This is a genomic window from Citrobacter sp. C348, assembly GCF_047467975.1.
Classification (GTDB): domain Bacteria; phylum Pseudomonadota; class Gammaproteobacteria; order Enterobacterales; family Enterobacteriaceae; genus Citrobacter; species Citrobacter gillenii.
In genome coordinates this window covers 284824-342494 of record NZ_JASJUJ010000001.1, presented here as the reverse complement: position 1 = coordinate 342494, position 57671 = coordinate 284824, and the positions used below count along the sequence as shown (strand labels likewise).

Annotated in this window: 49 protein-coding genes and 2 pseudogenes (2 of these 51 only partly in view); 22 read left to right on the top strand and 29 right to left on the bottom strand. The window is 51.3% G+C overall.

Annotated elements, in window-relative coordinates; all coding sequences use genetic code 11:
• The 4 genes in view from QNN86_RS01670 to QNN86_RS01655 are tightly spaced (each overlapping or abutting the next) and all read left to right on the top strand, a layout consistent with a single transcriptional unit that may run on beyond the window.
• Positions 1 to 431, top strand: partial view of an ABC transporter permease gene (locus QNN86_RS01670; RefSeq protein WP_115258061.1) — the 3' portion only. It extends 607 nt beyond the left edge of the window; only the last 431 of its 1038 coding nucleotides appear in the window; its start codon lies off the left edge, out of view; its stop codon occupies positions 429 to 431.
• Entirely contained in the window at positions 428 to 1333 is a 906-nt protein-coding gene (locus tag QNN86_RS01665) for an ABC transporter permease (protein ID WP_096756532.1), read from the top strand. Before QNN86_RS01670 ends, QNN86_RS01665 begins: the two co-directional genes overlap by 4 nt.
• Positions 1305 to 2177, top strand: coding sequence for an ABC transporter ATP-binding protein (locus tag QNN86_RS01660; RefSeq protein ID WP_117343245.1), 873 nt, complete (start codon positions 1305 to 1307; stop codon positions 2175 to 2177). Before QNN86_RS01665 ends, QNN86_RS01660 begins: the two co-directional genes overlap by 29 nt.
• Positions 2174 to 2947: an ABC transporter ATP-binding protein gene (locus tag QNN86_RS01655; protein ID WP_115258063.1), complete on the top strand. Its 774-nt coding sequence runs from the start codon at positions 2174 to 2176 to the stop codon at positions 2945 to 2947. Before QNN86_RS01660 ends, QNN86_RS01655 begins: the two co-directional genes overlap by 4 nt.
• Here the strand turns inward: QNN86_RS01655 and yegS are convergent.
• From yegS to QNN86_RS01620, 7 genes are all read right to left on the bottom strand, one after another.
• The gene (gene yegS, locus QNN86_RS01650; protein ID WP_096756535.1) at positions 2944 to 3843 is read right to left on the bottom strand and encodes a lipid kinase YegS; all 900 of its coding nucleotides are present in this window, start codon (positions 3841 to 3843) and stop codon (positions 2944 to 2946) included. The genes QNN86_RS01655 and yegS overlap by 4 nt on opposite strands.
• Positions 3844 to 3973: 130 nt before the next feature.
• Entirely contained in the window at positions 3974 to 4705 is a 732-nt protein-coding gene (gene artJ / locus QNN86_RS01645; protein WP_096756536.1) for an arginine ABC transporter substrate-binding protein ArtJ, read from the bottom strand.
• A 179-nt stretch (positions 4706 to 4884) separates the two neighbouring features.
• Positions 4885 to 5553 carry an arginine ABC transporter permease ArtM gene (gene artM / locus QNN86_RS01640; RefSeq protein WP_096756537.1) on the bottom strand — a complete coding sequence of 223 codons (669 nt, stop codon included), beginning with the start codon at positions 5551 to 5553 and terminating at the stop codon, positions 4885 to 4887.
• Positions 5553 to 6269: an arginine ABC transporter permease ArtQ gene (gene artQ / locus QNN86_RS01635; RefSeq protein ID WP_096756538.1), complete on the bottom strand. Its 717-nt coding sequence runs from the start codon at positions 6267 to 6269 to the stop codon at positions 5553 to 5555. The genes artM and artQ overlap by 1 nt, the downstream gene beginning before the upstream one ends.
• Positions 6270 to 6275: 6 nt before the next feature.
• Positions 6276 to 7007, bottom strand: a complete 732-nt coding sequence (gene artI / locus QNN86_RS01630; protein WP_096756539.1) for an arginine ABC transporter substrate-binding protein ArtI — start codon at positions 7005 to 7007, stop codon at positions 6276 to 6278.
• Between the two features lie 16 nt (positions 7008 to 7023).
• On the bottom strand, positions 7024 to 7752 hold the full coding sequence (artP, locus tag QNN86_RS01625) for an arginine ABC transporter ATP-binding protein ArtP (RefSeq protein WP_096756540.1): 729 nt from the start codon (positions 7750 to 7752) through the stop codon (positions 7024 to 7026).
• 226 nt (positions 7753 to 7978) lie between these two features.
• A complete protein-coding gene (locus QNN86_RS01620) occupies positions 7979 to 8494 on the bottom strand; it encodes a lipoprotein (RefSeq protein ID WP_181617306.1) in 516 nt (171 codons plus the stop codon).
• Positions 8495 to 9037: 543 nt separating this feature from the next.
• On the opposite strand from QNN86_RS01620, the gene cspG reads away from it, so the two are divergent.
• Complete coding sequence (cspG, locus tag QNN86_RS01615) at positions 9038 to 9250, top strand: cold shock protein CspG (protein WP_181617305.1); 213 nt, start codon at positions 9038 to 9040, stop codon at positions 9248 to 9250.
• A gap of 10 nt (positions 9251 to 9260) precedes the next feature.
• Positions 9261 to 9449 (top strand): cold-shock protein, encoded by a 189-nt coding sequence (locus tag QNN86_RS01610; RefSeq protein WP_249417829.1) that lies wholly within the window; start codon positions 9261 to 9263, stop codon positions 9447 to 9449.
• A gap of 112 nt (positions 9450 to 9561) precedes the next feature.
• On the opposite strand, the gene QNN86_RS01605 is transcribed toward QNN86_RS01610, so the two are convergent.
• Positions 9562 to 10206 carry a QnrB family quinolone resistance pentapeptide repeat protein gene (locus tag QNN86_RS01605; RefSeq protein ID WP_182269600.1) on the bottom strand — a complete coding sequence of 215 codons (645 nt, stop codon included), beginning with the start codon at positions 10204 to 10206 and terminating at the stop codon, positions 9562 to 9564.
• A gap of 67 nt (positions 10207 to 10273) precedes the next feature.
• Positions 10274 to 10588, bottom strand: coding sequence for a hypothetical protein (locus QNN86_RS01600; RefSeq protein WP_181596515.1), 315 nt, complete (start codon positions 10586 to 10588; stop codon positions 10274 to 10276).
• Positions 10589 to 10737: 149 nt separating this feature from the next.
• On the opposite strand from QNN86_RS01600, the gene QNN86_RS01595 reads away from it, so the two are divergent.
• Positions 10738 to 11061: a heavy metal-binding domain-containing protein gene (locus QNN86_RS01595; RefSeq protein WP_096756544.1), complete on the top strand. Its 324-nt coding sequence runs from the start codon at positions 10738 to 10740 to the stop codon at positions 11059 to 11061.
• Positions 11058 to 11888, top strand: coding sequence for an N-acetylmuramoyl-L-alanine amidase (locus tag QNN86_RS01590; protein WP_414210531.1), 831 nt, complete (start codon positions 11058 to 11060; stop codon positions 11886 to 11888). Before QNN86_RS01595 ends, QNN86_RS01590 begins: the two co-directional genes overlap by 4 nt.
• Here QNN86_RS01590 and QNN86_RS01585 read toward each other — a convergent pair.
• The 4 genes from QNN86_RS01585 to poxB all read right to left on the bottom strand — a co-directional run bounded on the left by QNN86_RS01585 (position 11885) and on the right by poxB (position 17194).
• Positions 11885 to 12898 (bottom strand): NAD-dependent epimerase/dehydratase family protein, encoded by a 1014-nt coding sequence (locus QNN86_RS01585; protein ID WP_096756546.1) that lies wholly within the window; start codon positions 12896 to 12898, stop codon positions 11885 to 11887. The genes QNN86_RS01590 and QNN86_RS01585 overlap by 4 nt on opposite strands.
• A 98-nt stretch (positions 12899 to 12996) precedes the next feature.
• Positions 12997 to 14427, bottom strand: a complete 1431-nt coding sequence (locus QNN86_RS01580; protein WP_414210530.1) for a DUF2867 domain-containing protein — start codon at positions 14425 to 14427, stop codon at positions 12997 to 12999.
• 10 nt (positions 14428 to 14437) lie between these two features.
• Positions 14438 to 15439 carry a low-specificity L-threonine aldolase gene (gene ltaE, locus QNN86_RS01575; RefSeq protein ID WP_182269603.1) on the bottom strand — a complete coding sequence of 334 codons (1002 nt, stop codon included), beginning with the start codon at positions 15437 to 15439 and terminating at the stop codon, positions 14438 to 14440.
• Between the two features lie 36 nt (positions 15440 to 15475).
• Positions 15476 to 17194, bottom strand: a complete 1719-nt coding sequence (poxB, locus tag QNN86_RS01570) for a ubiquinone-dependent pyruvate dehydrogenase (RefSeq protein ID WP_117343253.1) — start codon at positions 17192 to 17194, stop codon at positions 15476 to 15478.
• Between the two features lie 151 nt (positions 17195 to 17345).
• Between poxB and QNN86_RS01565 the strand changes: the two genes are divergently transcribed.
• Positions 17346 to 17780: a DoxX family protein gene (locus tag QNN86_RS01565; RefSeq protein WP_181617301.1), complete on the top strand. Its 435-nt coding sequence runs from the start codon at positions 17346 to 17348 to the stop codon at positions 17778 to 17780.
• Positions 17781 to 17854: 74 nt separating this feature from the next.
• On the opposite strand, the gene QNN86_RS01560 is transcribed toward QNN86_RS01565, so the two are convergent.
• Positions 17855 to 19471, bottom strand: a complete 1617-nt coding sequence (locus tag QNN86_RS01560) for an FAD-NAD(P)-binding protein (RefSeq protein ID WP_182269605.1) — start codon at positions 19469 to 19471, stop codon at positions 17855 to 17857.
• A 529-nt stretch (positions 19472 to 20000) separates the two neighbouring features.
• On the opposite strand from QNN86_RS01560, the gene QNN86_RS01555 reads away from it, so the two are divergent.
• The 4 genes from QNN86_RS01555 to QNN86_RS01540 all read left to right on the top strand — a co-directional run bounded on the left by QNN86_RS01555 (position 20001) and on the right by QNN86_RS01540 (position 22812).
• Positions 20001 to 20453 carry an NUDIX hydrolase gene (locus QNN86_RS01555; protein ID WP_181506799.1) on the top strand — a complete coding sequence of 151 codons (453 nt, stop codon included), beginning with the start codon at positions 20001 to 20003 and terminating at the stop codon, positions 20451 to 20453.
• 156 nt (positions 20454 to 20609) lie between these two features.
• Entirely contained in the window at positions 20610 to 21314 is a 705-nt protein-coding gene (locus QNN86_RS01550) for a class I SAM-dependent methyltransferase (protein WP_135911763.1), read from the top strand.
• Between the two features lie 130 nt (positions 21315 to 21444).
• The gene (locus QNN86_RS01545) at positions 21445 to 21885 is read left to right on the top strand and encodes a GNAT family N-acetyltransferase (protein ID WP_115258074.1); all 441 of its coding nucleotides are present in this window, start codon (positions 21445 to 21447) and stop codon (positions 21883 to 21885) included.
• A gap of 249 nt (positions 21886 to 22134) precedes the next feature.
• The gene (locus QNN86_RS01540; protein ID WP_182269414.1) at positions 22135 to 22812 is read left to right on the top strand and encodes a hypothetical protein; all 678 of its coding nucleotides are present in this window, start codon (positions 22135 to 22137) and stop codon (positions 22810 to 22812) included.
• Positions 22813 to 24255: 1443 nt separating this feature from the next.
• Here QNN86_RS01540 and QNN86_RS01535 read toward each other — a convergent pair.
• Positions 24256 to 24765 carry a hypothetical protein gene (locus tag QNN86_RS01535; protein WP_182269415.1) on the bottom strand — a complete coding sequence of 170 codons (510 nt, stop codon included), beginning with the start codon at positions 24763 to 24765 and terminating at the stop codon, positions 24256 to 24258.
• Between the two features lie 444 nt (positions 24766 to 25209).
• Between QNN86_RS01535 and QNN86_RS01530 the strand changes: the two genes are divergently transcribed.
• The 4 genes and pseudogenes from QNN86_RS01530 (at position 25210) to QNN86_RS01515 (ending at position 30359) form a co-directional block, all read left to right on the top strand.
• Positions 25210 to 25530, top strand: coding sequence for a hypothetical protein (locus QNN86_RS01530; RefSeq protein WP_182269416.1), 321 nt, complete (start codon positions 25210 to 25212; stop codon positions 25528 to 25530).
• Between the two features lie 5 nt (positions 25531 to 25535).
• The gene (locus tag QNN86_RS01525) at positions 25536 to 28322 is read left to right on the top strand and encodes a hypothetical protein (RefSeq protein ID WP_182269417.1); all 2787 of its coding nucleotides are present in this window, start codon (positions 25536 to 25538) and stop codon (positions 28320 to 28322) included.
• Positions 28323 to 28696: 374 nt separating this feature from the next.
• Positions 28697 to 29845: pseudogene (locus QNN86_RS01520) on the top strand (HNH endonuclease).
• Between the two features lie 7 nt (positions 29846 to 29852).
• Positions 29853 to 30359, top strand: a complete 507-nt coding sequence (locus QNN86_RS01515) for a YrhA family protein (protein ID WP_181596523.1) — start codon at positions 29853 to 29855, stop codon at positions 30357 to 30359.
• Between the two features lie 240 nt (positions 30360 to 30599).
• Here QNN86_RS01515 and hcr read toward each other — a convergent pair whose 3' ends face one another.
• From hcr to aqpZ, 4 genes and pseudogenes are all read right to left on the bottom strand, one after another.
• The gene (hcr, locus tag QNN86_RS01510) at positions 30600 to 31568 is read right to left on the bottom strand and encodes an NADH oxidoreductase (RefSeq protein ID WP_096756555.1); all 969 of its coding nucleotides are present in this window, start codon (positions 31566 to 31568) and stop codon (positions 30600 to 30602) included.
• 11 nt (positions 31569 to 31579) lie between these two features.
• Complete coding sequence (gene hcp / locus QNN86_RS01505; RefSeq protein WP_096756556.1) at positions 31580 to 33232, bottom strand: hydroxylamine reductase; 1653 nt, start codon at positions 33230 to 33232, stop codon at positions 31580 to 31582.
• A 154-nt stretch (positions 33233 to 33386) separates the two neighbouring features.
• Entirely contained in the window at positions 33387 to 34286 is a 900-nt protein-coding gene (locus QNN86_RS01500) for a lysine exporter LysO family protein (protein WP_096756557.1), read from the bottom strand.
• A gap of 144 nt (positions 34287 to 34430) precedes the next feature.
• A pseudogene (gene aqpZ, locus QNN86_RS01495) lies at positions 34431 to 35122 on the bottom strand (aquaporin Z).
• A gap of 369 nt (positions 35123 to 35491) precedes the next feature.
• Here aqpZ and QNN86_RS01490 point away from each other — a divergent pair.
• Positions 35492 to 37150 (top strand): ATP-dependent endonuclease, encoded by a 1659-nt coding sequence (locus tag QNN86_RS01490; protein WP_181617291.1) that lies wholly within the window; start codon positions 35492 to 35494, stop codon positions 37148 to 37150.
• On the opposite strand, the gene QNN86_RS01485 is transcribed toward QNN86_RS01490, so the two are convergent.
• Positions 37147 to 38097, bottom strand: coding sequence for a VirK/YbjX family protein (locus tag QNN86_RS01485; RefSeq protein WP_181617290.1), 951 nt, complete (start codon positions 38095 to 38097; stop codon positions 37147 to 37149). The genes QNN86_RS01490 and QNN86_RS01485 overlap by 4 nt on opposite strands.
• A 169-nt stretch (positions 38098 to 38266) precedes the next feature.
• Here QNN86_RS01485 and macA point away from each other — a divergent pair, with 169 nt between their 5' ends.
• Positions 38267 to 39382 carry a macrolide transporter subunit MacA gene (macA, locus tag QNN86_RS01480; protein WP_279277951.1) on the top strand — a complete coding sequence of 372 codons (1116 nt, stop codon included), beginning with the start codon at positions 38267 to 38269 and terminating at the stop codon, positions 39380 to 39382.
• A complete protein-coding gene (gene macB / locus QNN86_RS01475) occupies positions 39379 to 41325 on the top strand; it encodes a macrolide ABC transporter ATP-binding protein/permease MacB (RefSeq protein WP_414210529.1) in 1947 nt (648 codons plus the stop codon). The genes macA and macB overlap by 4 nt, the downstream gene beginning before the upstream one ends.
• An 84-nt stretch (positions 41326 to 41409) precedes the next feature.
• Here the strand turns inward: macB and cspD are convergent, their stop codons facing one another.
• Positions 41410 to 41634 (bottom strand): cold shock-like protein CspD, encoded by a 225-nt coding sequence (cspD, locus tag QNN86_RS01470; RefSeq protein ID WP_096756563.1) that lies wholly within the window; start codon positions 41632 to 41634, stop codon positions 41410 to 41412.
• A 322-nt stretch (positions 41635 to 41956) separates the two neighbouring features.
• Here cspD and clpS point away from each other — a divergent pair, with 322 nt between their 5' ends.
• Both clpS and clpA read left to right on the top strand, forming a co-directional pair.
• Positions 41957 to 42277: an ATP-dependent Clp protease adapter ClpS gene (gene clpS, locus QNN86_RS01465; RefSeq protein WP_003036810.1), complete on the top strand. Its 321-nt coding sequence runs from the start codon at positions 41957 to 41959 to the stop codon at positions 42275 to 42277.
• A 29-nt stretch (positions 42278 to 42306) separates the two neighbouring features.
• Positions 42307 to 44583 (top strand): ATP-dependent Clp protease ATP-binding subunit ClpA, encoded by a 2277-nt coding sequence (clpA, locus tag QNN86_RS01460; protein WP_096756564.1) that lies wholly within the window; start codon positions 42307 to 42309, stop codon positions 44581 to 44583.
• A 246-nt stretch (positions 44584 to 44829) separates the two neighbouring features.
• Here the strand turns inward: clpA and yegQ are convergent, their stop codons facing one another.
• The 8 genes from yegQ to QNN86_RS01420 all read right to left on the bottom strand — a co-directional run.
• Positions 44830 to 46191, bottom strand: a complete 1362-nt coding sequence (gene yegQ, locus QNN86_RS01455) for a tRNA 5-hydroxyuridine modification protein YegQ (RefSeq protein ID WP_115258081.1) — start codon at positions 46189 to 46191, stop codon at positions 44830 to 44832.
• Between the two features lie 120 nt (positions 46192 to 46311).
• A complete protein-coding gene (locus QNN86_RS01450) occupies positions 46312 to 47025 on the bottom strand; it encodes a tetratricopeptide repeat protein (protein ID WP_414210528.1) in 714 nt (237 codons plus the stop codon).
• Complete coding sequence (locus tag QNN86_RS01445) at positions 47025 to 49133, bottom strand: DUF4034 domain-containing protein (protein ID WP_414210527.1); 2109 nt, start codon at positions 49131 to 49133, stop codon at positions 47025 to 47027. Before QNN86_RS01445 ends, QNN86_RS01450 begins: the two co-directional genes overlap by 1 nt.
• Before the next feature lie 79 nt (positions 49134 to 49212).
• On the bottom strand, positions 49213 to 49935 hold the full coding sequence (gene baeR / locus QNN86_RS01440; RefSeq protein WP_115258084.1) for a two-component system response regulator BaeR: 723 nt from the start codon (positions 49933 to 49935) through the stop codon (positions 49213 to 49215).
• The gene (baeS, locus tag QNN86_RS01435) at positions 49932 to 51335 is read right to left on the bottom strand and encodes a two-component system sensor histidine kinase BaeS (RefSeq protein WP_137399512.1); all 1404 of its coding nucleotides are present in this window, start codon (positions 51333 to 51335) and stop codon (positions 49932 to 49934) included. Before baeS ends, baeR begins: the two co-directional genes overlap by 4 nt.
• Positions 51335 to 52747, bottom strand: a complete 1413-nt coding sequence (locus QNN86_RS01430) for an MFS transporter (RefSeq protein WP_414210526.1) — start codon at positions 52745 to 52747, stop codon at positions 51335 to 51337. Before QNN86_RS01430 ends, baeS begins: the two co-directional genes overlap by 1 nt.
• The gene (mdtC, locus tag QNN86_RS01425) at positions 52744 to 55824 is read right to left on the bottom strand and encodes a multidrug efflux RND transporter permease subunit MdtC (RefSeq protein WP_414210525.1); all 3081 of its coding nucleotides are present in this window, start codon (positions 55822 to 55824) and stop codon (positions 52744 to 52746) included. The genes QNN86_RS01430 and mdtC overlap by 4 nt, the downstream gene beginning before the upstream one ends.
• Positions 55825 to 57671, bottom strand: partial view of an MdtB/MuxB family multidrug efflux RND transporter permease subunit gene (locus QNN86_RS01420; RefSeq protein ID WP_115258087.1) — the 3' portion only. 1276 nt of this gene lie beyond the right edge of the window; 1847 of the gene's 3123 nt are visible here — the last part of the coding sequence; its start codon lies beyond the right edge, outside the window; the stop codon is at positions 55825 to 55827. It lies immediately after the preceding gene.

Sequence of the window (57671 nt, the reverse complement as noted above, 5' to 3'; positions counted from 1 at the left end):
CTACCGTGTTCTGGAATGCCATTAATCATTTGGTTTTGCCTGCTGCGCTATTGGGTTTTCACTCGCTGGCTTATATCAGCCGTATGACCCGTAGCTTTATGCTGGCGCAGCTTTCACAGGAGTTCATTATCACCGCGCGCGTCAAAGGGCTGACCGAGCGTCAGGTTATCTGGAACCATGCTTTTCGCAATATTCTGGTGCAACTGCTCACGGTGGTCGCGCTGGCCTACGGTTCGCTATTGGAAGGCGCGGTGCTGATTGAAACCGTCTTTTCCTGGCCCGGTTTTGGCTCCTATTTAACCGGCAGCCTGCTGCTGGGTGACATGAATGCGGTGATGGGCTGCGTGCTGCTGGTTGGGGTGATTTTCGTCATGCTCAATCTGCTCTCCGACATGCTGTATCAATTCTTTGATCCGAGGACAAAATCATGACGGTTTCTCTGGATACGCCGCGGGATAGCGGCAATAGCGAACAACGTCTGCGGGCGAAGCAGGCGCTGCTGCGAGCGCGCGGGTTCATGGGCAAGATGGCGCGTAACCCGCTGACCGCCATTGGCGGCGGAATTATTGCGTTGTTACTGCTGGTGGCCATTTTTGCCCCGCTTATCGCACCGTACAACCCGTTGGTGCAGGATTTAAACAGTGCGCTGGTGGCGCCGAACGCGCAGCACTGGTTCGGGACCGATGAGTTTGGCCGCGATATCTTTAGCCGCCTGGTGTATGGCTCGCGCATCACGCTGTATATCGTGCTGCTGGTGTCGGTCACCGTAGGGCCGCTCGGCCTGCTGCTTGGCGTCACGGCGGGTTACTTCGGTGGCAAGGTCGACATGGTACTGATGCGCGTCACCGACATTTTCATTTCTTTTCCAAGCCTGGTACTGGCACTGGCCTTTGTCGCAGCACTCGGTCCGGGGCTGGAGCACGTAGTAATTGCCATTACGCTGACCGCCTGGCCGCCGATTGCGCGTCTGGCTCGTGCGGAAACGCTCTCGTTGCGTCAGGCCGATTTTATCTCTGCCGTTCGCCTGCAGGGGGCATCGGCAGGACGTGTGCTGTGGCGTCACATCGTACCGCTGTGCCTGCCGTCGGTGATTATTCGTATCACCATGAATATGGCGGGGATCATTCTGACCGCTGCGGGCCTTGGGTTTCTGGGGTTAGGAGCTCAGCCACCGGATCCGGAATGGGGGGCGATGATCTCCAGCGGGCGCACCTACATGATGGAATGCTGGTGGGTAGTGACTATTCCGGGGCTGGCGATTTTGATCAACAGCCTGGCGTTCAACTTCTTAGGAGATGGCTTACGTGACATCCTCGATCCTCGCAGCGAATGATTCGCCTCTGCTTGATGTGCGTAACCTGCACGTCGATTTTATCAACGGCGGCGCGGTCACCCAGGCGGTGCGCGGCGTCTCCTTTCAACTCGGGCGTGAAAAACTGGCGATTGTGGGTGAGTCAGGCTCCGGTAAATCCACCGTCGGGCGAGCGCTGCTGCACCTGCATCCGAAAAAAGCACGGGTTACGGCAGACAAAATGCAGTTTAGCGATGTGGATTTAGCCCATGCCAGCGAGGCGCAGATGCGGCAAATTCGCGGTAAGCGTATCTCGATGATTATGCAGGACCCGAAATACTCCCTTAATCCGGTGGTGAGCGTTGGCGATCAGATTGCCGAAGCCTGGCTTACCCATCATCCGGGGCGCAAGGCTGAGGCCAAAGCCAGGGCGCTGGAAATGCTGGAGGTGGTGCGTATTCGTCAGCCGCAGCGGGTGTATCAGCTCTATCCGCACGAGATTTCTGGTGGCCAGGGGCAACGTGTCATGATCGCGATGATGTTAATCACCGATCCGGAACTGGTGATTGCCGACGAACCCACCTCGGCGCTGGACGTGTCGGTGCGTCTGCAGGTGTTGGGGCTGCTTGACTCGCTGGTGGAGTCGCGCGGGTTGGGGCTTATTTTTATCAGCCATGACATCAACCTGGTGCGCAGCTTCTGCGATCGCGTCCTGGTGATGTATGCCGGGCGGGTGGTGGAATCCATCGCCGCAGGCGATCTCCATCATGCGCAGCATCCCTATACTCAGGGGCTGATTAGCGCATTGCCAGAAATCCACAACCGCCGGGCGGTGCTGCCGGTGCTGCAACGTCAGCCCAGTTGGCTGAGTGAGGAGGGGATATGATCGACGTTAAAAATCTGAACCTGGCATTTGGTGAGGGAGAAAAACGCAATCAGGTGCTGTATGACGTGACGTTTGGGGTTCAGCCCGGAGAGGTCTACGGTCTGGTTGGAGAGTCTGGTTCGGGAAAGACAACCGTACTGAAGTGTCTGGCTGGACTGTTTACCCATTGGCAGGGTGAACTGGCGATCGACGGACAAGCCCTGGATCACCGTATTCGCCGCGAACGCTGCCGCCTGGTACAGATGGTATTCCAGGACCCATATGGTTCGCTGCATCCCCGGCATACCATCAGCGATATCCTCGAAGAGCCGCTGTTGATCCACGGCATTGCTGACCGGGATCGGCGGGTTAACGGGCTGCTGGATAAGGTCGGTCTGAACCGGGCATTTCGCGACCGGTATCCGCATCAGCTTTCTGGCGGGCAGCGTCAGCGTGTGGCGATTGCGCGGGCGCTAATCCTCGAACCGCAGGTGCTGTTGCTGGACGAGCCGACCTCTGCGTTGGACGTATCGGTACAGGCCGAAATTCTTAACCTGCTGGCTGAATTGCAAAAGGAGTCCAGCCTGACCTATCTGCTGGTCACCCACGATCTGGGGGTTATTGCGCATTTGTGTCAGAAAGTGGCGGTGATGCAATACGGAAAAATTCTTGAAACGCTCACCGTGGATGCGCTGGTCAACGGTGAGGCGCAAACCGAGTATACCCGGATGTTAATAAGCGGCAGCCAGCGCTATTCCCGCGATCTGGCGCGGGAAGTGGCGGCGTACTAGCGTAACAAGGGACAACCAGGCGGTAACCGGCAGCGCAGCGCGGCGGGGAGGATTTCGATGTGAAATTCCTGCCCGCTTAGCGGTTCGCCATCGAGATTAAACGTGATTTCATGCGGGGCACGGATATCAAACCAAGATGACGCGCCATCAATAATATTGGGGTTGTCGTCGGATTGGGTAAGTGCCGAAAGTAGCGCCGGAAGAAGCTCATCGCCGGTAAAAATGCGCAGTTGCAGCAGACCGTCGTTGATCAGTGCCGTGGGGCAAAGTTGCTGCCCGCCGCCAGCCTGACGACCATTGCCGATGCCGATCACCAGCGCGTCTCCCTGCCAGTGAAAGTTTTCCCCGCGAATTTCGCAGCTGTCGGGCTTCAGCGTGTCCATGCGCATGAGCCCATGAATAAAGTACGACACGCCGCCCAGCGCGGCTTTGAGTTTTTCTGGTGTTTCTGTCGTGACCCGCGTGCCGAATCCGCCCGTCGCCATATTGATAAAACAGGTTTTATCATTGACCTGCACCATATCTATTTCAACCGCATTGCCGGCGATGGCCAGCTTCAAGGCTTTATCCAGAACATCAGGAATACCCACGCTGGTGGCGAAGTCATTTGCGGTTCCCAGCGGCAAAATCCCCAGTGCGGGTATATCCTCCCCCTGGCAATGGATGAGCGCGGTGGAGACTTCGTTGATGGTGCCATCACCGCCGCCCGCAATGACGGTGGCAACGCCCAACTGGCGGGCCTCATCAACGTAACGCCGGGCGTCGCCTTTTTCCCAGGTGACGCGCACATGGATCTCAACGCCCTCATCGCGTAGCAGGGCAATCGCCTCGCGCAGCGGGGGATTATCAGCACTTTTTCCATTCAGGATCAGTAAGCTGGCTGGGAATGCTATCATCCTGTTGCCTCACTTTTATCGTTTTAACAAGTGTATGCCAGGAATGGGTTTATGGCGTAAGAACTGACCGAAAGCGCGGACGTTAAACGTAAAAAGCCGCGTTTTGCGGCTTTTTCAGGTAAGGCAGGGATTACTGCGGGAACCACTGATCGCTGATTTTTTGATAGGTACCGTCAGCTTTAATGGCGGCCAGCGCGGTGTTCAGTTTTTCCAGCAGCGCGGTGTTATCCGGGCGAACGGCAATGCCAAGGCCGGTGCCGAAGTATTGCGGGTCAGTTACTTTGTCCGTTGCTACGCCTAACTGCGGATTGGTTTTCAGCCACTCGTTAACTACGGCAGTGTCGCCAAATACGCCATCAATACGCCCGTTTTTCAGGTCAATGATCGCATTCTGGTAGCTGTCGTACGCCACGGTTTTCACTTCAGGATGTTTATCCTGCAGGTATTTCTGGTGCGTGGTGCCGTTTTCCATGCCGATACGTTTGCCTTTCAAATCAGCAAAGGTTTTATAGGTGTCTTTTTTCGCAATGACCAGCGCTGAGTTGGCATAGTAGGGCTGAGTAAAGGAAACCTGCTTACTACGTTCTGGCGTGATGTCCATACCGGAAATCACCGCATCGTATTTTTTGAATTTCAGCGCGGGGATCAGGCTGTCGAACGCATGATTAGTAAAAGTACAGTCAGCCTGCATTTGTTTGCACAATGCTGAAGCCAGGTCGATGTCAAAACCAACAATTTTATTGCTGGCATCCAACGATTCGAATGGCGGGTAGGTTGCTGAGACACCGAAATTGATTTTATCAGCAGCAGAGGCGCCGGTGGCGAAGGTAGCAAGTAATGCGGCCAGGACTAACTTTTTCATGGTGGAACTCCCGTCTGTCAATCTTATGATGATTCACCGTGTCTGCGGCGTTGATTTACAATGCCATTTAATGAATTTGTATGCAATAAAAATGATTAAATATTTTATGTGGAATAAAAAAAAGCGGACAGTCCAGAGACATGTCCGCCTTTACTATTCAGCTTTATGCAGTTATTGACTTAATTGCGGTGTTCAAACGCCAGTGCTTTACGCTCGATTAAGCGCATCATCAACGTCAGCAGGCCGTTAACAATCAGATAAATCACGCCCGCCGCGCCGAAGACCATGACGTCATAGGTGCGACCATACAACAGCTGGCTGTAACCCATGACTTCCATCAGCGTGATGGTGTAGGCCAGGGAGGTACTTTTGAACACCAGCACCACTTCGTTGGAGTACGAGGAGAGGGCGCGTTTAAAGGCGTACGGCAGCAAGATGGCCAGCGTATCTTTCTTGCTCATCCCCAATGCACCACAGGATTGCCACTGACCTTCCGGGATTGCGCGAATAGCGCCGTAGAACAGCTGCGTAGTATACGCGGCACTGTTTAACGACAGCGCAATCAAGGCGCACAGCCAGGGTTCTGACAGCAGATGCCAGAGGACCGGATACTCCTGCAGCGCGGGAAACTGCCCCGGACCGTAGTAGATCAGGAAGATTTGCACCAACAACGGCGTACCGGTAAACAGCGTAATGTAGGCGCGTACCAGCCACACCAGCACCGGAGTTTTCAGCGTCAGGATGACGGTGAAAATCAGCGCCATGACCAGCGCAACCACGATGGAGGCAACCGTCAACGTCAGGCTGGTATGCAGCCCTTTCATCAGTTCTGGTAAATACTCAAGCATCAGCCCGGTCTCCGCTCAAAACGTGTCGCGCGCAGGTCAATGCGTTTGAGAATGTACTGACTCAACAGCGTTATCACCAGATAAATGGCCGCCGCCACGATGTACCAGGTAAACGGCTCCTGAGTACGCGTGGCAATGCTTTTGGTTTGCAGCATCAGATCGTTAACGCTGATCAGGCTTACCAGCGCGGTATCTTTCAGCAAAACCAGCCACTGGTTACCCAGTCCCGGCAGGGCATGACGCCACATTTGCGGCATCACCAGACGAAAGAAGATCGCGGTTTTGGACAGCCCCAGCGCCTGACCAGACTCCCATTGCCCGAGCGGGACGGCTTTCAGTGCACCACGCAGCGTTTGCGACGCATAGGCCGCATACAGCAATGACAGCGCAATGACGCCGCACAGGAACGGACTGACGTCGAAGTTTTCGATCTCCATCTGCACCGGGATCTGCACGATGCCAAGATTTATCGTAAACCCATCGGCCAGCGTCAGCAGCAGCTGAGATGAACCGAAATAGATAAACAGAACCACCAGAATTTCCGGCAGTCCGCGCAGGAGCGTCACTAGGGCTGAACCCGTCCATGCCACTGGACGCCATTTAGCTGACTCCCAGACGGCAAACAACATTGCGAGAGCCAGGCCAATGATCAGCGCACAAACGGCAAGGCCGACGGTCATCCCGGCGGCGCTTGCTAAAGGAAAAAATTCATTCATCTAATATTACTTCTGGAACCATTTGTTATAGATGGTTTCGTACGTCCCATCTTTCTTCACTTTTTCCAGCGCAGCATTGAATTTCTGCTGCAGCTCGGTATTGCCCTGGCGCATGGCGATGCCCAGACCGGTACCGAAGTAATCTTTATCGGTGACTTTATCGCCAACGGCGGCCAGTTTCGGATTGTCCTTCAGCCATTCGGTCACGACAGCGGTATCACCAAAGACGCCATCAATACGCCCGTTCTGCAGGTCGAGTTTGGCATTCTGGTAGCTGTCATACGGAACGGTGGTGACTTCCGGATGTTTATCCATGATGAATTTCTGGTGCGTAGTGCCGTTTTGTACGCCCACTTTTTTGCCTTTCAGCTGGTCAATGCTGGTGTATTTACCCTGTTGACCAACAAACAGCGCCGAGTTGTCGTAATAAGGCGTAGTGAACAACACCTGCTTTTCACGCTCCGGCGTGATGTCCATCCCGGCCATTACCGCGTCAAAACGGCGGAATTTCAGGCTTGGGATCAGGCTGTCGAAAGCCTGGTTAGTGAACGTACAGGTGGCGTCGATCTCTTTACACAGCGCATTTGCCAGGTCAACGTCAAAACCCACAATGTTGTTATTAGCATCAATGGATTCAAACGGAGGATAAGACGCTTCGGTAGCGAAGCGAATGGTTTGGGCTGCGGTAGCGGAAAGGCTAAAACCTGCGATTAGCGCGGCAATCAGAACTTTTTTCATTGTATTGTCCCGAATCTTAGTGAGAGAGATAGTTTTTAAACGCTTCGGTTTGCGGGTTGGCAAAGCAGCTCGCATTCCCAAACTCGACGATATGACCGTTTTCCATATACACCACACGACTGGCCGTTTTACGGGCGACTTCCACTTCGTGGGTGACGATCACCTGAGTAATATTGGTTTCTGCCAGCTCACGAATGATGCTGACGATTTGTGCGGTAATTTCCGGGTCAAGCGCTGCGGTGGGTTCATCAAACAGCAGCACCTGTGGCTCCATCATTAACGCGCGGGCAATGGCCACACGCTGTTGCTGGCCGCCGGAAAGATGCAGTGGGTAACGATCGCTATAGGGCTTCAGTCGCAGACGTTCCAGCAGTTTCTCGGCACGCGCCAGCGCCTGGTCCTTGCTCAGACCCAGCACGCGGCAGGGCGCTTCGATCAGGTTCTGCTGCACAGTAAGATGCGGCCAAAGATTGTATTGCTGAAAGACCATGCCCACGTTCTGACGCAGTTCGCGAATGGCTTTATCAGAAGGTGTTTTCGTGAAGTCGAAACGGTTACCGGCAATAGAGAGCGTGCCCGAACGCGGCATCTCAAGCAGGTTGAGTACGCGCAGAAGCGAGCTTTTCCCGGCTCCACTTGGGCCAAGTAACACCAGTGTTTCGCCCTGAGGGCAATCCAGCGTGATATCGAACAGCGCCTGATGTGCGCCGTAGAAGCAGTTAATGCCGTTTAATTGAATACTCATTGACACTCGTATGCTGGCAGTCTGATAGCTATTGAAGCCGCAGATACTACCTTTGACAGAATAGTTATGCAATATTTATGCGTTAAAAGTTAAATGCAAACCGCATTCTTCTCTAAACATAGCACAAAATAGCGGGGTCACCAGCGGGCAAGAATAATTGTCGGCATTCTATGCAGAATGCCAGACAATTTATGGGGTTTATGATTTGAACAGATGAATGGTGGGACTAACGGTTTTCGACAGACTGACGGAGCGTACCGGCTGGCGCATGTACACTGCCGCCCAGATAGCGAACATCATCCACAACCCAGCACTGCCCTTCACGGATCATCAGTACTTCATCACGCCAGGTTTGATTACCCTGCTTAAGCTCTACACGCAGCGGAATGTTACGTGCATCACTATTCGGAATGGTCGAGGCGCTGGCGACGCTGGCGCTGTCCGGTAAGGTGGTGCGGCTGGAGAAAGGATCGCTGGACAGCAGTTCGCGGTGTGAGTTATCGCGGCTGGCATCGGTCAGCAATTTTGCCAGGTTGTCACTTAAGTACGGACGCAGAGCAGTGATGTCGTTATTACGATGCTGAATGCGGTAATCATAGAACTGTTGTGCCACGCTGTCTGGCCCGCCTTCCACGCAGGCGCCGCTCCGCGAGCCATTATCTTTATAGGCTGGGGTGACGGTGGTACAGGCGCTGAGAAGAAGTGCACAGGGGACCAGCAGAGAGAGTGTCGAGTAGCGCATAATGATTTCCTTATAAGCTTTCTACTAATAGTATTCTACGATGGACAATTCTATCCTTTCAATGACTGTATAGTCGTTTAATGCCTTGTTTTTACTTGCATAAATTCGCAGATTTCACCGCCTGGAGTCTCTGCGGGTACTGACTGCTTATCCTGGTTCAGTATACCAAACGGTGACATGGCGTTGTCGCCAACGATGCTCTATATAGTGTATAGGCCATCTACGTATCTGCATGCTTATTTACGAGATGATAAATGTGGGTGAACGGATTGCCGCCTGTATTCATAAAAGTGGTGTGATGGATAAGTCCTTAGGCTGTCAGGGTATCCGGATGGCTAAAATAAAAGTTGATTAATCCCTGGACTCATGCGTTAATAGATAAGTCGGTTTCAAGAACAGACGATTTACAAAGTAGTTTATTTCCGCAGTTCTCATTTTCAGGTTTATCCATTTATCCCTTCTTTGAGTCACTCCGCTAAGCACTAAGTCGATTCTGTAATAAAACCAAATTTGCCGGAAGGCTCAAGTTAAGGAATAAAATAGATGTCTAATAAAATGACGGGTTTGGTTAAGTGGTTCAATCCTGAGAAAGGTTTTGGATTCATCACCCCGAAAGACGGTAGCAAAGATGTGTTTGTACATTTTTCTGCTATCCAAAGTAACGACTTTAAAACGCTGAATGAAAATCAGGAAGTCGAATTTAGCGTGGAGCAGGGACCTAAAGGCCCATCCGCGATTAATGTTGTCGCACGCTAAGGTAAATATTATGAATAACAATATTCACTTTCGTTGCCCATGTTGCCATGGTTCACAGTACAGAATATCGAGTTTCGATGTTACTGATGGAAATCCTTTTGGCGCGAAATGTATTTTTTGCAAATCTAAAATGATTACATTTGATAATGTTGCAATGTACATTCAGTCTGGCCAGACTCCGCTGGATTTCAGAAAATAATCACTAAAGGCTCCTGTGAGGGGCCTTTTTTAACGATTTATTCGGACATTTGACTATTACAGTCGGTCCTTATTGGATTTAGCGCACATCGCTGTGAGTATAAATAAAAAAGCTAACCAATAATTGCTATCCCAAGGCGCTCCATTATTAACGATGCCTGATAGCTGTCCAGCTTGACGCCCTGTAAATCAACCCCACGGACATCTAAATCACCCAGTTCGGAATTAGTGAGATCGCAATGGGTAAAGTTTGCGGCGCGCCAGTCAAATGAAGAGAATTCACCACCAGAGAGGTCTGAGCCGCTAAACGTCGCGCCCAGGATCTGCGTGCCCATCCAACGGTTTTCCCATAGCTCACACTTTTCGAGGATCACTTTCGAAAAATTGGCGTAGCTCAGATTGGTGTTAGTGATATAGGCGCTACAGAACCAGGTTCGCGTTGTTATCATATTCATAAAGCTCGCGCCGCGAAAATCAGCACCCTGAGCACGACAGGCGCGAATTTCAATTCCCAGCGCACTGACGTTCCTGAAATCCGCCATGGATAAATCGCAGCTTTTGAAAATGGCATCTTTCAGGATGGCACGGTTGAAACGACTTCCTTTCTGGCTTTCGCGATCGTAAAACTGACAGCCAATAAATTCAGTACCGGTAAGGTCTGCGTCCGAAAAATCACAGTTAAAAAATGTACTGTTTTCAATTCGTTCACCAGTGAAACGATTTTTGTCAATTCTTTCGCCAACTAAAGCCAGGGTCATAATAACATGCCTGTTTTTTTATACAGTATTGTTATATTAAACTGGTATAGCGTCGTGCGTCAAACCTTCAGTCTACCTTTTCACGGTCTGCTGCTGACTCGCATTCATTGGGTCTGGCTGAGGACATTTTGTACGGAAATATGTGCAGGGCATTGGCAGCAATGGGATAAACACCGAGACATTCGGTTTTGGCTATGATTTCTTCTGTCGAAAAAAAAGAGGAGGGTTCCCGTCCGCCCCACAGGTTAATTCCTTCCGGAACATCATTTCTGCTGTATTCTTCTGCAATCTCGAGGGTGCTGCCATTCTTGAGTTCAATGACCACACTTTTTCCGTCAACCGGGATCAAATTTCCATCATTATCCGTTACGTAGATCTTCATTACATTCCCCTTAACGTACTGAAAAATAATATGCGTCTGGGCATACTCTGGTTATTTTGAAAATTATACAATCAGATCCTTTCAATGATAGTGTATCGGTTCGATAATGCTTTTAAGACAGCGTTGTTAGCGCAATAAGGAGATACACCATGCAGTTTTCGACCACCCCTACGCTGGAAGGGCAAAGCATCGTGGAATACTGCGGTGTGGTAACCGGTGAAGCGATTTTAGGCGCGAATATCTTTCGCGATTTTTTTGCCGGGATCCGGGACATTGTCGGCGGTCGTTCTGGCTCATACGAAAAAGAGCTGCGCAAAGCGCGTGAAATTGCCTTTCAGGAACTCGGCGAACAGGCGAAAGCGTTGGGAGCAGATGCGGTCGTTGGTATTGATATTGATTACGAAACCGTGGGTAAAGATGGCAGCATGCTGATGGTGAGCGTCAGCGGGACTGCGGTGAAAACTCGCCGATGAAGCGTCTGTTATGGCTGCTGGCATTTGCCGTGTTACTGACGGGCTGTGCGCGCGAGTCAGGTATTGTTGACAAAGACGAGTATCAACTGGATACCCGACGCCAGGCGCAGGCGGCATATCCACGCATTAAAGTGCTGGTAATTCACTACACGGCTGATGATTTTGACTCATCGCTGGCCACGCTGACGGATAAAAACGTCAGCTCGCACTATCTGATCCCGGCAGTACCGCCGCTGCACGGCGGCAAGCCGCGGATCTGGCAGCTGGTCCCGGAAAGGGATCTGGCCTGGCATGCAGGGATCAGCTTCTGGCGAGGCGCTACGCGGATTAACGACACGTCGATTGGGATTGAACTGGAAAACCGAGGCTGGCAAAAATCAGCGGGCGTGAAATATTTTGCGCCATTTGAAGCGACGCAGATCCAGGCGTTGATCCCCCTGGCAAAGGACATTATTGCCCGCTACGACATCAAGGCGCAGAACGTGGTAGCGCATGCGGATATCGCTCCGCAGCGTAAAGACGATCCCGGCCCGCTGTTTCCGTGGCGTGAACTGGCGGCGCAGGGTATTGGTGCCTGGCCGGATGCTCAGCGCGTCGCGTTTTATCTTGGCGGACGCGCACCCCATACGCCGGTGGACACCGCATCGTTACTGGATTTGCTGTCGCGCTACGGCTACGAGGTGAAACCGGACATGACGCCGCGTGAACAGCAGCGGGTGATTATGGCGTTCCAGATGCACTTCCGCCCGGCGTTGTGGAACGGCGTGGCGGATGCCGAAACGCAGGCCATTGCCGAAGCGCTACTGGAGAAATACGGGCAAGGTTAACGCGGCAGCTTACCGTGGTCGCGCAGCCAGGCCGCGGTACGTTCAATCCCTTCATCCAGCGTCACGACAGGCTGATAACCCAACTCTTCCTGGGCGCGGGTGGTGTCCAGCGTAAAGTCAAAATTGAGCTTTGAGACACCGTAGTGTGTGAGCTTGGGTTCTTTTGCCGATTTATTCCCCAGACGCTCCATGCTGCGGGCAATCATGTCCAGCATCGGATAGGGGACGGAGCGGATGCGGCAATCAATATTCAGTTCGTCAATCAGCTTCTGCACGATGCTGCGCAGCGTGCGATGCTCACCGTTGGTAATGTTATACACGCGACCTGATGGCAGATTGTCACAGGCTTCCTGACTTGCCAGCCACATCGCGTGAATCGCATTTTCATAGTAGGTCATATCCACCAGTGCGCTGCCGCCGTGTGGGAGCAATACGCTGCCATAGTGATGCATCATGTGCGCCAGGCGGGGGATAAAAACTTTATCATGCGGGCCAAACAGGCTCTGCGGACGCAGTACTGTAAAGCGAGTTTGCGGATTGGCCTGGGCTAACAGCGCAATCACGTCTTCACCGGCGGCTTTACTGCGGGCGAATTCGTTGGCGAAGCGGTGCGGGCGAAAATCTTCTTTGATATCGCGATGGTGATGATAATCAAAATAGAGCGACGGGGAGGAGATATGAATAAAGTTACGCACGCCCCAGGCAACCGACCATTCGCCCAGCCGGCGGGTAGCGCGGACGTTAGCCAGGTCAAAGGCTTCCTGTGTTCCCCACGGCGAGGTAAAACTGGAACAGTGCCACAGCGTGTCGATGCCGGCGAGCATCACTTTCGCCTGCGAAGAGACCAGCTCGGTCAAATCCGCATGCACAAATTCTGCACCCATTTTCTCCAGCAACTTACCCATCGCTTCGTTGCGACCGGTAGCTCTGACGCTGATGCCTTTCTTGCGTAAAAACTCAACCGCGTTTCGGCCTAAGCCGCTGGTGGCTCCGGTAACCAGTACCTTCATATCAATCCGCTGTGTGTAATAGAACTTCGTGCGCATTCTTCCGTGAATTACGCCTGTATGCAATGGGAAACATGAAAGAATACAGCCTCTTTTTGTCTTTAGTCTGTGATTTGTTCTGCAAGTTTGGCGATACGCTTTGCCATCCCCCTGAAAATAAACAGGTGCGCCGGGATCATCAGTAGCCAGTAGAACAGACCGGGCATGCCGTGCGGGTGCCACCAGGCGCGGACGTCAATGCGTCGGCGATCCCCTTTGTCTTCCAGGGTAAAACTCAGACGGCCAAGTCCAGGCGCCTTCATACCAAACAACAATGTCAGCTGTTTTTCCGGTTCGACGATAATGACCTTCCAGCTATCCACGGTATCGCCGACCTGTAAAAGCGGACGCTCCGGCCGACCTTTTGCCAGTTTATGCCCCACCAGCAGATCCATGGCTGCGCGCGTCTTCCACAGAATATTGCCAAAGAAATAGCCTTCTTTCCCGCCAAGGCGATTCACCACTTGCCACAGTGACTGCAGGCTGGCGGAGGTCTCGACGCTAAACCCGGCCTGTTTGGCGAAATAGCCGTATTCCGGTCGCCAGCGGGCAAAAGCCTGCGCGTCGTATCCCCACTCGCTGGAGTCGACCAGTTTTTCTTCTTCCTTCAGCGTGCTGCGTACCGCATCGTCAAAGGCGATGAGTTTTTGGGGGATCAATGCCCTCAGTTCGGTGTCATCGGCCAGCAGATCGTGTTTCAGGCCCTGTATCAGCGCTTTGGCGGTCGTCGGCGGAACTGAGGTGATCACATTTAAAAACCACACTGAAATCCAGCGGGTCGGAAAGGGGATAGGGATAAGCAGGCGATGCTTGCCGCTGACCGCCATAAAATGTTCGAACTGCTCTTGATAGCTTAATACCTGCGGCCCCGCCGCTTCGAGTACGCGGTGGCTGCTTGCCGGATGCGCCAGCAGCGCAACTAAATAGTACAGCAAGTTCTCCAGCGCAATCGGTGTGGTACGCGATCGTACCCAGCGGGGCGGGGTGAGTACCGGCAGGTTGTAGACCATATCACGCATCACCTCAAAGGCCGCAGAGCCCGCGCCGACGATAATACCCGCCCGTAACTCCGTAACCGGGACGCCGGATTCGCGCAGCGTGTCAGCCGTTATCTGCCGTGCACGCAGATGGTCGGACTGTTCATGTTTGGGGGCCTGTAAGGAGCTCAGGAAAATTAGCTGGTTAACTGGTGCATGGCGCAGGGCGTCGCGGACATTCTGCGCCACCTGACGTTCGTGGGCGATAAAATCACCGCCTTCACCCATCCCGTGCACCAGGTAATAGACCGTATCAACGTCGGCCAGCAGCGGCGTCAGGGTATCTGGTTCGTTTAAATCAACCTTATGACAACTGACGCCGGGCAGTTGCTGTTTGTCCAGTCGCTCGATGCGACGTGCCGCCGCCAGCACCTGATGCCCTTGCTGGCTGAGCGCTTTTACCAGATGTTGACCAATGTAACCACTGGCGCCAAGTACCAAAATCCGTTGCGGCACGCCGGTCTCCTTAGCGGTTTAAAAAAGCACGCCAGTGGGCGGCGACTTCAGCAAGTTGTTCACGCGAAACGTCCAGATGCATCACCAGACGCACAATCGGCGAGGCGTTAATCAGCACGTCTTTAGATTTCATGTACTCGCCCAGCGCAGCAGCGTGTTCTTCACCCACGCGGACAAACAGCATATTAGTGTCGTGACGCATCACGTCGGCACCCGCTTCACGTAATTGTTCTGCCATCCAGGCGGCGTTGTCGTGATCACTTTGCAAACGCGCCACGTTATTTTTGAGCGCATACAGCCCGGCAGCCGCCAGAATACCGGCCTGGCGCATACCGCCGCCGGTCATCTTGCGCCAGCGAATCGCACGTTTGATGTAATCATGGCTGCCGACCAGCAGTGACCCGACCGGCGTCCCCAGCCCTTTGGAGAGGCAAATGGTGAACGAGTCACAATATTGGGTGACGTCCTTAAGCTCACAACCGTAGGCGACGATGGCGTTAAAAATACGCGCGCCGTCAACGTGCAGCGCCAGATTTCGTTCGCGGGTGAATTCCCAGGCCTCCTTCAAATACTCACGCGGCAGCACTTTACCGTTATGGGTGTTTTCCAGACTGAGCAGGCGGGTACGGGCAAAATGAATATCATCGGCTTTGATTTTAGCGGCGACTTTGTCCAGCGGCAGCGTGCCATCCGGCGCGGCGTCGATAGGCTGTGGCTGAATGCTGCCGAGCACCGCGGCACCACCGGCTTCGTATAAATAGTTATGCGCGCCCTGGCCTGCGATGTACTCCTCGCCGCGCTGACAGTGGCTGAGCAGCGCAACCAGATTTGCCTGGGTACCGGTCGGTAAGAAAATAGCCGCTTCTTTACCAGAAAGTTCAGCGGCATACTGCTGAAGGGCATTGACGGTAGGGTCGTCGCCGTAGACGTCGTCCCCGACCGGGGCCGCCATCATCTCTTCCAGCATGGCGCGACTCGGGCGGGTGACAGTATCACTACGTAGGTCGATCACGGGCATTCCTTTTTAAGTGAGGTAATGCCCACTGTTTTACCTTAGCCAGTTGGTTTTCGCCAGTTCGATCACTTCATCACCGCGTCCGCTGATGATAGCGCGCAGCATATATAGGCTGAAACCCTTCGCTTGTTCGAGTTTGATTTGCGGCGGTATGGCGAGCTCTTCTTTCGCGACCACCACGTCGACCAGCACCGGGCCATCAATCGACAGCGCTCTTTGCAGCGCCTCATCGACGTCCGACGATTTTTCCACGCGGATACCGGTGATCCCGCAGGCTTCGGCAATGCGGGCAAAGTTGGTGTCGTGCAGTTCCGTTCCGTCGGTCAGATACCCACCGGCCTTCATCTCCATTGCGACAAAGCCCAGCACGCTGTTATTGAACACGATGATTTTCACCGGCAGCTTCATCTGCACCACCGAAAGAAAATCGCCCATCAGCATGCTGAAGCCGCCGTCGCCGCACATGGCGACCACCTGGCGTCCGGGTTCCGTTGCCTGTGCACCCAGCGCCTGCGGCATGGCGTTCGCCATCGACCCGTGATTAAACGACCCGAGCAGGCGGCGCTTGCCGTTCATTTTCAGATAGCGCGCGGCCCACACCGTGGGGGTGCCGACATCGCAGGTAAAGATGGCGTCATCAGCGGCGAAGTGGCTGATTTGCTGCGCCAGATACTGCGGGTGAATGGCTTTTTCGCTGGGTTTGGCTAAATCATCCAGTCCTTTGCGCGCATCGCGATAATCACTCAGGGCTTTATCGAGGAATTTGCGGTCGGTTTTTTCTTCTACGAGCGGCAGCAGGGCGCGCAGCGTGGCTTTGATATCCCCCACCAACGCCATATCCACCTTACTGTGCGCACCAATGCTCGCCGGATTGATATCAATCTGAATAATTTTGGCGTCGGTGGGGTAGAAGGGACGGTAGGGGAACTGGGTGCCCAGTAAAAGCAGCGTGTCGGCATTCATCATGGTATGAAAACCGGATGAAAAACCGATCAGTCCGGTCATACCCACATCGTAGGGGTTGTCATATTCGACGTGCTCTTTGCCGCGCAGGGCGTGGACAATCGGCGCTTTGATTTTTGCGGCAAACTCCACCAGCTCTTTGTGCGCACCCGCGCAACCACTGCCGCACATCAGCGCAATGTTGCTGGAATAGCGCAGCAGCTGCGCCAGTTTTCTCATCTCTTCTTCCGCCGGGGTGACCACCGGTAACGGCGCATGATACCAGTGCGTGCTGGCACTTTCCGGCGCGGCTTTCAGTGCAACATCGCCCGGGAGCACGACGACTGACACACCGCGGTTTAACACTGCTTTGCGCATGGCAATCGCCAGCACCTGTGGGATCTGCTCAGGGCTGGAAACCAGCTCGCAATAGTGGCTACATTCGCGGAACAACTCTTGCGGGTGGGTCTCCTGAAAATAGCCGCTGCCAATTTCACTGGAGGGGATATGTGCGGCAATCGCCAGCACTGGGACATGGTTGCGGTGGCAATCAAACAGGCCGTTAATCAGGTGCAAGTTTCCCGGTCCACATGAACCGGCACACACCGCCAGTTCACCGGTCAGTTGCGCTTCCGCGCCTGCGGCGAAGGCGGCAACTTCTTCATGCCGGGTTGGCATCCAGTCGATCGTTCCCATGCGATTGAGACTGTCACTAAGACCATTCAGTGAATCACCCGTTACGCCCCAAATACGTTTCACACCAGCCTGTTCAAGCGTTTTAGCAATAAAAGCGGCAACCGTTTGTTTCATGGTTTTCCATCTCCTTTAATGTGATACCGGTTACAAGTTTAGATGAAGATAATAGTTATGCTTCTCATTACCCCTTATTTTCGGCAGCTTACATTTGACGAAGATAACGCGTAGCTTGACTGTGGACATGGTAAACAAGGAATGAATTCAAATGGTTACAAACTTATTAAATGCAATAAACCGCATGCTGACACATGAGGACTTTGGCAAGTTTTTGTTACGCCTGGCGGTGGGGGGGCTGATGCTGTTCCACGGTCTGCATAAACTGTTTGCCGGAATTGATGGCATTAGCGGCATGCTAATAGCGAAAGGTTTTCCGGGTTTCATTGCCTACGGCGTTTTGCTCGGCGAGGTGCTGGCACCGTGCCTGATTATTCTCGGCATTCTGACGCGTCCGGCTGCATTAGGGTTGGCATTCACTATGGTTGTCGCGTGGCTGATGGTTGGAATGGGTGAAACCTGGTCGCTGGATAAAACCGGCGCATGGGCTATTGAAAGCCTGGTGTATTTCTTTATTGGCGCACTGGCGGTGGCATTTTTAGGTGCCGGAAAATACGCGTTGGGCGGTCAGTCGGCCTGGCGCTAGTTTGTCATCGGACGACAAATGCGGAGGCGACAACGTGGTTACATTGCTGCTCGCCTCCTGATTCTATCAGGTCGTTAGTCTTCCTCGTTACGGTCCCAGCGTTTTCGCCGACGTCCCACCGTGCCTTGTATCAGAGCGTTTGCCATCGCTGCGCCGATTTCAGCGCTGACGACCAGACCCTGAATAAAAGGGCGGTCGTGCATTAGCCATGGCAGCCCGCCAAAGGCGATGCGACCACAGGCATCCTTTGGCGCACGTAGCGTATAATTTTCGCTGATATCCGGGATCTCATCACCACAGGCGAGGAGTTGATGGCGCAACGTGGGGAACGGGATATCTTTGCTCTTCAACGCTTTTTGCCCTCGGGCATCAATCAACACATCAAATTCGCTACGCTGATTGTTGTGGTAAATAACCGTCATACCTTGCTCATTTTGGCGTTGATAATCTGCGCCCAGCGCCAGGATCTCAATTAACCCGGCGTCATGCAGCGCCAGCAGGCGGCGAATGGATTCCGAAGGGATCGCCGCATAGTTATCGATAAACACGCGTGCCAGACCGTGCTTGAAGCGTTCTCTGTCGCCATCGTCAAGATGAGGCACGACCTGTTCGATGACCTCATGCAGCCGCAGCAGGGTATAGCGCCACGTGACGGTGCGTTGCTCCCGCTTGTTACGTTCGACTTCTTGCAGGTTGCGTTTCGCCCAGTCAAAAGGATTGTGCTGAATTCGGTCAGCAAAATAGATGTCAGAAAACGTATCGGCCGTCAGCGTCTCAAGCGCTATCTGCTGGCTCCACTGCGGTGCCGCGTCTTGCAGCTGTTTGACGATAAGCGAGAAGAGGCGATCCAGTAATCCGCGTTGGCCCTGTTCAATGACGTGTTCAATCGCCTGACCGGTGGCGATGTTCAGCGGTTCATAAGGGAGAGGGCAGTAAAAATCGGCCTCCGGCAGCACACCGCTGCGTGACATCAGAGTCAACTTCAGGCTTTGGCTACCGGGTTTGCGCGTAAAATGGAGGGTGTTATCAGCATCGGTGGTGAAGGCGCCATGTTGACTGACCACGGCTACTGCCGCATCGATAGCGCTTAACGACGTACCCAGAATGCCCACTCTGCAGGCGTTAATTTGTGCGTCCATCAGGCCGGTCCACGGGCTGGGGAAAAACTCACGTGGTGTGTCGTCTCCCTCAGGCCACAGATGACCGGTGGCGATAACCGCAAAATCCACCTCGACAGGTTGTGGTGCGTGGTTTACCCACAATGTAACACCCTGCGGGTTTGCGCGCAGATCGGTGACTTCGCTGGACTCATGAACACAAACCTCAAAACCGGACTCACGGGCTTTATCGACAATGGCTAAAAAGCGATCGCGAAAATAGTCGCCAAGGATCACGCGGGGTAAAAATTGCCGTTCATGCAACGACGTGCGTTCAATACCAAATTGTGTCAGGTAGTCATCGCTTTGGTTTTGTAGCCACGTCAGATAGGTGATGTAAATCGGCGGGATTTCAATACTGGCAATATTCGCCAGCATATGGTCCGCGTTATTGTCGTTGTTGTAAGGCATGCCCACACCCGCTTCTTCCGCTTGCTCGTAGAGTTGCACGGTCAGCGGTTCGCCGCATTCAACCAGGGCATGGAAGGTATAGATTCCAGTGGGGCCGACGCCGACGATGGCCACTTTTTTCATGGGGATCCTTTTTTGAAAAGCTCGACGATGGTCGGGGATATTGATTAGTTTGTGAATGTTAATTGTGGTTGAAAAATTGAGGGGTGAAATGTTTATGCTCGCCTTTTTTGCGACTACGATCCCCACACAGATTCACCAATTTCTCAGTAACCTGTTAAAAATAAAAGTCTTTACGCCATAGGTTATGTACTTAACCGCGTGCCAGCACGCCTGCGCTTAATTTGAGCGGCAAGGGGTGGCCGGGCTACCCGAAGATACCTTTGTCAGCAATCTGAACCCAGCGATTGGCTGGATTTTTTAGGCGGCGGTGTTGATGTTGGAAAATGTCGAACTCAAAATTACTTTTGCGAAGAGTACCATTTTTTCAAAAATTGAGTTATTGGTGGCAGTCTGCTTTGAGCAAAGAGAAAGACGATAAATGCAGTTGACGTGGCAAGAAAATGTATTCGCAATGTGCACTTGCAGACTGCAATTTATATTTAGATGAACATCCGAAATAAGAGTTTAAATTTTATTTAAGAGGGAAGATATGCGTACTCGCCCGGCCTCTCGATTGATAGTCCTTTCACCTGAAAATCATGTTCTGCTCTTCAGGTTCTGCCATAAAGATGATGCTCTGGAAGGGAAAACATACTGGGCAACGCCAGGGGGAGGACTTGAGCACAACGAGTCTTTTGAGCAGGCGGCGTTACGTGAATTATTTGAAGAAACGGGCCTGACAAGAAGAACTACAGGACCACAAATAGCCTCCAGAACCTTCCCTATGATGCTGCCAAGTGGTGAAAACGTTCTTGCTGAAGAACGTTTCTTTATTATTAGTGCAGATAAATCAGATATTGACCGATCAGGTTGGAGTAACAACGAAAAAGAAGTCATTCGCGATCACTACTGGTGGAACTTAGAAGAGCTCAGACAGACCAATGAAATCATCTTCCCACTCGATTTGATAATTAACATACTTGAAGGCTTTCCCAGCACTTAACCCTCTGAACGGCTTGGATTTCGCTTCTGGAATGAAGCGGTCCTTGAAGAGTCGTGAAGTCTACTGATATTACTGGCACCCAGGCCCATAAACTTCACTTCATCGACAAATGGCGTAAAACGTGAAGCGGATTGTTGCAAAAAAGGCGTCTTCAATATGAATCCCTATGAAAATCAATACAGGCAACTGATAGCAAACGGAGCTGTCGCTTGGGCTGGCGAAGGTTATATTAGGGCAAAAAAACAGCAGGAAAAAATCTTTCATTGGCTCAATTTACATCACTATTTACCCCGCTCAGGTGCGCCGGTACTTGAAATGGGGTGTGGTAACGGAGCTATGGCATCACAGTCCCTTGCTGAACGAGGGTATTCTGTGTGGGGTGTGGATTTTTCTGAGACTGCTATCAGATGGGCAGAAAAGCGTTTTCAGCAAGCTGGTATCTCCGCACAATTTTTTGTCGGAAATGTTTGCTGTATACATCAATGTAAGGACTCAACGTTTGAGTTGATTATTGACGGCAGTTGTTTGCATTGCCTGATAGATAATGACCGGGTTCTCTTTTTCGCAGAGGTGAAGAGATTGCTCAAACCCGGAGGTCGTTTTGTGATCAGTTCCATGTGCGGAACCCCCGGTTATTCGGCCGACATTAGTTCTTATGATCCGGTCAGGCACCATTTAGTGAAAGATGGTCAACCCTGGCGTACTCTGAAACCACTCCCGGCTTTAATTGATGAGATACAGAAAGCACAATTTAACGTGCTTGCAATAAGAGTGAATAACAATGCGTGGTGGGATCATGCCACACTGGTATGTTCGGTGAACTCATCACTCGGTGATTTGCAACAAGTATCGAGTGGTTAAAAGCTGACTTTGGATCCGCTTTGAGCAAGAGGCGGACATCAGCGGCAATTTTACTCAGGATTCTATATCCTCAGAGAATATCGATGCCCGATCATCAAAACTAAACTGTCTCAAGCATGGAATAAGACAAATGAATATAAGGACAAGATTAGCTCTATCCACTGATATAGAGGGTATTTTTGAAGTCAGAACTTCGGTTAAAGAAAATCATCTCAGTCGAGAAGAAATGGAGCAGATGGGAATTACCGAGAGCGTTGTCACCGATATGATTGAGAAAAGTCATTGCGCATGGGTTGCCGTAGATGACGGAAAAGTGATTGGTTTCTCGATGATTTTGCCAGATGAAGGATGTCTTTTTGCGGTCTTTGTTCTCCCTGAATATGAAGGCAGAGGTGTAGGTCGCAGCCTTGTTGACCTCGCGGAGCAGGAATTATTCAAACACCATAAGGCAGTCTGGCTTGAAACCGACAAAAACAGTCGTGCGGCAAAATTTTACATGCGACTGGGCTGGGTTAAAAAAGAAAATATTAGTGAATCTGATATTAGATTGGAGAAACCCCGCTGCGTTTAAGTAAAGATCCTCTTCTTTAATATCCGCTCCTGGCACGCAGCGGACATTGCTGACTGAGCTGAAGGTCCGCTGTGAGCGAAGAGCAGACATGTTCCATCCATCAGTTGAACTCACAGTGAAGAGCAGACATATTATTCATCCCAAACTTAAGTGACACCACATAACAAATTTAAATCTAATCATCTTAAAATGTGGGCAATACCCATCTTTTTTTGATAACGTAAACAAATATTTTTTGAGGAATATTAAATGGATGTTAATTTAAAAAAAGTCCATGAGCATATGATTGCTTTGGGAGCAGGTTCGCTTGCTCATGCCAACTACCTTGCTCATTTTTATGATATGAGTAACTCTAAGTGGTCACAATTGGGCGTCTTACAGGCAGCCCATGCTTGTGAGATTTTTCTCAAAGCTCGTCTTGCTCAGGAACACCCTCTTTTAATTTTTGAGTCATTACCAAAATCAACAGCTGATTGTGTAAATAAAACTACAGGGCTTCTTGATTTTGAAAGCTTATTAGAAAAAGGGCAAACAATTACTTATTCAGAGTTGCCTGAGAAGGTTTGGGCTGCAACTGGAAAGAAGATTAATAATCTTAAGTTATACAATGATTTTGGGAAATTGAGGAACTCTATTCAACATTTTGCCGCTCCTAATAAAGATGTCTCAGTGCTGACATCTCAATTTATTTATGAGGTTATAGATCCATTTATAAATTCTGAGTGGGGTATGTGTGCTATGGATTTTTGTGATGACTCTGAGCAGTATGAATACCTAATCCCTGTGCTAGCAAATAGACATATTTTCTTTAACGTTTCTCAGGGAATGAATGGTGGATTAAAAGAACTCTCAAGGCTTATTGAAGATGGAACGATTTCTTATCAGAAGGAAATTATGTCAAGAGGACGTAGAGCAGGGTTGATATAAACATCCAATATTATTGCATCTGCAAGATAATATTAAAACGCAACTGTTAATATAATAATTGCGTTTTACTGGACAAGTTTTTATCAGCGTAACCTTGGGTCCAAATAGTATCAAGGTAATATTCTTACATCGAAGATACTGTTAATCCAAGCTTAGTAACGTCCGATTCTGCCGCAGCCCTGACTATCTTAGACTCATGACCAGATATCAAACCCTGCTTTCCAGTTTCTTACTACACGAGAGCTGTCTGCGGAACTACTGAGGAGGTCCATGTCCGCTCATGGCACATAGCTGAAATTGATGACTCTTACTGTTCACAGCCTTAGCTGGACGAAGCGGTTTTTCTGTCTAGTGGATATTGAAAATCTCCCGCCCCTTCCCAATATCAAAACTGGCACTTTCGCCGGATAACCAAGAGATACGGGAACATGATATACGTCTACAGAAGACCTCCAAATCAGCTCCTTTCTGTTTCTCGTTTGAAGCACCATTTGTTGCATGAGGTTGAGTCAAATAAGCACATTATGAGTCAGTGGGAGGCCGCCAGAACGGCACTCTTGAATAATGGGCATTATGGGATCTCGTTTAAAAATGATCCCCGTGTATTCACGGATGATGCAGGTGGAAATCATGGATTCATTTTTTTGAACGATGACGATCACTCTGTTCTTGTCGTGGCTTCGTGGCAGATAGAAGAGTACGGTATGCCTTTCGCTACGTATTAATCCCTGAACATGGAGAGAAGTATCTTTCTTTCCAGTTCTGCAGGTAGAAGCTGTAAAATCAGAACTGAGCAGCGACATGAGGTATAGCATTTATCATTACCGCTACTATAAGCGAGACGTTCAAACCTAAAAGACAAGGAAAGATGATATGTATGGAGAGGTTGTAAGCGCACTTTCTGGGGCCAGAACATTTAAAGAGCATATTACTGCTTTACAGAAAATCCTAGATAGAAACCCAGTAGATCCGACTCTGAGAGCTGCTATCACAGAAGTGATAACAGAATTAATGCATGGGCAAGCCGACGCTGCAAGACGGAAAATATCCAGCCAAAAACTTCGACTGGATAACTCATCGATTAAAATATTTCAGCAACTATTAGCATACTGCAAAAAGCACTCCGCTAGCGGGGATCCCGAATGGATGGTGGCTGCGAGGAATGCCGGCTGGACACCTCCAGCACCTTAAAAATGAGGATCAGGTCGTTTCGGCGGCCTTTTTTATGCACCTTGTTTAAGTCTCCTCGCAGCTAGACATTCAGGTGTTCCTTTCCATGTATGCAGAATGGCTACCGATACACCTTCAAGAAATCACTGTAGTCGACCGGTAGCTTTGAGCGAGGAGCGGAAGATCACTTCAAGGGTAATTTAATCTACATGCATAGGAATTCTGGCAGAATCAAGAGTTTTCATATAACCTGTATCAGACGCATTACTTTCTTTAATACTTTTGATAGCCATCAAGTGGTAATCCATTATCTCCAGAGATTTTAAGAATATCGCAAACAATTTCAAAATATTGTGGCTGTATGCCTTCAATTTCTTTAAATTTACCATGGTCGTTTAACGAACGAATATTTTTAAAATTATCCCACAATTTATTTTTGGTTATGATGTCGTTAACTTCGTGGTGTTTTGTGCAACCATGCTCTCGATAAATTTTTATGTACTCGTTGATTTCCTTAGTTTCTTTCGAAGAAAGATGTTTACCTCTAATAACTGACTCAGAAATCTGTCCCTGCTGGGAATACTCTCGATAGAGAAATACCATTTTACTAAATCTATCTGAGCCATTGGATACTAGTAACTGCAAACTTTGCCACGAAAGTTGCGTTATATTTGTGATATGGATAGTGCTTTTCCTACCTTTTCTATTAGATACTTGCACTACTTTATTTACACTAAAGTTTGCGATTTCTCTGTACAGATTTACATCATAATCAATTTTCATAAAACCTCCAACTGTGTGCATCTTTTGAATTTAACACAAAATTAAGGGGATTCGAAGTGTTCTATATAATTGCATCGGTTAAGGTTGTCCCGAGACTGAATTTAAACGGCTAGAGGTAGTTATTCGAAATCGTCATATCTGCAATCTGTGAGGCGGTCGTGGTTTTTTTCACCCCAAAAAGATTTATCAGTACGCTGTTGAATATAGGTCACTGGAAATTATCAAAGCACGTTAAGGGATTGAGCGCTGAAACCCTTTGATGGATAGGGCCTGAACCAACGTCTACTCCCGGCATGAAGCAGACTTGCCTAGGGTGTTGAGCGAAAAGCAGACAGTCGAACTATCTCGTTATTGGACAATAAATATACGTGGTAAAATAGCCTTCTTCGATTTAAAATGTATCTTGTTGAGTTGATTATTTCTTAACATTAAGGATAAACTATCATGGAGTTTTTATCTTCTGTAATACTTTCTGGACTTATTTATGACATGCTTAAACATCAAGTTTCGATTACTGCCGCTTCAATAAAGGAAAAGTTAAAAGACTGGGTTGTTGATGAGGCCGTGGCTCCCGCTTTAGCAGAAGAAATCGAAAAATTATCTTTAAATGATGAAATGAGCGAAAAAGCAATTGAAAGGAAACTATTGGATAGTGGTGAAATTCAACAAATACTCTCGTCTATAAAACCTAACAATACTACTGTAATTATGCAAAATCATAGTGGTACTGGTGATAATGTTGGTGGAAATAAAATTACGAGGTAGTGTCTATGAATAGCTCTGATAGCGGCAGTTTAGTTAGTCAAAATCATACTGGGACAGGCCATAATATTGCTGGTGACTTAACTATATATAATGTTGACAATGTTGATTTTGCGACTGAGTTAGCAGTCGCTGTTTTAGTTGGTTGCTGGGATGAAAAAAATGATGGTGATATTAAGGTAATTGAAAGCCTTATTGATGAATCGTATGAAAGTTGGATAAAAAAATTAAGAATAATGGAGGGGATGCAAGATAGTCCCTTGATTCACGAGCGAGGTTCTTGGCGTTTTAAAGATAGAATACAAGCATTCCAAACCGTATCATCAAGATTATTTGATAATCATTTGGAATTATTTCAGGGAATTGCTGCATCCATTTTTAAAACTATCGACCCACAGTTTGAACTGGCACCTGAAGAGCGTTATGCAGCAGCAATTTATGGGAAGATTTTGCCACACAGTCGATTAATAAGGAGAGGGTTATCCGAAGGTCTGGCATTAGTCGCAACAAAGCAAGAGTTACTTACCAACTGCTCAAAGTATAAAGGACAATACTGTGCCTCAAGTGTTGTTAAAGAGGTGTTTTCTGCTTCTAGTTGGCAATTATGGGCTAGTACGCAAGATATTCAAATTATGCTTGCAGAAAGCGCTCCTGATTTTTTTATCGACGAAGTAGAAAGGGCTGTATCTCATCAAGACAAACCGTTCGATTCACTCTTTGCACAGGAAGGTGTCGGTGGGATTTCAGGTCGGAATTATATGACAGGACTGCTATGGGCTATTGAAGGATTAGCTTGGGCACCTGAGTATTTATCTCGTTCTTTAGTAATATTAGGGGAACTGGATAGTCATGACCCTGGTGGCAACTGGGCTAACAGGCCACTTAATTCGATTATCGACATATTGTTACCATGGAGCCCCCATACTACAGCCGATATAGATAGGCGTATTGCTGCTTTTAAAGCCTTGGAAAGGGAGTATCCCGATACAGCATGGCGTGTTTTAGTTCAGTTGCTACCCAATGATATGAGAACAACCTCTGGTACACATACACCAACTTTTAGGAATTTTATTCCTAACGGTTTTAACAAAGATCCATCTGGTGATGAGTACCGGGCTCAGATTGAAATATATAGCCAATTAACAATCGAATTGGCAAGTAAATCTTCATTAAGGCTTGTTGATTTAGTTGAAAATATTGACAGTTTAGCACCATTAAAATTCGATACTGCAATTAAACTGTTATATGACTTTTCTAAAAAATCAGATAGTGACGAATTAAAACTAGAACTATGGGAAAAATGCTTAAAGGTCTATAACAAGCATAAAAGATTTTCAGATGCTCATTGGGCAATACAACCAGAGCAAAATAAAAAAATTAAAGATGTTTCTACAGCCTTAAAACCAGAAGATCCTATGCTTTATAGCAAACGACTTTTTTGTCAAAGAAGTTATGACTTATTTGATGAAAATGGGGACTGGCGAGTCCAAGAAGAAATATTGGCAAAAGAACGAGGTCAGTCAATATCTGAAATATATGCCATTAATGGTATTGAAGGAGTCTTAGAGTTTTCGCGAGGTATTGAAAGGCCAGATGTTGTTGGCAACAGTCTTGTTGCAGAAAATCTAGAAATCCCTTTGGATATACTAAAAAAACTTATTCTTAGCGATATTAAAGAGGAGCATTCTCTTGCTACTGGTTATGTACGGGCCAAGAACTTCAAGGAAGGAAATTCATGGGTATTGGCTGCTGTTAATAACTTGAATATTCCAGAGAAAGTTGGTTTTTTTCTTTTATTACCGTTCAAAAAAGAAACATGGGATATGTTGAAAACATCATTTGATGATTTCCCTTATGAGTATTGGAATAATACCGTTGCTAACGCATATCACTGTGATTCAACGGAAGAAATTTATTTTGCAGTAGATTGCTTGATTAAAGTAGACCGCCCAGTGTCAGCAATTGATTGTTTATCTCGAATTTTGTATATCGATAAGGTAGTTGATAGCAGCAAAGTTGCAGTTGCTCTATTACAATCTTTTAAAACTACAGAAGATGTTAGGCGGTTTGATATTCACTCATTTAACGAACTTGTTAAATATCTTCAAAATGATGATACTGTTTCAGATGACGACTTGGTAAAAATTGAATGGGCATATCTACCTATAATTAATAGGGGCGCTAATGATTCGTTACAGCCTCAAGTTTTAGAAAAAAAACTTGCAAATGATCCAGGTTTTTTTTGTGAGATCATTCGATACGCGTATCGGTCAAAATTTCAAAAAGAAAAGAACCAACTATCTGAAAGCGAGAATAATATTGCCAAAAACTCACGCTATCTACTTGATGAGTGGAGTAAAATTCCGGGTATAGATGCAGATGGTAAATTTGATGTCAATGCGTTTAATAACTGGTTTAATTTAGTTCAAACAGAATGCGAAGAGTCAGGGCATTTAGAAATTGCTTATCAAATAATTGGAAGCGTATTAATTTTTAGTCCTGCAAATGACGAAAATTGGATACTTCCTGAACTTGCTGAATTTTTGAATAGGCGTGGACTTGAAGAGGTGCGTACTGGTTATAAGATCGCGATAAGAAATTCGCGTGGTGTCCACTTCGTTGACCCAGAAGGCAAACCGGAATTGGAATTAGCCCAAAAATATCGCACTAAGTCTGATGAAATAGAACTGCTAGGCTTTCATCGATTTGGTAGAACTCTTCGAGAGTTAGCTGATGGGTATCAAGCGGAAGCTGAGTCGATAATAGAACAACATAGTAAAAAAAACGAGTGTTGATTTATAGTGTAGCGCCTGTGACTCTATAGAATACTTTAGCTAAGAATATTTTTTTGGTCACAAGCATTTGGAATTACTGCTTACACTGTTGCCACTTCCAATTCGTGTCGGAGTGAAAGCGAGTTTCACTTGAACGTCCGCTTCTGGCACGGAGCAGACCGCCTGCGTTGCCGCGAGGTCTGCTTTGAGCTGCGGACGTTGGCAAGGTCTTACTTACATCGTGGAGGTTTGAGCAGCAATAGTGCGCTCGAGAGGCGGTGACAGTTCCTTCCAGCAACCCCAAAATAGCTCAACCACAAAAAACAACCCGTTTGATTTTTCGCCGCTTTAACGAGAGAATCCTCATCAAATACATGGGATAAGGAAGAAACGGAATGTTCACGCTTTACAAGAGGTGGGATGCCGAGCGAGAGCTGGCTCCCAGTGATATTCAGTTCATTCTGTCGCCACGAGATGCGCTGAATATGGCGAGCATTTTTTACGAACTGGATTACCTGAAATACGACCAGCGCAACCGCATTCTGCCTCACAGCGTCCCGAAGCGGCTGAGAGGGGTATACCACCGATTTGCGACACAACCCTACAAACGCAAGCGTCTTAGCGAATACGACGGACTCTATGATGAGGTGAAATGGGATCTGGAGCACGGCTGGATGGTTGGCGTTAACACCAAAGAAAAATGGGACCACTTCCGCAATCCGTTCTATTTCGATGATGACAGTAATCTGATTTACGACTGCTTCATGGATACCTACAGCGAGTGTTTTCAGCAGGCAGTGCGTCAGCTCTATGAATATACCCTCAACGAGCATCAGGGAAGAAAGCCACTTCCAACCATTAAACATCACTATTCCGATGCCCCAATACAGTACGCCCCAGCGGGTAAAACTATTAACAGTAAAGCAGTCGGGAGGCTTTTGGCGGCTGGCGGTATCTATAATGGCAACATTGAGGGATTCCGGCAGACAGCCGAACAGTTGGGTGGCGATGCTGTGAAGGGGTACGACGGTGTTCTTGACGGAACCACATCTGGGATGATGATGGCTGCGGCGTCACTGCTGGTTATTCGTAATCCGATGGCGGCAAAGGAATTGACAAGCTATCTGGGCAAATACAAAAAGGCCCACGTTCTGCTTGACGATATAAATGTGTCGGATCTGAACTATGTTCGTCGTGACCGCGCTGAATATACCGTGCTCCGTGGTGAATTTAACAGCTCCGTACGTTCAAGTTTCCTCAGATCGCTTTCCGATCACCCAGACGCAGTCTCAACGTTTAATTCCAACAATCTGCTGCGTCTCGCTGATGGTAAAGTACCGTCCGGGTGACAAGTTCACCACAAGATCCCCCTGGATGACAGCGGTACAAATGCCTGGGATAATCTGATACTGATCCAAAACTCGCCATATCACTCCGCGCTATCAAAGACGCAGGCGATAATCACCAAGGACCTCCCATACAACGCTAGCACTAACGTTTTATGGCCCTCGCCGAATGGCGTAATTTACCCGGTAGGAAAGTGAGAACACGATGAACGATACAAATAAGATGATTGGCACCTTCAATACGTTGATGGTTTCCAATAACTACCCGGTATCCTGCCCCGTCGCGCCTGACACCATGACGGACTTAATACGCAATTCTGCGCCAGCGGAGTGGGATGAAGTGAAACGCGGTGTTTACGCAGATGTTCAGCGCTTAGTGATAAATCGCCCGGATTACGCTGATATGTTCAACATCATGGATGGGTTGGAGTACAACGGGCTCACTCTGTACAGCATGACACAGACGGAGAATGGCGAGCCGGTATGGTCAAATATCTACATCCAAAACATTGAGGTGCGCGACAATGAAATCTATGTTGATCCGAACCTCGCTGACAAAGTGGTGATAGGTGAGGATGGCATGTCCGTATTCGTGTACGCCCTCAAAGATGACCATTTCCAAATTAGGGATAAAGCCTCAACAGATTACGTTATTGAGGAGCACGGAACCTTTGGTGATCTACTGTCAGCACTTATCGTTACCGTAAAATAATATTTGCAGTGGCATACCTATTTCGCTTTCTGCTCTGGCGTGTAGTAAATACGCGTTCTTCGTTTCATGGCAACGTCCCCCTCGATTAAGGATAGCGTTGCATCGACCCGTTGAACTCACAGCACATAGCAGACAATCACCTCAACATACACAACCTGCAAATCACCATACGTGCCTCACAAGCAAAAAAAAGGCCGCCCAGCATAACCAGGCAGCCTTTTAATCTCAGATGCTCAGCAACTACGCCAGCACTAAATCACCCTGCGGGTGGCAGGAGCAGGCCAGTACGTAGCCTTCGGCGATTTCCGCATCGGTTAGCGTCATGGTGCTGGAAACCGTGTAGTTACCATCAACCACTTTGGTTTTGCAGCAGCCGCACACGCCTGCACGGCATGCGGCGACAACCGGCACTTTATTGCTTTCCAGTGCTTCCAGTAGCGTGCTGCCTACCGGCGCATAAAATTCTTTTGCCGGTTGTAGCTTGGTGAACTTCAGACCACTGGTGGCGGCTTCCGCTACCGGCGTGAAGAACTGTTCTTTAAAGAAGCGCGTTACGCCGAGCGCTTTCACTTCTTTTTCGACCAGATCCATGTACGGAGCAGGGCCGCAAGTCATCACGGTACGTGAAGTTAAGTCCGGTACGCTTTTCAGCAGGTCGGTGGTCAGTCGGCCAGAAACAAAGCCATGGGTGGCATTGTTTTCAGCGACCAGCGTCACCGGATACTCGCGCCATTCGTCGGCAAAAATGACATCTTCCGGCGAACGAACGTTAAAGATCACCTGCACATCGGCCTGCGGACGGTACTTCGCCAACCAGCGACGCATCGACATGATAGGCGTCACGCCACAGCCGGCCGCCAGCATCAGGAACTTGTCTTCTGCTTTATCTTCACAGGTAAACTCACCCATGGCATCAGACAGCCAGATATAGTCGCCGCGCTTCACGTCACGGGTTAGCCACTGTGAACCCGCACCGTCGTCAATGCGGCGGACGGTCAGCGTGATGTACTCGCTAACGCCTGGCGTTGAAGAGATGGTGTAGGCACGCAGCGTCTCCGCTGAGTTACGTACGCTGACCAGTGCATACTGCCCGGCACGATAAGGATAATAATCGTGGCACAGCAACGAAATCGTCCATACATCCGGCGTTTCCTGATGGATGTGATGAACCTGCATCCGCCACGGGCACTGATGGGTTGGCATTGTCATGACTTAACTCCTTACGCGCTCAGCAGCTGCTTCATGTCTTCTTCAACGGTGGTCACGGAACGCAGACCGAATTTCTCGTTGAGCACAGCCAGCAGGTCCGGCGTGAAGAAGCCCGGTGCAGTCGGGCCAGTAACGATATTTTTCACGCCCAGAGACAGCAGGGTCAGCAGAATAACAATCGCTTTCTGTTCGAACCAGGAGAGCACCAGAGACAGCGGCAGGTCGTTCACGCCACAGCCCAGTTTCTCAGCCAGGGTCACGGCCAGGATGATGGCAGAATATGCATCGTTACACTGACCGGCATCAACCAGACGCGGCAGACCTTCGATATCACCGAAATCCAGTTTGTTGAAACGGTATTTACCACAGGCCAGGGTCAGGATCAGGCAGTCGTCCGGTACGCTGGTGGCGAAATCGGTGAAGTAGTTACGTTCGCCGCGTGCGCCATCGCAACCGCCGACCAGGAAGATGTGGCGCAGTTTTTCGCGGCTCACCAGGTCGATCAGCGTATCAGCAGCACCCAGCAGCGTCTGACGACCGAAACCTACGGTGATCAAGTGCGGGATTTCGCTGTACGGGAAGCCCGCCATTTGTTGTGCCTGAGCGATAACCGGACCAAAGTTGTCGCCTTCGAGGTGGCTCACACCCGGCCATCCGACGATGCTACGGGTCCAGATGCGGTCGTCGTATGCACCAACGGTTGGATCGATGATGCAGTTAGAGGTCATCACGATTGGGCCAGGGAAGCGGGCGAACTCAACCTGCTGATTCTGCCAGCCGCTGCCGTAGTTACCGATCAGGTGTTTGAATTTACGCAGTTCCGGATAGCCGTGCGCTGGCAGCATTTCACCGTGGGTGTAGACGTTAACGCCGGTGCCTTCGGTCTGCTCCAGCAGATTGTATAAATCTTTCAGGTCGTGACCTGAAATCAGGATGCATTTACCTTCGGTCGCTTTAACGTTGACCTGAGTTGGGGTTGGGTGACCGTATTTGGTGGTTTCACCGGCATCCAGAATGCTCATCACTTTGAAGTTCATCTGGCCGATTTCCATAGAGCACTCCAGCAGAGCGTTCATATCAGAAGGCCAGGTACCCAGCCACGCCATGATTTTGTGGTACTGCGCGTAGATATCGTTGTCGTACTGACCCAGAACGTGCGCGTGCTCCATGTAAGCTGCCGCACCTTTCAGGCCGTACAGGCACAGCAGACGCAGGCCGAGAATGTTCTCGCCGATAGTCGCTTTGTCTTTGTTCGGGGTAAATTCAGCCGCCTGACGCTGCAGGTCGCCCAAATCGTCGCTCACCAGCTGCAGGTCAGCCATTGGGTTTTCAACCGTTGCGTTGGCATCAATGTTCAGACACTGCGCTTTCAGGGCGTCGCGCATGGCGATGGCTTCACGGGCATAGCCGACGATACGTGGAGAGTCGAAGTTAACGTTGGTCAGGGTAGAGAAGAATGCGCGCGGGGCAAAGTTATCCACTTCATGATCGATGATACCGTATTCACGCGCTTTAACAGCCCATGCAGACAGACCTTGTAGGGAAGCAATCAGCAGATCCTGCAGATCGGAGGTTTCTGCTGTTTTACCGCACATACCTTGCGCGTAAGAGCAGCCGTTCCCTGCCGGAGTACGGATGGTTTGTTCACATTGCACACAAAACATGGTCACACCTTTTAAAGTTATATTTAATATACATGTTTAAGATTATGCCTGCGCGCGAAGGGATTAAAGGGATTTCTGCTACAACTTGCAGGGAGATTGATTTAGCGCAATTTTGGCGGTAGGTGACTACCGCCAGAGGGGTATTTGTGCTGTATCAGGCGGAGAAAAAGGCCATCAATAAAGGCACTAGCAGACTAAGAATAAAGCCGTGAACGATGGCCGCAGGTACCATTTCCAGCCCGCCGCTGCGTTGTAAAACGGGTAGGGTGAAATCCATTGAGGTGGCGCCACACAGTCCTAATGCGGTGGAACGACTGCGGCCGACTAAGCCCGGAATCAGCATAATGGCGATCAGCTCACGAGCCAGATCGTTGAAGAAGGCGGCGCTGCCAATGACGGGACCGAATGACTCGGTCAACAGAATGCCGGACAGGGAATACCAGCCAAAACCCGAGGCCATCGCCAGCGCGGTTTTCAGCGGCAGTCCGAGGATCAGCGCATTAATCACGCCAGCCAGCATTGAACTTGCCACCACGACGACGGCCACAATCATCCCCCTACGATTCAGCACAATCTGTTTTAAGGTCATGCCGCTGTTACGCAGTTGGATACCGACCAGGAACAATAAAAAGATCAGCGTATATTCGCTGGCTTCGGTGGCGTGCTGTAAGAATGAGAACCCGGTGAGTCCCAGCAAAAACCCCAGCACGACAACGCCACAAAGTTGTAGCGACTCCAGCGCCATGGCAATGCGTGATGGCAGCTTTTCCTGCCGATGGTTGTGCCGCCAGGGAAGTGAACGCTCGAGCCACAACAGCGCGGCGATATTACATAGCAGAATGACCGTCACGCTGACCGCAGAATAATGCAATATCGATAACAGATTGCTGGCGAGATTATCCAGAAACGCCAGACTGATACCCATAAAGAAGAGAATAAGGTAAACGATCCAGCTCAACAGGCGATTGATGAGTTTTAATGCCGCTCTGTGCCTAAGCGGAATAAGATAGCCCACAATAAGTGGAATCAGAATAATTAACAGCCCTGAAAACATGAAAACCCGGTCCTTGCTGAGAAGTAAGACGAAATGCGCTCACACACACTACTGAAAGCAAAGAGGGGAGTAAAGTTGCAAATAAAAGGAAATAAAGCGGGGAGGAAAAGACCTGACGTAATGCCAGGTCTTTTTCGTTATCGATTAATCACGTTTTTCCAGCAGCGTGCGATAAATAAGGCCACCGAGGATCCCGCCGATAATCGGCATAACCCAGAACAACCACAGCTGTTGTAACGCCCAACCGCCCTGGAAGAGGGCTACCGCGGTGCTACGCGCCGGGTTTACAGAGGTGTTAGTTACCGGAATACTGATCAGGTGAATCAGGGTCAGTGCCAGACCAATAGCAATCGGTGCAAAACCTGCCGGAGCATGTTTATCCGTGGCGCCATGGATCACTAATAAGAAACCTGCGGTCAGCACAATTTCAATAACAATGGCAGAAAGCATGGAATAACCGCCTGGCGAATGTTCGCCATAGCCGTTTGATGCAAAACCGCTGGCCGTGGCGTCAAAGCCTGCTTTACCGCTGGCGATCAGATACAGCACCGCTGCCGCAACAATCCCGCCGATAACCTGCGCAACAACATAACCAATCACGTCTTTTGCCGGGAAGCGCCCGCCCATAGGCCTAATGTCACGGCCGGGTTAAAATGGCCGCCTGAAATATGTCCCACGGCATATGCCATGGTTAATACTGTCAGACCGAATGCCAGTGCGACACCGGCAAAACCAATTCCTAACTCCGGGAATGCTGCGGCCAGCACGGCACTTCCGCACCCACCAAACACAAGCCAAAACGTACCGAAGAATTCAGCTGCTAATTTCCTGAACATAACCACCTCAATTAAAAGTTCCGGGTTCGTTTTCCTGGCCCGGTATTTCATCGCTAAAAGGGACGATGATTAAAGAGCGTGTATTCTAGAAAAAAAAATCATCCCTTTGCTACTTAAATTAATGAGAAAATTTGATTTAAGGCAATATGATGTGAATCCTTTTTGGCGTTGAGGTGAATACAGCATAGTTCAATTAGCGAAAAGCAAATGGTTGTCCCCTGTAATAATATCAGGTGTGAATTTAAAGAAGAATATTCTTATTTTTTATTGTTCTGATTTCTGTCTGTGCGATCTCAGGTGTTCTGCACGCCAGCTTGACGCTATACTCCTGATAACTTGAAGGAAAAAGTTAGCATTTCCGGAGGCTATATGATTCTCGAACGCGTTGAGATTGTTGGGTTTCGTGGTATTAATCGGCTGTCGTTGATGCTGGAGCAGAACAACGTGCTGATTGGGGAGAACGCGTGGGGTAAGTCCAGCCTGTTGGATGCACTGACCTTGCTGCTGTCACCGGAATCGGACTTGTATCATTTTGACCGTGAAGACTTCTGGTTTCCGCCGGGCGATATTCAGGGCCGGGAACATCATCTACATATTATTCTTACTTTTCGTGAATCGCAGCCGGGCCGTCATCGGGTGCGCCGCTATCGTCCGCTGGAAGCCTGCTGGTCTCCCTGTCACGATGACTATCACCGTATTTTCTATCGTCTGGAGGGCGAGTGTGCGGATGATGGTAGCGTCCTGACGCTGCGTAGTTTCCTTGATGGTGAAGGGCGTCCGCTCGCGCTCGACAATATTAACGACCTGGCGTGCCACCTCGTGCGTCTGATGCCGGTGTTGCGACTGCGCGATGCGCGCTTTATGCGGCGTATCCGCAACGGCACGGTGCCGAATATTGCGGAAGTCGAAGTGACCGCCCGCCAGCTGGATTTCCTGGCGCGTGAACTGGCAACCCGGCCACAAAATCTGACGGACGGCCAGATCCGCCAGGGGCTGTCGGCGATGGTACAACTGCTGGAACACTACTTTTCTGAGCAGGGTGCGGGCCAGTCGCGCTATCGTCTGATGCGTCGGCGCTCCAATAATGAGCAGCGCAGCTGGCGCTATCTGGATATTATCAACCGGATGATTGATAAGCCTGGCGGTCGCACGCATCGCGTGATCCTGCTGGGCCTGTTTTCAACGCTGTTGCAGGCCAAAGGTACGCTCAGGCTGGACAAAGACGCCCGTCCTTTATTGCTGGTTGAAGATCCGGAAACGCGTTTGCATCCCATCATGTTGTCAGTGGCCTGGCAGTTGCTGAATCTGTTACCTCTGCAGCGTGTGGCGACCACCAACTCCGGTGAATTGCTGTCGCTTACCCCCGTAGAGCATGTTGTGCGCCTGGTGCGTGAGTCTTCCCGTGTCGCCGCCTGGCGGCTGGGACCGGGTGGTCTGAGTGCAGAAGACGGTCGGCGGATTGCCTTTCATATCCGCTTTAATCGCGCATCGTCATTATTTGCCCGCTGCTGGCTGCTGGTGGAAGGCGAAACGGAAACCTGGGTGATTAATGAGCTGGCCCGTCAGTGCGGTCATCACTTTGATGCCGAAGGGATTAAAGTGATTGAATTTGCCCAGTCCGGGCTTAAACCGCTGGTGAAATTCGCCCGGCGGATGGGAATAGAGTGGCACGTGTTGGTTGATGGCGATGAGGCCGGGAAAAAATATGCCGCGACTGTGCGCAGTCTGCTAAGCGACGACAGGGAAGAAGAGCGAGAGCACCTGACGATGCTGCCCGCTCTGGATATGGAACACTTTATGTATCGCCAGGGCTTCTCAGACGTCTTTCACCGGGTGGCGCAAATCCCGGAAAACGTGCCGATGAATATGCGAAAAATTATCTCCAAGGCGATTCATCGTTCGTCAAAACCGGATCTGGCGATTGAAGTGGCAATGGAAGCAGGGCGGCGCGGTGTTGATGCCGTTCCCACCCTGCTGCGAAAAATGTTTTCGCGCGTGCTGTGGCTGGCACGCGGACGTGCTGATTAGTGGCGGAACATCAGCGACAGCTGTTCGTGGATAGTGTCCAGTAATTGATAGCGGCGGCGATATTCCGCTCGCTTCTTACTGGCAATCTCCGCCTCGCTTTTTCGCGCCAGCGTGCGTGGAATATGGTAATACCCGCGGCTGTCGCATTCACCGCCAACCGACGCCCAAAACGCATTATAGTCGGAAAGAATAACCTTATTTTTATCATGGTAACGCGGGCTGCGAAAGATATGCTGTTCATTGCTGACGGCCATCACGTTTTCGATATTCAACCGTTCGGCTAAACGGCAAATCGCTTCCATCACAACCCGTTTTGGGAAAATTCCGTGACAGGACTTCGTTGCTTTTTGTATTGCTTCGTGAGGCAACAGGCGGCTTCCTCCTTGCAATCCACCAATAAAAACAGTGGCTTTCTCTTCATGCTCACAAATCGTAAAGGTTATTTCCGCCAACGTTTCACCGACACTATTACGCAAAAGTATTGTGCTTTCACCTTCTTTATCCAGGGCAATGAATGTCGTTAATACCAGGGTGAATAATTCACCCTCTTTGCCCTCAAATTGTGCAAGTTGTAACCCTTCAGGGCTTAAATATCCGTTTAATTCTGCAGATGAAAATGAATGGCGGATAAAGTTGTAGTGAAATCGCACAGCATCCAGCTTCATTTTTCGATCGAGGTTTAATGCAAGATACGGACGATGAAGACGGACCGGTAGCCGGGGCTGACGGGTGAGCAGGTTATCTAGCTCCGGCCATTGTGTAAGTTCAGCCATCCATTCGTGAGTTAACCGCGGGATGAGTAATGAGCGCAACATAAACTTACGGCGAAAGCTTCGCTTATGCCAAAATTTTCCGGGCCGCCATTGACCGGTAGTTAATCTGAAAAAAAGACCAAAACTTGTTGCTGGTTTGGAAGAATGAAAAGTACTTTCAGTTAGTTGACTCATAATATAAATCCGATGGAATTCTGAGACGTATTTGCAGTAATTTCAGCACAGCGGATCTTAACCATTCATCAATAACTCTGTTATTCTTGACGCTTTTCAACGGCTATTTATTTATCGTTGACGTTTAACACGCCACTCTGGTGGACGTTTTCGGGGAATTGGGACATTTATGAAGCTCAAGAGAAAAATCAAAAAACGCTATTTTATCTTCGCAGCCATCATTATTGTGGCGGTAATTGCACTTTGGCGAACGCTTAATGCGCCATTGCCGCAATATCACACATTAATTGTGCGACCCGGCGATCTTCAGCAAAGCGTATTGGCAACCGGGAAGCTGGATGCGCTGCGCAAAGTTGACGTCGGTGCGCAGGTGAGCGGGCAGTTAAAAACGCTGTCCGTGGCGATTGGCGATAAAGTCAAAAAAGATCAGCTGCTTGGCGTTATTGATCCTGAGCAGGCGCAAAACCAGATCAAAGAAGTCGAAGCCACGCTGATGGAATTACGTGCCCAACGTATGCAGGCTGAGGCCGAGTGGAAACTGGCGCGGGTGACGCTTTCTCGCCAGCAACAGCTTGCTAAAACGCAGGCGGTTTCGCAGCAGGATCTTGATACGGCAGCCACGCAGATGGCGGTCAAACAGGCGCAAATTGGCACTATTGACGCACAAATTAAGCGTAATCAGGCTTCTCTTGATACGGCAAAAACGAACCTTGACTACACCCGTATTGTGGCGCCAATGGCTGGCGAAGTGACGCAAATTACCACCCTGCAGGGGCAAACCGTGATCGCCGCCCAGCAGGCCCCCAACATTCTGACGCTGGCCGACATGAGCACGATGCTGGTTAAAGCCCAGGTTTCCGAGGCCGATGTCATTCACCTGCATCCGGGGCAAAAAGCCTGGTTTACCGTGCTGGGCGATCCGCAGACGCGCTACGAAGGTACGCTCAAAGATGTGCTGCCGACGCCTGAGAAAGTGAACGACGCGATTTTCTACTATGCCCGCTTCGAAGTACCCAACCCGAAAGGGATCCTGCGCCTGGATATGACCGCGCAGGTACATATCCAACTGACGGACGTCAAAAACGTGCTGACCATCCCGCTGGCGGCGCTGGGCGAGCCTGTTGGCGACAACCGCTATAACGTCAGGCTGCTGCGCAACGGCGAAACCCGCGAGCGCGAAGTTTCTATCGGTGCCCGTAACGATACCGATGTGGAAATCGTCAAAGGGCTGGAAGAGGGTGATGAAGTCATCATCAGCGAGGCGAAACCCGGAGCGGCACAATGACGGCGTTGCTTGAGCTGAGCCATATCCGCCGCAGCTACCCGTCAGGCGAAGGGCAGGTAGAGGTGCTAAAGGACGTTTCTTTGAGCATCCAGGCGGGTGAAATGGTGGCGATTGTCGGGGCGTCTGGTTCGGGGAAATCGACGCTGATGAATATCCTCGGCTGTCTGGATAAGCCTTCCAGCGGCACGTATCGGGTAGCGGGGCGTGACGTCTCCACGCTCGATAGTGATGCGTTAGCGCAACTGCGGCGCGAGCATTTCGGTTTTATTTTTCAGCGCTATCATTTGCTCTCGCATTTAACGGCGGCGCAAAACGTGGAGGTGCCAGCGGTCTATGCCGGAACCGAACGCAAGCAGCGTCTGACGCGGGCACACGCGTTACTGCAGCGCCTGGGATTGGGCGATCGTGTGGATTATCAACCTTCCCAGCTTTCCGGTGGCCAGCAGCAGCGCGTCAGTATTGCGCGTGCGTTGATGAACGGCGGACAGGTCATTCTCGCAGACGAACCTACTGGTGCACTGGACAGCCATTCCGGCGAAGAGGTGATGGCCATTCTGCATCAGCTGCGCGATCGCGGGCATACGGTGATTATTGTCACCCACGACCCGCAGGTTGCGGCGCAGGCTGAACGGGTGATTGAAATTCGTGACGGTGAAATTGTGCGCAATCCACCGTCGCACAAAACCGCCAGCGGACACGGTATAACCGAACCTACGGTAACGACGGCATCCGGCTGGAGTCAGTTTGTCAGCGGTTTTCGCGAGGCGCTGACCATGGCCTGGCTGGCCATGGCTGCCAACAAAATGCGTACGTTGCTCACTATGCTGGGCATCATTATTGGTATCGCGTCGGTGGTGTCGATTGTGGTGGTCGGCGATGCAGCAAAACAGCTGGTACTGGCCGATATTCGCGCTATCGGCACAAATACTATTGATATCTATCCCGGCAAAGATTTTGGTGACGATGACCCGCAATATCAGCAAGCGCTGAAGTATGACGATCTGACGGCGATTCAGAAGCAACCGTGGGTCAGTTCCGTGACGCCTGCCGTGTCGAAGAACCTACGGCTGCGTTATGGCAACATCGACGTGGCAGCCAGCGCTAATGGTGTGAGCGGCGATTACTTCAATGTCTATGGTATGACGTTCAGCGAGGGAAACACCTTTAACACCGAGCAGTTAAATGGTCGGGCGCAGGTGGTGGTGCTGGACAGTAACACCCGACGCCAGTTGTTCCCGAATAAAGCGAAGGTGGTGGGTGAGGTCGTGCTGGTCGGCAATATGCCGGCCACCGTGATTGGTGTGGCGGAAGAGAAGCAGTCGATGTTTGGCAGCAGCAAAATTCTGCGGGTCTGGCTGCCTTACAGCACCATGTCCGGGCGCATTATGGGGCAATCGTGGCTGAACTCTATTACCGTTCGCGTGAAGGAAGGTTTTGACAGCACTCAGGCGGAGCAACAGCTTACCCGACTGCTGTCGTTGCGGCATGGTAAAAAAGATTTCTTCACCTGGAATATGGATGGCGTTCTGAAAACCGCTGAAAAAACCACGCGTACCTTACAGCTGTTCCTGACTCTGGTGGCGGTCATTTCGCTGGTGGTGGGCGGGATCGGTGTGATGAATATTATGCTGGTTTCCGTCACCGAACGAACGCGCGAGATTGGCATTCGTATGGCGGTTGGCGCGCGCGCCAGTGATGTACTGCAGCAGTTTTTGATTGAAGCTGTGCTGGTGTGTCTCGTTGGTGGGGCGCTCGGTATCAGTTTATCGATGCTGATTGCTTTCACGCTACAGCTTTTCCTGCCCGGTTGGGAAATCGGATTCTCACCTTTCGCCCTGTTGACGGCTTTCTTGTGTTCAACGGCGACCGGGATTTTGTTCGGCTGGCTCCCGGCGCGCAACGCGGCAAGGCTGGACCCGGTGGATGCCCTGGCGCGGGAATAACGTGTTGTATTGAAAAAGAAATAAAAATGCCAGCTCTGGGGGCTGGCATTTTGTCTGCAGGATGTACACAATGAGACAGAAGAGCTATGCGACAGCTTCTGCTTCAAGTACGGGCACAATAAGGCTGGCGTGATTGCCTTTTGGACCCTGGTGGACATCAAACTGGACAGATTGTCCGGCTTTTAGCGTTCTGTAACCATCCATCTGAATGGTGGAGTAATGAGCGAAGATATCTTCGCCGCCGCCTTCAGGGCAGATGAAACCGAACCCTTTGGCATTGTTGAACCACTTAACAGTACCCGTTTCCATACTTCGACATCCTTCGTAAATCTTATATAAGTAAGATGGAATGAACCGGTGGCGGAGTGGGGGCTGTTCAAAACCTCGCCAACTCTCGAGACTACAATTTAGAGAAATCAGGCGGGGCGTCAAGCGCCAGACGGGCGGAATCGGGTAAAAATGCATCAAAATTTGAAGCAGTTAACGCTATTGTCGGATATGTGACAGATGTCGCGGATGACACTGATAGATGATAGTTATCTAATAATTGAGGTAGATTGATTGTGCGCATAGGCTCTTGTCAGCGGCAAGTTATTCTGCCGGTAACCGTAACTGAAGATGACGACTGACAATGGGTAAGACGAACGACTGGCTGGATTTCGATCTGCTGGCGGAAGATAAATTGCGCGACGCGCTAAAACCGCCATCTATGTATAAAGTGATATTAGTCAATGATGATTACACTCCGATGGAGTTTGTTATTGACGTGTTACAAAAATTCTTTTCTTATGATGTAGAACGTGCAACGCAACTGATGCTTGCTGTTCACTATCAAGGTAAGGCTATTTGCGGCGTATTTACCGCCGAAGTGGCTGAGACCAAAGTGGCGATGGTGAACAAATATGCGAGGGAGAACGAGCATCCGTTGCTATGTACGCTGGAAAAAGCCTGAATCAGGCATAAACATTGGGGGAGGTGCCTATGCTCAATCAAGAACTGGAACTCAGTTTAAACATGGCTTTCGCCAGAGCGCGCGAGCACCGACATGAGTTTATGACCGTCGAGCACTTGTTACTGGCGTTGCTCAGTAACCCATCGGCCCGCGAAGCGCTGGAAGCGTGTTCTGTGGACCTGGTGGCGCTCCGTCAGGAACTCGAAGCCTTCATTGAACAAACCACTCCCGTATTGCCTGAGAGCGAAGAAGAGCGCGACACGCAGCCGACGTTGAGTTTTCAGCGTGTGCTGCAACGCGCGGTCTTCCATGTTCAGTCCTCGGGGCGTAATGAAGTGACGGGCGCCAATGTACTGGTTGCCATCTTCAGTGAGCAGGAATCCCAGGCGGCCTATCTGCTGCGCAAGCATGAAGTTAGCCGACTGGACGTGGTGAATTTTATTTCTCATGGCACGCGCAAAGACGAACCGAGTCAGTCTGCTGACTCCGGTAATCAGCCAAATAACGAAGAGCAAGCTGGCGGGGAGGATCGTATGGAGAACTTCACCACTAACCTTAACCAGCTCGCTCGCGTGGGTGGGATTGACCCGCTCATTGGCCGCGAAAAAGAGCTGGAGCGGGCTATTCAGGTACTGTGCCGTCGTCGTAAAAACAACCCGCTGCTGGTCGGTGAGTCTGGCGTCGGTAAAACCGCGATTGCCGAAGGTCTGGCCTGGCGTATTGTCCAGGGCGATGTGCCGGAAGTGATGGCCGACTGCACGCTTTACTCTCTGGATATTGGTTCGCTGCTGGCGGGCACCAAATACCGCGGGGATTTCGAAAAACGCTTTAAAGCGCTGCTGAAACAGCTGGAACAGGATACCAATAGCATTCTGTTTATCGATGAGATCCACACCATTATCGGTGCGGGTGCGGCATCGGGCGGCCAGGTGGATGCTGCAAACCTGATCAAACCGCTGCTCTCAAGCGGTAAGATCCGCGTGATTGGCTCAACCACTTACCAGGAGTTCAGTAACATTTTCGAGAAAGACCGTGCGTTAGCGCGTCGCTTCCAGAAAATTGATATTACGGAACCGTCGGTGGAAGAGACCGTGCAGATCATCAACGGGCTGAAACCGAAATACGAAGCGCACCATGACGTTCGCTACACCGCCAAAGCGGTACGTGCGGCGGTGGAACTGGCGGTGAAATACATCAACGATCGTCACCTGCCGGATAAAGCGATTGACGTGATCGATGAAGCGGGCGCGCGTGCGCGTCTGATGCCGATCAGTAAGCGTAAGAAAACCGTCAATGTGGCGGATATTGAGTCCGTGGTGGCCCGCATAGCGCGGATCCCGGAGAAGAGCGTGTCGCAAAGCGATCGCGATACGCTGAAGAATCTGGGCAACCGTCTGAAAATGCTGGTATTCGGACAGGATAAAGCCATTGAGGCGCTGACCGAAGCCATCAAGATGAGCCGTGCTGGCCTGGGCCACGAACACAAACCTGTGGGCTCGTTCCTGTTTGCCGGTCCGACCGGTGTCGGGAAAACCGAAGTGACGGTGCAGTTGTCTAAAGCGCTGGGTATTGAACTGCTGCGTTTTGATATGTCTGAGTATATGGAACGCCACACCGTCAGCCGTCTGATTGGTGCGCCTCCGGGATATGTCGGCTATGACCAGGGTGGTTTGCTGACCGATGCGGTCATTAAGCATCCGCACGCGGTGCTGCTGCTGGATGAAATTGAGAAAGCGCACCCGGATGTCTTCAACCTGCTGCTGCAGGTGATGGACAACGGTACGCTGACCGACAATAACGGGCGCAAAGCGGATTTCCGCAACGTGGTGCTGGTGATGACCACCAACGCCGGGGTGCGTGAAACCGAACGTAAATCGATTGGCCTTATTCATCAGGACAACAGCACTGATGCGATGGGGGAAATCAAAAAAGTATTTACGCCGGAATTCCGTAACCGTCTCGACAACATTATCTGGTTCGATCACCTCTCTACCGAGGTAATCCATCAGGTGGTCGATAAATTTATTGTTGAGCTTCAGGTGCAGTTGGATCAGAAAGGCGTCTCTCTGGAAGTGAGTCAGGAAGCGCGTGACTGGCTGGCAGAGAAAGGCTATGACCGTGCAATGGGCGCACGTCCGATGACGCGTGTAGTCCAGGATAACCTGAAGAAACCACTGGCCAACGAACTGTTGTTCGGTTCGCTTGTCGATGGCGGTCAGGTGACCGTAGCGCTGGATAAAGAGAAAAATGAGCTGACCTATGGCTTCCAGAGTGCACAAAAGCACAAGCCAGAAGCCGCACATTAATCTTCTATCGCATCACAGACCGGGCGTAATGCCCGGTTTTTTTTCGCCTGAATTTCGGAAAGGTAGATTACAGCCAAAAAATAAGCCTGCGTAAGGGAGATTACGCAGGCTAAGGAGGTGGTTCCTGGTACAGCTAGCATTTATGGGTTATGTTTTTCAGCGAAACGGATAATACCCTTATTGAACGAAGCGGTATGTGATCGATTTCTAAGAATCTTCCGAACGCTGAAAAATAACTGTAACTAACTACTTATCATGCGGGTTGCGTGTGGACTCACCGGCAAAATTACGCATTAACAATGCATAATTCAGATCGATATCTTCCGGGACCGGCATCCAGACGGTGTAACCGTCGCCCGGCGCCACAGGCATCGCTTCACCTTTGGCATTTTCCATCTGCTCGAGCGTGAAATTGACGTTGCCCTGTGGGGTCATCAGCTCCAGGCTATCGCCGACGGTGAATTTATTTTTCACGATAACCGCAGCCAGTTCACCTTTACGCTCACCGGTGAATTCACCGACAAACTGCTGGCGTTCGGAAACGGAGAAACCATATTCGTAGTTCTGATAGTCATCATGCGTATGGCGACGCAGGAAACCTTCGGTATAACCGCGATGCGCCAGGCCTTCCAGCGTTTCCAGCAACTGCGGGTCGAACGGTTTACCGGCGGCGGCATCGTCAATTGCTTTACGATACACCTGCGCGGTACGTGCGCAGTAGTAATAAGACTTGGTGCGACCTTCGATTTTCAGCGAGTGCACACCCATTTGGGTCAGGCGCTCAACGTGGGCAATGGCGCGTAAATCTTTGGAGTTCATGATGTAGGTGCCGTGTTCGTCTTCGAACGCGGTCATGTACTCGCCCGGACGCTGGGCTTCTTCGAGCATAAACACTTTATCCGTTGGCGCGCCAATACCCAGCGTCGGCTCAACGTTTTGTACCGGGATAGGCTCGTACTTGTGCACGATGTTACCCACCACATCTTCTTTGCCTTCCTGCACGTTGTATTCCCAGCGGCAGGCATTGGTGCAGGTTCCCTGGTTTGGGTCACGCTTGTTGATGTAACCGGAGAGCAGGCAGCGGCCGGAGTAGGCCATGCACAGTGCGCCGTGAACGAAGATTTCAAGCTCCATATCCGGCACCTGGGTGCGGATCTCTTCAATTTCTTCCAGTGACAGTTCACGGGACAGGATCACGCGGGTCAGCCCCATCTGTTTCCAGAATTTTACCGTCGCCCAGTTTACGGCGTTCGCCTGTACTGACAGGTGAATATCCATGTCCGGGAAGTTTTCTCGCACCAACATAATCAGACCTGGATCGGACATGATTAATGCATCCGGCCCCATTTCCACCACCGGCTTCAGGTCACGAATGAAGGTTTTCAACTTGGCGTTGTGTGGTGCAATGTTGACCACTACATAGAATTTTTTACCCAGTTCATGGGCTTCATTGATGCCGAGCTGTAAGTTTTCGTGGTTGAATTCGTTGTTGCGTACGCGCAGGGAGTAACGTGGTTGGCCCGCGTAGACGGCATCTGCGCCATAGGCAAAAGCGTAACGCATGTTCTTCAGCGTTCCCGCCGGGGAAAGGAGTTCCGGTTTAAACATAATTTTCTCGTTCTGATGACAGGTCAGACTCGCCTCACTCGGTGAGGCGGTTAGGGGAGTGCCCCCATATTAAGGGCGGGCATTGTAGCGCTGCGCGAGGAGACAGTAAACCTTGCGGGTTCAATCAACCCGCAGATAGTGCCCGTCGGCGCGCACGTACATACCGAAGCCGCAGTTTTGCGGATCGTCGGTACTGGCGTCGATGCCTTCAGGTGTGACCGTCAGCGAGATATCGCAGTGGATGTAGTCACTCTCTCTGAGTGCAATCACGCCTTTATTGTTTTTCAGCGTGACCAGTTCTGAGAATTCACCGATGTTTGGTCCGTAATAGAGGGCCATCATGCCGAAATAATACCCTTGGAAATCAACCTGAAAGTCTGATTTTTTCTCTGTAGGTTTAACAATCAGCGTTTCCCAGGTTGCCAGACCGGCGTAGTTCCAGTATTCCCCGGCAGGGGAGTCGCTTTTCGGCAATGCGGCTAACTTCTCTTTGATAAGCCCCAGATTGTAGATTGATTTGGCATCGTTGGGATTAATGGTCAGCCAGGCTTGCGCTTTGCGCCATTCACCCTGACGCATCCAGGTTAGCGCCACGTTGTTATAGGCTGTCGCCACGGTTTTATCATCAAGCTGACAACCTTCGCTCCAGGTCACCTGTTTTTCAAAGGCTTCACGCGCTTTGGCATAGTTCCTGGCTTTATAGAACTGCTCACCCTGGCTGGCGTAGGTAGGGACTTTCGCGCAGTCGGCTTGTAACTGCTGCTCGGTGATTTCTGCTCTGGCAGGCGCGCAAAGCAGCAACAGAGGGCAGAAGGAGAGTAATATTAAGCGCATTATCTGTTCCATATATCTTTATTCGGCAGTTCTGAATCAGCAATTTTCGAGGTATGCCAGGCAAAGCGACAGCGTTTCGCCAGAGTATCGAAATGTAGCGGAGATAATTCAGTAAATAACGCGTGATCCGGGAAAAGCGTAATAAAGAAATAGGCCCAGCGCGCACTGGCTTTCATGTTGAACAGTTTCTTGTCGTGTTTATTACCATACAGCCACGACAGCGTCACCATGGCTTCCGCCGTACCGTTGTAGCCTTCTTCCTCCAGGATGTTCAGATAGGAATGCGCCAGGGTAAAATCATTTACCTCGCGAAGTTTCAGCAGGAAGACGCTCCAGGCTTGTTTCGAACCGAACCGATCGGCCTGATGTAAATTATCAAGCAGGTTTTTTTCGTAAACGGAACGCATGCCGGCATGGGTTTCTTGCTGGGCTAAACGTTCGTAGCAATCGGCGATTTTGCTGTGAATATCCTGCAGGTCATGTTGATACGCGTGGTAACCGGCGTTAACGACCAGTCGATAGGGGGTCTTCTCTTGCAGCGCGACCTGTTGGTGCAAAATCTCCGCTGCACGCTGAAAATAATTTAGCGCGGTAACGGGATCATAAGGAAGCAGGCTATTGTTGTCTGGGTTATTGTATTCGAGGGCCTGCAAGTAGTAGGCGCAGGGCAGGTTTCTCTGAGCACCCAGCTCTGCCAGTAAGGCAAAATGCTGCGGGAGATCGAGCCAGTCAATATCTTTGATGGCTGACTGCCAGTTATTGTTATATTCCAGTGCAGCTACGCTATCGAGTACGGCAATGCCCTGTGCTTCATCTTTTTCAAACCCGAATAATCCCGCGTACTGGAAATAACCGCTGTAGATTCTGGCGGCGTAAAACTCGGTTTGCCTGGCGTTCTGGTGCAAGAAATTATAAATCCACCAGGTGTCCGGGAAGTCGCGTAGCGCAAATTTTAGCGCGTACACGGTGTAGTAATGACTTAGCTTGAGGTTTTCCGCGACCGCACGTTGAATGGTATACCACAGGGCGTCGAGATCGCTCAGATCGTTATAGCAGGTTAACAGCCACTCCAGCGCATGATGACGAGAACTTTGGCTATGCGCCCGCTGGGCAATATCTTCGGCTTTGGCGATAAACGTTTCCCGTTCCGGTGGGTACTCGAGTTCCTTAATACGCAGATCGCGACAGGTGTCCCACCAGATTAATAATTCCAGATGCTCGCGCTCGGCGGCACAAAGATGGCCGCAGGTTGGTGAGGCCAGAAATTCACGAATGCCCTCGTGTGACCCACCCCAGCGTGGCATCTGAAATGGAATGTATTCATCCAGCGCGTAAAATGCGCGCGGAAAAATAGCCAGACACACAGAGAGCCAGTATTCAGCCTCGGCATCGCCCTTGCAATCCGGTAGTACCGCTGGACGCGGTAGATTTGGGCATGCTGCATCTTCCAGAGAAAGCCCGGAAAAGGCCATCAGCGTTTCCATTTCCTGCGGCGAATCCTGATGATATTTGGCTAACACCTGCATCAGCGGTTGCCCGGTGAAATCGGTACCCTCAAGAAATTCAATTAACCAGTCGGGTTGACCGAAGACTTTTGTGTTGGTGCTGGTTAATAAGGCAACCATCCACTGGCGTGGCTCGCAATCGATAGCATTCAATGCGGCAATGACCATTCGCTCGTTGCAGGCCCCGGCGCAAACCCACATTGCGGCAGACGTCTCCTCTGCCCAACCATAGCTACGGTAAAACCACGCGCGGTGGTTCCAGTACTGGGCTTCGGCAAGCCAGGCGTGAGTCGAGCGCGGGCGGGCGTGCTGCCAGGCTTTGATGAGAGCTAATCCTTGCGGACCTGCATCGACGAGAGCATCCATATCATAAAAACGGTTGCACATTTGGGTCCAGGCGAGGAAGTAACGCTTTTCAGCTTCACGGCTGGTGAAGCTGTCCGTCAGCGCCTGGTTGAAGCGGGCGTCGAGCTCATCGTAGCGCGCTTCGCGCAGTAGTGCGGGAATATTGGCGATATGCCAGATGCGTTGCTCGTCAGTATGCGGCAGTTTGCTATTGCACATCTCACGCATTGCGTTGAGTATGCGTTCATCCTGAACCATGGACAGTCCTTTTGGCTACGATGTAGGTGTAAATTCCCTACACTGTAGCCTATAACTGCGAAGCGTGAGATTTTTTTAATTACGCTATCCGACAGGCATCTGCTTCCCAACGATACCCGACGCCGTACACTGCGCGGATAAACGACTGTTCGGCGTCCAGCGACTCCAGCTTGCGCCGCAGGTTCTTGATATGGCTGTCGATGGTGCGATCGGTCACGACCCGGTAGTCATCATAGAGATGGTTAAGCAACTGCTCGCGGGAGAAGACTTTTCCCGGCTCATGCGACAACGTTTTCAGTAGGCGGAACTCCGCCGGGGTTAAGTCGAGCATCTTCCCGCGCCATGACGCCTGAAAACGGCCTTCATCAACGATCAGCGGGCTGGCAGCATCCAGTTGTTGCAACTCGCGCTGGGGTTTACAGCGGCGCAGTATTGTCTTCACGCGGGCGACAACTTCACGCGGGCTGTAGGGTTTACAGATGTAGTCATCGGCACCGATCTCCAGTCCCAACAGACGGTCAATTTCTTCGATTTTGGCGGTGACCATCATGATCGGCACTTCAGAGAAACGTCGAATTTCCCGGCATAGAGTCAAGCCGTCAGTGCCTGGCAGCATCAGATCCAGCAAAATCAGATCGGGTGGCGTCTGGCGCACGTACGGTAAAACCTGGTCACCGTGGTTGATGAGCGTCGGGGCATAGCTCGCGGCACGCAGGTAGTCGATAAGCAATTGTCCCAGCTTGGGTTCATCTTCCACGATCAGAATACGCGGCGTGTTTTCATCAATGGGTAACTCTGTCATACATCTCTCTGTAAATCGCGTTCCAGCGGTAACTCTACTGTAATGCTTACCCCGCCAAAAGGCGAATGGGCGGCGCGGATATGCCCATTGTGCGCCTCAACAATATTGACGCAAATCGCCAGACCCAGGCCGGAGCCTCCGCTGGCGCGGTTACGCGAACCCTCGGTGCGATAAAATCGCTCAAACAGTTTTTGCAGCTGTGCATCGTTTACGCCCGGAGCTGAATCGGCGAAGGTCAATAGGACCTGACGCTCGCGCTGTTCGGCAGAAATACGCAGCCCGCCGCCGCTGTCGGTATAACGCAGGCTGTTTTCCAGCAGGTTATTGAACAGCTGCATCAGACGATCCCGGTCGCCAAACACCGTCATGCTGTCCGGCAGCGAGAGTTGTATTGTCAGTCCGCGGCTGGCAAAACGCTCGCGAAACGCGCCGCTTGCGACTTCCAGTAACGGGATCAGATCCAGGGAGGTTTTTTGGTAGGCCAGGGCGCCTTCATCTGACATTGAGAGCTGATGGAGATCGTCCACCAGTTTGGTCAGCGTGCCCACTTCGGCCTGTAAAGAGGCCACCGAATCTGGAGTGAACTGGCGAACGCCATCCTGAATCGCTTCCAGCTCGCCGCGCAACACCGCCAGCGGCGTGCGCAGTTCGTGAGAAATATCGGCCATAAAATCACGGCGCATTTGCTGGTTCTTTTCCAGCGTACTGGCCAACTGGTTGAAATCCTGCGCCAGTTTGCCCAGTTCATCGGTGCTGGTGGGGGCAACGCGGGTGGTGAAATCCCCCGCGGCCAGCTTGTGCGTGCCGTCCACCAGACGCTTGACGGGGGCCAGCAGACTACGCGCCAGTGTAAACGTAGCCAGCGCTGCCAGGATAGTGGAGAGCGCGACGATCAGCCAACTGGTACGGCGCTGCTGTTTATCGAAATTAATATCTGTATTACGCGTTAAGCGTTCTACGGGCGACGCGATGACGGCACCCACTTCGATCCCGTTAACCATGATTGGGCGGCGCGTGCCGTCGCCGGGAACCGGACCACGTGGGCCGACCAGCACGCGGGCGTTTTGGTCGATGACCCAAAACTGGGTACGCCAGCCGTGCGGCGGCATACCGGGGCCTGGCTTGTCATCGTTGTTGTCGTGTTCAAAAGAACGCAGGATCTGAAAAACAAAACGATCGTTATTGCGCAGAAACCGCCAGTTGCCATGTTGCTGATATTGTTCGCCCAGCGCGTCGCTCAGCATTTGTAGCCGCTGTTCATTGCCGTGTTTGATGTAGTCAATAAATCCGCGTTCGAAGCTTACCCGTACGGCCCAGTGCATGCTAATGAGTAGCACAATGCAGGTGGCAAAAATCGCCAGAAACAGTTTGCCGGTTATTCCGGGTCGCCATAACTTCATCAGTTGCTCCTTTTACGCCGTGAAATCACCGCGTTGGTTTGCGTATCGTTTGGCACGCGGGCAAAAATCATCGCTGGCAGCGCGATAATCAGGGCAATGCACAGCCAGGTATACATAAAGACGGTATGGGTGCTGCCGCTGTCGAGAGCGATATGCTGTTGACCAAACATGCCCAACAGCAGGCCAGCGATGGTTACCCCGATACTCATCGACAGCTGCATGATCATCGACAGCAGGCTGTTACCGCTGCTGGCGAGATCGTCAGGTAAGTCTTTTAAGGTCAGGGTGTTCATCGATGAAAAACGGGTGGAGTTGACCATGCCTTGTAAAAACAGCACGAAGGGCAGCACGTAATACCAGCCGAGCAGGGCGGTCGTCATCAGCAACAGGCAGACCAGCGACAGGCCCAGCGTGGTGGCAACCAGCACCCGACGATAACCAAACCGGTTGACGACCTGAACCACAATACGCTTCATGCCCATGCTGCCCAGTACCATCGGGATCATCATCAGCCCGGCATGAAACGGCGAAAAGCCCAGCCCAATCTGCAAAAACACCGGCGTCATAAACGGTAACATTCCGCTACCAATGCGCCCGACAAAACTGCCAAGCAGGCCTAATGAGAAAGTGGGGGTGCGAAACAGATGCAGACTGAACAGTGCGCGCGAGTTGTTGCTGGCGTGTCTGATATACAGAAGGATTGCCAGCACGCCGCAGATAACCAGCGCCGCCAGCGTAATATCTGAGATCCCGCTGCCTTTGCTGCCATCCAGCGCTAGCGTCAGTACCGCCATGCCAACGGCTAGCAGCATAAATCCCGAGAGATCGAAGCGTCGGGTTTGCAACGTGTAGTTGGGCATCAGCATTAAGGTGGCGATTGCCCCAATAATGCCGACGGGAATGTTAATCAGGAAAATCCAGTGCCAGGAGGCATACTCCACCAGAATGCCGCCTAATGCCGGACCGAGCAACGGACCAATTTGCCCCGGTAAGGTGACGAAGGTCATTGCCGCCATATACTGCGTGCGCGGGACAATTTTCATTACCGTCAGCCGGCCGACTGGCACCATCATCGCACCACCGACGCCCTGTAACACGCGGGCCATAACGAGTTCATTGAGCGTGCTGGACCCGGCGCAAAACAGCGATCCCAGCGTGAACAGGATGATGGCGGTGAAGAATATATTACGTACGCCGATCTTGTCTGCCAGCCAGCCGCTGGCAGGCAGCATCACCGCTACGGTTAAAACATACGACACAATGACCATATGCATATGCAACGGGCTTTCGCCGAGGCTTCTGGCCATTGCAGGAAGCGCGGTGTTGACGATGGTGGTATCCAGCGATTGCATAAAAAAGCCGAATGCTACAATCCAAAGCTGCCAGCGGGTGCTGTCGGGAAGTTCTGTCATAAGTCTGCTACCGGGTTGCTGTTTTTACGCGAAAAACGCACACGCAGACGGTCGAAAAAGAGATACACCACCGGGGTAGTGTACAGCGTCAGCAGTTGGCTCACTACCAGCCCGCCGACGATGGTTATCCCCAACGGCTGGCGTAGTTCCGAACCATCGCCAGCCGATAACACCAGCGGCAGCGCGCCAAACAGTGCCGCCAGCGTGGTCATCATGATGGGACGAAAACGCAGCAGGCAGGCCTGGAAAATGGCTTCTTCCGGCGTCAGCTTGCCATTTCTCTGCGCCTCAAGCGCAAAGTCGACCATCATGATGGCGTTTTTCTTCACAATGCCAATTAATAGCATGATCCCTATCAGGGCGATTAGGCTGAACGGGGCATTGAACAATTCCAGTGCCAGTAGCGCACCCACCCCGGCAGAAGGCAGCGTTGAGAGGATAGTAAGCGGGTGAACGTAGCTTTCATACAGCATACCCAGCACGATGTAGACCGTGGCGATGGCGGCGATAATCAGGATCACCTGTGAGTTCATCGTATCCTGAAAAACCTGCGCCGTACCGGCAAAACTGCCGCGCACCGTTGACGGGACGCCAAGCTGGGTCATGGTCCGGTTAATGGCTTCTGTGGCCTCAGAAAGTGATGCGCCGGTCGGCAGGTTAAACGACACGGTTGAGGCGGCAGACAGCCCCTGATGGTTCACCGACAGCGGGGCGTTCGCCGGTTGCCATTTAGCAAAGTACGACAACGGGATGGCTTTGCCATCGCTATTAATGACAAACATTTTATCCAGCGCGCTGATGTCCTGGGTGTAGCGCGGGTCGACCTCCATCACCACTTTGTACTGGTTCATCGGCTGGTAGATGGTCGATATTTGCCGCTGACCAAAGGCGTTATTCAGCAGGCTGTTGGCGGCTTCGACGTCGATCCCCAGACGTGACATGGTGTCACGATCGTAGGTCAGACTCATCTCTGCACCGTTGTCCTGCTGATCGGAGTTGACGTCAGCCAGTTGGGGCAGGGTGGCTAACGCTTTACGGATTTTCGGTTCCCATTCCCGTAATGCGGCAAGATCGTCCGACAGCAGCGTGTACTGGTAGCTGGCGTTGGCTTGCCGTCCCCCGACGCGAATATCCTGTACCGCCATCAGAAACAGGTTCGCCCCCGGCTCTTTGGCCAACTTCACGCGCAGCCTGTCAATCACCTGCTGAGCGGTTTGCTGGCGCTCTGCGCGCGGCTTCAGGGTAATAAACATCATGCCGCTGTTAACACGGGAGCCGCCGGTAAAACCGGTGACGTTGTCCACAGCTGGATCGTCACGGATGATCTTCATAAAATCCTGCAACTTTCCGCGCATGGCCTGAAACGAAATGCTTTGGTCGGCCTGGATCCCCCCCATCAGAACGCCGGTGTCCTGCTCCGGGAAAAAGGTTTTGGGGATGGAAATATACAGCCAGACGTTGAGCGCAATGGTTGCCAGTAATACCACGCCCACCATTCGGGTATGGCGTAACACCCACTGCAGCGAGGTGGCGTAACTTTGTTGCAAGGCAACCAGCACCCGGCCAAATCCTCGCTTACGAGACTGTTCTCGTGGGGCGCTGGATTTGAGCATCCATCCGCACATCATTGGTGTGAGCGTCAGCGAGACCAGCAGTGAAATCCCGATGGCAACCGACAGGGTCACGGCAAATTCCCGCAGTAATCGTCCCGGCAGACCGCCCATTAACAGCAGCGGCAGGAACACCGCCACCAGCGACAGGCTCATGGAAAGCACTGTAAATCCGACTTCGCGCGTGCCTTGTAATGCCGCCTGGAGCGGCTTCATTCCCGCTTCCAGGTGCCGGGATATATTTTCCAGCACCACGATGGCGTCATCGACCACAAACCCGGTGGCAATGGTCAGCGCCATTAGCGACAGGTTGTTCAGACTGAATCCACACAGATACATGGCGGCAAACGTGCCAATCAGCGAGACGGGCACTGCTACGGCGGGGATCAGCGTCGCGCGCCCGGAGCGCAGGAAAACAAACACCACCAGGATAACCAGCGCCACGGAGATAATCAGCGTCTGTTCCACTTCTTCCAGCGACGCACGAATGGTCGGCGAACGATCCTGGGCAATTTGCAAATCAATGGCGGCCGGGATCAGCGTTTGTAACTCTGGCAATTTGGCCCGGATGCTGTCCACCGTCTGGATGATGTTGGCTTCCGGGAGTTTGCGGATCATCAACAGAATGGCCGGTTTGGCATTGGTCATCCCGGCGTTACGCACGTCCTGCACCGAGTCAGTGATAGAGGCGACGTCACCCAGACGTACGGCCGCACCGTTGTTGTAGTGAATAATCAGCGGTTGATACTCAGCCGCGGTTTTGAGCTCGTCGTTGGTTTGCACCTGCCAGCGGCGGGTTTCATCTTCCAGCGCGCCCTGTGGTTGACGCACGTTGGCGCTATTGATCGCGCTACGCACGTCATCCAAAGAGACACCCTGGTTAAACAGCGCCTGCGGGTTCAGGCCAACGCGCACGGCGGGCAGGGAGCTGCCGCCGACGTCGACGTCGCCAACGCCGTCAATTTGCGCGATGGTTTGCGCCAGTTGTGTCGAGGCGAAATCATACAATTCGCCCTGAGAATAAGTATCCGAGGTTAGCGTCAGGATCATGACAGGCGCATCGGATGGATTGGCCTTTCGGTACGTTGGCCGACTGGGCATTCCGCTGGGCAGCAGGCTTTGGGCGGCGTTAATGGCGGCCTGAACGTCCCGCGCCGCGCCGTTGATGTCGCGATCAAACGTAAACTCAAGAATAATGCGCGTGCTGCCAAGCGAACTGCTTGACGTCATTTCATTCACGCCTGCGATACGCCCGAGCGAGCGCTCCAGCGGCGTGGCGACGGATGACGCCATGGTTTCGGGTGATGCTCCCGGCAGCGAGGCGCTGACCATGATCACCGGGAAATCTACCTGCGGCAGCGGCGCGACCGGTAACAGGCGAAAGCCCAGAATGCCGCACAGGGTAATGGCGACGGAAAGGAGAATGGTCGCTACCGGACGATGGATGAAGAGAGCAAAAAATTTCATTTACGCGTCCTCTTCCTGACGCGGGAAGCGGTTTTTCACGTACAGCGACAGTCGGTCAAACAGCAGGTAAATCACCGGGGTGGTAAACAGGGTTAATACCTGACTGACCAGCAGTCCACCGACCATACCAATACCTAATGGGCGGCGTAACTCAGCGCCCACGCCGGTACTTAACATCAGCGGCAATGCTCCCAGCAGAGCCGCCAGCGTGGTCATCAGGATCGGGCGAAAACGCAGCAGGCACGCCTGGAATATGGCGTCGCGCGGTGCCATCCCCTGTTCGCGTTCAGCGGCAAGGGCAAAGTCGATCATCATGATGGCATTTTTCTTGACGATACCAATCAGCAAAATAATACCGATGATTGCAATAACGTCCAGTTCACTACCGGCAATCATCAACGCCAGCAGTGCCCCGACGCCCGCCGTCGGAAGCGTGGAGAGAATAGTGATCGGGTGAATAAAGCTCTCATACAGCACGCCGAGCACGATATACATCGCGACGACCGCCGCCACAATCAGCCAGATGGTGTTGCCGAGCGCGGCCTGGAAGGCCAGCGTACTGCCCTGGAACTGGGTGGTAATACTTGACGGCAGGTCCAGCGTTTTTTCCGCCTGCAGTATTGCCTCTACCGCATCGCCCAGCGAGTGGTCATCCGGCACGTTGAACGAGATGGTGGTGACCGGGAACTGATCGAGATGGTTAATCGACAGCGGGGCAAAACGCTGCTCAATGCTGGCGATAGTGCTAAGCGGGACGATCCCGCCGTCGCTGCTGGTCAGGCGAAGGGAGTCCAACGCGGAAAGCCCCGGCGTACTGGCGGTATCATGTTCCAACACCACCCGATATTGGTTTGCCTGGGTGTAGATGGTTGAAATCAGCCGCTGTCCGAAAGCGTTATACAGCGCGTTATCGACATCTGCCATGCTGATGCCTAAACGGCTGGCGCTGTCGCGATTAACATTTACATACGCCACCAGTCCCTGGTCCTGCCAGTCACTGCTGACGTCAGACAGCTGCGGCAACTGCTGCAGTTTTTCCAGTAGCTGCGGCACCCAGGTGCTGAGAGCGTCCAGCGAGGTGGCCTGCAGCGTAAACTGATACTGGGTGCGGCTCACCTGCGTATCAATGGTCAGATCCTGGGTAGGCTGGAGATAGAGGTCGACGCCGGGCACGTTATCCACTGCATCCTGCAGGCGCGCGATGACCTTTTGCACGCGGTCATCGCGTTCATTCAGCGGCTTAAGGTTAATTTGCAGGCGCGCGCTGTTCAGCGCCGGGTTGGTGCCATCAACGCCGACGAACGCGGTCAGGCTTTCTACTGCCGGGTCTTTAAGGATCACATCAGAGACCTGACGCTGGCGTTGAGCCATGCTGGCAAATGAGCTGGACTGCGGTGCCTGCAATGTGCCCTGAATAATGCCGTTATCCTGGATCGGGAAGAAGCCCTTCGGGATAAAGATCCACAGCATCACGCTTAATGCCAGCGTGCCGAGCGCGACGCCAAGCGTCAGCCATGGGTGGTTAAGCACTTTTGCCAGCCAGTGACCGTACCCGGCAATGACGCGCTCGAACATTTTTTCCGAGGCACGGGAGAAGCGGTTTTGCTTGCGCAATGACGCCTGGCTGAGCATGCGGGCGCACATCATTGGCGTGAGCGTCAGTGATACGACGGCGGAAATCAAAATCGCCACCGCCAGCGTGACGGCGAACTCGCGGAATAATCGCCCGACGATATCGCCCATAAACAGCAGTGGGATCAGCACTGCGATCAGGGAAAACGTCAATGAGATGATAGTAAAACCAATCTCGCCTGCGCCTTTAAGGGCGGCGGTCAGCGGTTTTTCCC

What these genes read in the sequence shown, in the direction of transcription:
- QNN86_RS01665 (WP_096756532.1), top strand. Translation starts at nt 428, where the DNA reads ATGACGGTTTCTCTGGATACGCCGCGGGATAGCGGCAATAGCGAACAA.
- QNN86_RS01655 (WP_115258063.1), top strand. Translation starts at nt 2,174, where the DNA reads ATGATCGACGTTAAAAATCTGAACCTGGCATTTGGTGAGGGAGAAAAA.
- yegS (WP_096756535.1), bottom strand. Translation starts at nt 3,843, where the DNA reads ATGATAGCATTCCCAGCCAGCTTACTGATCCTGAATGGAAAAAGTGCT.
- artJ (WP_096756536.1), bottom strand. Translation starts at nt 4,705, where the DNA reads ATGAAAAAGTTAGTCCTGGCCGCATTACTTGCTACCTTCGCCACCGGC.
- artM (WP_096756537.1), bottom strand. Translation starts at nt 5,553, where the DNA reads ATGCTTGAGTATTTACCAGAACTGATGAAAGGGCTGCATACCAGCCTG.
- artQ (WP_096756538.1), bottom strand. Translation starts at nt 6,269, where the DNA reads ATGAATGAATTTTTTCCTTTAGCAAGCGCCGCCGGGATGACCGTCGGC.
- artI (WP_096756539.1), bottom strand. Translation starts at nt 7,007, where the DNA reads ATGAAAAAAGTTCTGATTGCCGCGCTAATCGCAGGTTTTAGCCTTTCC.
- artP (WP_096756540.1), bottom strand. Translation starts at nt 7,752, where the DNA reads ATGAGTATTCAATTAAACGGCATTAACTGCTTCTACGGCGCACATCAG.
- QNN86_RS01620 (WP_181617306.1), bottom strand. Translation starts at nt 8,494, where the DNA reads ATGCGCTACTCGACACTCTCTCTGCTGGTCCCCTGTGCACTTCTTCTC.
- cspG (WP_181617305.1), top strand. Translation starts at nt 9,038, where the DNA reads ATGTCTAATAAAATGACGGGTTTGGTTAAGTGGTTCAATCCTGAGAAA.
- QNN86_RS01610 (WP_249417829.1), top strand. Translation starts at nt 9,261, where the DNA reads ATGAATAACAATATTCACTTTCGTTGCCCATGTTGCCATGGTTCACAG.
- QNN86_RS01605 (WP_182269600.1), bottom strand. Translation starts at nt 10,206, where the DNA reads ATGACCCTGGCTTTAGTTGGCGAAAGAATTGACAAAAATCGTTTCACT.
- QNN86_RS01600 (WP_181596515.1), bottom strand. Translation starts at nt 10,588, where the DNA reads ATGAAGATCTACGTAACGGATAATGATGGAAATTTGATCCCGGTTGAC.
- QNN86_RS01595 (WP_096756544.1), top strand. Translation starts at nt 10,738, where the DNA reads ATGCAGTTTTCGACCACCCCTACGCTGGAAGGGCAAAGCATCGTGGAA.
- QNN86_RS01590 (WP_414210531.1), top strand. Translation starts at nt 11,058, where the DNA reads ATGAAGCGTCTGTTATGGCTGCTGGCATTTGCCGTGTTACTGACGGGC.
- QNN86_RS01585 (WP_096756546.1), bottom strand. Translation starts at nt 12,898, where the DNA reads ATGAAGGTACTGGTTACCGGAGCCACCAGCGGCTTAGGCCGAAACGCG.
- poxB (WP_117343253.1), bottom strand. Translation starts at nt 17,194, where the DNA reads ATGAAACAAACGGTTGCCGCTTTTATTGCTAAAACGCTTGAACAGGCT.
- QNN86_RS01565 (WP_181617301.1), top strand. Translation starts at nt 17,346, where the DNA reads ATGGTTACAAACTTATTAAATGCAATAAACCGCATGCTGACACATGAG.
- QNN86_RS01560 (WP_182269605.1), bottom strand. Translation starts at nt 19,471, where the DNA reads ATGAAAAAAGTGGCCATCGTCGGCGTCGGCCCCACTGGAATCTATACC.
- QNN86_RS01555 (WP_181506799.1), top strand. Translation starts at nt 20,001, where the DNA reads ATGCGTACTCGCCCGGCCTCTCGATTGATAGTCCTTTCACCTGAAAAT.
- QNN86_RS01550 (WP_135911763.1), top strand. Translation starts at nt 20,610, where the DNA reads ATGAATCCCTATGAAAATCAATACAGGCAACTGATAGCAAACGGAGCT.
- QNN86_RS01545 (WP_115258074.1), top strand. Translation starts at nt 21,445, where the DNA reads ATGAATATAAGGACAAGATTAGCTCTATCCACTGATATAGAGGGTATT.
- QNN86_RS01540 (WP_182269414.1), top strand. Translation starts at nt 22,135, where the DNA reads ATGGATGTTAATTTAAAAAAAGTCCATGAGCATATGATTGCTTTGGGA.
- QNN86_RS01535 (WP_182269415.1), bottom strand. Translation starts at nt 24,765, where the DNA reads ATGAAAATTGATTATGATGTAAATCTGTACAGAGAAATCGCAAACTTT.
- QNN86_RS01530 (WP_182269416.1), top strand. Translation starts at nt 25,210, where the DNA reads ATGGAGTTTTTATCTTCTGTAATACTTTCTGGACTTATTTATGACATG.
- QNN86_RS01525 (WP_182269417.1), top strand. Translation starts at nt 25,536, where the DNA reads ATGAATAGCTCTGATAGCGGCAGTTTAGTTAGTCAAAATCATACTGGG.
- QNN86_RS01515 (WP_181596523.1), top strand. Translation starts at nt 29,853, where the DNA reads ATGAACGATACAAATAAGATGATTGGCACCTTCAATACGTTGATGGTT.
- hcr (WP_096756555.1), bottom strand. Translation starts at nt 31,568, where the DNA reads ATGACAATGCCAACCCATCAGTGCCCGTGGCGGATGCAGGTTCATCAC.
- hcp (WP_096756556.1), bottom strand. Translation starts at nt 33,232, where the DNA reads ATGTTTTGTGTGCAATGTGAACAAACCATCCGTACTCCGGCAGGGAAC.
- QNN86_RS01500 (WP_096756557.1), bottom strand. Translation starts at nt 34,286, where the DNA reads ATGTTTTCAGGGCTGTTAATTATTCTGATTCCACTTATTGTGGGCTAT.
- QNN86_RS01490 (WP_181617291.1), top strand. Translation starts at nt 35,492, where the DNA reads ATGATTCTCGAACGCGTTGAGATTGTTGGGTTTCGTGGTATTAATCGG.
- QNN86_RS01485 (WP_181617290.1), bottom strand. Translation starts at nt 38,097, where the DNA reads ATGAGTCAACTAACTGAAAGTACTTTTCATTCTTCCAAACCAGCAACA.
- macA (WP_279277951.1), top strand. Translation starts at nt 38,267, where the DNA reads ATGAAGCTCAAGAGAAAAATCAAAAAACGCTATTTTATCTTCGCAGCC.
- macB (WP_414210529.1), top strand. Translation starts at nt 39,379, where the DNA reads ATGACGGCGTTGCTTGAGCTGAGCCATATCCGCCGCAGCTACCCGTCA.
- cspD (WP_096756563.1), bottom strand. Translation starts at nt 41,634, where the DNA reads ATGGAAACGGGTACTGTTAAGTGGTTCAACAATGCCAAAGGGTTCGGT.
- clpS (WP_003036810.1), top strand. Translation starts at nt 41,957, where the DNA reads ATGGGTAAGACGAACGACTGGCTGGATTTCGATCTGCTGGCGGAAGAT.
- clpA (WP_096756564.1), top strand. Translation starts at nt 42,307, where the DNA reads ATGCTCAATCAAGAACTGGAACTCAGTTTAAACATGGCTTTCGCCAGA.
- yegQ (WP_115258081.1), bottom strand. Translation starts at nt 46,191, where the DNA reads ATGTTTAAACCGGAACTCCTTTCCCCGGCGGGAACGCTGAAGAACATG.
- QNN86_RS01450 (WP_414210528.1), bottom strand. Translation starts at nt 47,025, where the DNA reads ATGCGCTTAATATTACTCTCCTTCTGCCCTCTGTTGCTGCTTTGCGCG.
- QNN86_RS01445 (WP_414210527.1), bottom strand. Translation starts at nt 49,133, where the DNA reads ATGGTTCAGGATGAACGCATACTCAACGCAATGCGTGAGATGTGCAAT.
- baeR (WP_115258084.1), bottom strand. Translation starts at nt 49,935, where the DNA reads ATGACAGAGTTACCCATTGATGAAAACACGCCGCGTATTCTGATCGTG.
- baeS (WP_137399512.1), bottom strand. Translation starts at nt 51,335, where the DNA reads ATGAAGTTATGGCGACCCGGAATAACCGGCAAACTGTTTCTGGCGATT.
- QNN86_RS01430 (WP_414210526.1), bottom strand. Translation starts at nt 52,747, where the DNA reads ATGACAGAACTTCCCGACAGCACCCGCTGGCAGCTTTGGATTGTAGCA.
- mdtC (WP_414210525.1), bottom strand. Translation starts at nt 55,824, where the DNA reads ATGAAATTTTTTGCTCTCTTCATCCATCGTCCGGTAGCGACCATTCTC.